This window comes from Cohnella soli, from assembly GCF_042655525.1.
Taxonomy (GTDB): Bacteria; Bacillota; Bacilli; order Paenibacillales; family Paenibacillaceae; genus Cohnella; species Cohnella soli.
Map to the genome: position 1 here is coordinate 115,343 of NZ_JBHSMI010000002.1, position 57,671 is coordinate 173,013.

The 57,671-nt window shown below is 53.2% G+C and carries 37 protein-coding genes, 1 other RNA gene and 1 pseudogene (2 of these 39 running past the window's edge); 36 read left to right on the plus strand and 3 right to left on the minus strand.

What is annotated here, in order from left to right; translation table 11 throughout:
- From ACFPOF_RS00955 to ACFPOF_RS01030, 16 genes are all read left to right on the plus strand, one after another.
- On the plus strand, positions 1-69 hold the final stretch of the coding sequence (locus ACFPOF_RS00955; RefSeq protein WP_378128714.1) for an exo-beta-N-acetylmuramidase NamZ family protein. 1,077 nt of this gene lie to the left of the window's left edge; 69 of the gene's 1,146 nt are visible here — the last part of the coding sequence; its start codon lies off the left edge, out of view; the stop codon is at positions 67-69.
- A gap of 14 nt (positions 70-83) precedes the next feature.
- On the plus strand, positions 84-1,643 hold the full coding sequence (gene nagZ / locus ACFPOF_RS00960) for a beta-N-acetylhexosaminidase (RefSeq protein ID WP_378128716.1): 1,560 nt from the start codon (positions 84-86) through the stop codon (positions 1,641-1,643).
- 19 nt (positions 1,644-1,662) lie between these two features.
- Entirely contained in the window at positions 1,663-2,586 is a 924-nt protein-coding gene (locus ACFPOF_RS00965; protein WP_378128718.1) for an N-acetylglucosamine kinase, read from the plus strand.
- Between the two features lie 438 nt (positions 2,587-3,024).
- Complete coding sequence (gene secG / locus ACFPOF_RS00970; RefSeq protein WP_378128720.1) at positions 3,025-3,261, plus strand: preprotein translocase subunit SecG; 237 nt, start codon at positions 3,025-3,027, stop codon at positions 3,259-3,261.
- A 195-nt stretch (positions 3,262-3,456) separates the two neighbouring features.
- Positions 3,457-6,504, plus strand: a complete 3,048-nt coding sequence (gene rnr / locus ACFPOF_RS00975) for a ribonuclease R (protein ID WP_378129032.1) — start codon at positions 3,457-3,459, stop codon at positions 6,502-6,504.
- 193 nt (positions 6,505-6,697) lie between these two features.
- The gene (locus ACFPOF_RS00980; RefSeq protein WP_378128722.1) at positions 6,698-9,790 is read left to right on the plus strand and encodes an ATP-binding protein; all 3,093 of its coding nucleotides are present in this window, start codon (positions 6,698-6,700) and stop codon (positions 9,788-9,790) included.
- A 4-nt stretch (positions 9,791-9,794) separates the two neighbouring features.
- Positions 9,795-10,760, plus strand: a complete 966-nt coding sequence (locus ACFPOF_RS00985) for a response regulator (protein WP_378128724.1) — start codon at positions 9,795-9,797, stop codon at positions 10,758-10,760.
- Positions 10,761-10,856: 96 nt separating this feature from the next.
- Positions 10,857-15,158, plus strand: a complete 4,302-nt coding sequence (locus tag ACFPOF_RS00990) for an S-layer homology domain-containing protein (RefSeq protein ID WP_378128726.1) — start codon at positions 10,857-10,859, stop codon at positions 15,156-15,158.
- Between the two features lie 500 nt (positions 15,159-15,658).
- Positions 15,659-19,495 (plus strand): TIM-barrel domain-containing protein, encoded by a 3,837-nt coding sequence (locus tag ACFPOF_RS00995; protein WP_378128728.1) that lies wholly within the window; start codon positions 15,659-15,661, stop codon positions 19,493-19,495.
- A gap of 132 nt (positions 19,496-19,627) precedes the next feature.
- Positions 19,628-21,448 (plus strand): cache domain-containing sensor histidine kinase, encoded by a 1,821-nt coding sequence (locus ACFPOF_RS01000; RefSeq protein ID WP_378128730.1) that lies wholly within the window; start codon positions 19,628-19,630, stop codon positions 21,446-21,448.
- Positions 21,438-23,093 carry a response regulator transcription factor gene (locus ACFPOF_RS01005; protein ID WP_378128732.1) on the plus strand — a complete coding sequence of 552 codons (1,656 nt, stop codon included), beginning with the start codon at positions 21,438-21,440 and terminating at the stop codon, positions 23,091-23,093. The genes ACFPOF_RS01000 and ACFPOF_RS01005 overlap by 11 nt, the downstream gene beginning before the upstream one ends.
- Positions 23,077-24,369, plus strand: a complete 1,293-nt coding sequence (locus ACFPOF_RS01010; protein ID WP_378128734.1) for an extracellular solute-binding protein — start codon at positions 23,077-23,079, stop codon at positions 24,367-24,369. Before ACFPOF_RS01005 ends, ACFPOF_RS01010 begins: the two co-directional genes overlap by 17 nt.
- Before the next feature lie 256 nt (positions 24,370-24,625).
- On the plus strand, positions 24,626-26,008 hold the full coding sequence (locus ACFPOF_RS01015) for an extracellular solute-binding protein (RefSeq protein WP_378128736.1): 1,383 nt from the start codon (positions 24,626-24,628) through the stop codon (positions 26,006-26,008).
- A gap of 90 nt (positions 26,009-26,098) precedes the next feature.
- Entirely contained in the window at positions 26,099-26,995 is an 897-nt protein-coding gene (locus ACFPOF_RS01020; RefSeq protein WP_378128738.1) for a carbohydrate ABC transporter permease, read from the plus strand.
- A gap of 48 nt (positions 26,996-27,043) precedes the next feature.
- Complete coding sequence (locus ACFPOF_RS01025) at positions 27,044-27,871, plus strand: carbohydrate ABC transporter permease (RefSeq protein WP_378128740.1); 828 nt, start codon at positions 27,044-27,046, stop codon at positions 27,869-27,871.
- Complete coding sequence (locus tag ACFPOF_RS01030; RefSeq protein ID WP_378128742.1) at positions 27,871-29,589, plus strand: glycoside hydrolase family 66 protein; 1,719 nt, start codon at positions 27,871-27,873, stop codon at positions 29,587-29,589. Before ACFPOF_RS01025 ends, ACFPOF_RS01030 begins: the two co-directional genes overlap by 1 nt.
- Before the next feature lie 64 nt (positions 29,590-29,653).
- Here the strand turns inward: ACFPOF_RS01030 and ACFPOF_RS01035 are convergent, their stop codons facing one another.
- On the minus strand, positions 29,654-32,578 hold the full coding sequence (locus ACFPOF_RS01035; RefSeq protein ID WP_378128744.1) for a glycoside hydrolase family 66 protein: 2,925 nt from the start codon (positions 32,576-32,578) through the stop codon (positions 29,654-29,656).
- A 326-nt stretch (positions 32,579-32,904) separates the two neighbouring features.
- Here ACFPOF_RS01035 and pyrB point away from each other — a divergent pair, with 326 nt between their 5' ends.
- The 9 genes from pyrB (at position 32,905) to ACFPOF_RS01080 (ending at position 40,525) form a co-directional block, all read left to right on the plus strand.
- Positions 32,905-33,834 carry an aspartate carbamoyltransferase gene (pyrB, locus tag ACFPOF_RS01040; RefSeq protein WP_378128746.1) on the plus strand — a complete coding sequence of 310 codons (930 nt, stop codon included), beginning with the start codon at positions 32,905-32,907 and terminating at the stop codon, positions 33,832-33,834.
- Positions 33,835-33,958: 124 nt separating this feature from the next.
- On the plus strand, positions 33,959-34,441 hold the full coding sequence (smpB, locus tag ACFPOF_RS01045) for an SsrA-binding protein SmpB (protein ID WP_378128748.1): 483 nt from the start codon (positions 33,959-33,961) through the stop codon (positions 34,439-34,441).
- A 161-nt stretch (positions 34,442-34,602) separates the two neighbouring features.
- Positions 34,603-34,964, plus strand: a transfer-messenger RNA (tmRNA) gene (gene ssrA, locus ACFPOF_RS01050).
- Positions 34,965-35,521: 557 nt separating this feature from the next.
- Positions 35,522-36,031: a TetR/AcrR family transcriptional regulator gene (locus ACFPOF_RS01055; RefSeq protein WP_378128750.1), complete on the plus strand. Its 510-nt coding sequence runs from the start codon at positions 35,522-35,524 to the stop codon at positions 36,029-36,031.
- 12 nt (positions 36,032-36,043) lie between these two features.
- Positions 36,044-36,466: a DUF3995 domain-containing protein gene (locus ACFPOF_RS01060; RefSeq protein WP_378128752.1), complete on the plus strand. Its 423-nt coding sequence runs from the start codon at positions 36,044-36,046 to the stop codon at positions 36,464-36,466.
- Positions 36,467-37,054: 588 nt separating this feature from the next.
- Positions 37,055-37,729 carry a response regulator transcription factor gene (locus ACFPOF_RS01065; protein WP_378128754.1) on the plus strand — a complete coding sequence of 225 codons (675 nt, stop codon included), beginning with the start codon at positions 37,055-37,057 and terminating at the stop codon, positions 37,727-37,729.
- On the plus strand, positions 37,726-39,087 hold the full coding sequence (locus ACFPOF_RS01070; RefSeq protein ID WP_378128756.1) for a sensor histidine kinase: 1,362 nt from the start codon (positions 37,726-37,728) through the stop codon (positions 39,085-39,087). The genes ACFPOF_RS01065 and ACFPOF_RS01070 overlap by 4 nt, the downstream gene beginning before the upstream one ends.
- A gap of 216 nt (positions 39,088-39,303) precedes the next feature.
- Positions 39,304-40,281, plus strand: coding sequence for an alpha/beta hydrolase (locus tag ACFPOF_RS01075; protein WP_378128758.1), 978 nt, complete (start codon positions 39,304-39,306; stop codon positions 40,279-40,281).
- Between the two features lie 97 nt (positions 40,282-40,378).
- Positions 40,379-40,525, plus strand: a complete 147-nt coding sequence (locus tag ACFPOF_RS01080; protein WP_378128760.1) for a hypothetical protein — start codon at positions 40,379-40,381, stop codon at positions 40,523-40,525.
- A 165-nt stretch (positions 40,526-40,690) separates the two neighbouring features.
- On the opposite strand, the gene ACFPOF_RS01085 is transcribed toward ACFPOF_RS01080, so the two are convergent.
- Complete coding sequence (locus tag ACFPOF_RS01085) at positions 40,691-41,419, minus strand: DUF4352 domain-containing protein (protein WP_378128762.1); 729 nt, start codon at positions 41,417-41,419, stop codon at positions 40,691-40,693.
- Between the two features lie 234 nt (positions 41,420-41,653).
- Between ACFPOF_RS01085 and ACFPOF_RS01090 the strand changes: the two genes are divergently transcribed.
- From ACFPOF_RS01090 to ACFPOF_RS01130, 9 genes and pseudogenes are all read left to right on the plus strand, one after another.
- Positions 41,654-41,854: a hypothetical protein gene (locus tag ACFPOF_RS01090; protein WP_378128764.1), complete on the plus strand. Its 201-nt coding sequence runs from the start codon at positions 41,654-41,656 to the stop codon at positions 41,852-41,854.
- Between the two features lie 25 nt (positions 41,855-41,879).
- A complete protein-coding gene (locus tag ACFPOF_RS01095) occupies positions 41,880-42,110 on the plus strand; it encodes a hypothetical protein (RefSeq protein ID WP_378128766.1) in 231 nt (76 codons plus the stop codon).
- Positions 42,111-42,446: 336 nt separating this feature from the next.
- Positions 42,447-42,587 (plus strand): annotated as a pseudogene (locus ACFPOF_RS01100) (phosphorothioated DNA-binding restriction endonuclease); the annotation flags it as partial.
- Between the two features lie 39 nt (positions 42,588-42,626).
- Positions 42,627-43,595 carry a sigma-70 family RNA polymerase sigma factor gene (locus ACFPOF_RS01105; protein WP_378128768.1) on the plus strand — a complete coding sequence of 323 codons (969 nt, stop codon included), beginning with the start codon at positions 42,627-42,629 and terminating at the stop codon, positions 43,593-43,595.
- A 165-nt stretch (positions 43,596-43,760) separates the two neighbouring features.
- Positions 43,761-44,723 (plus strand): hypothetical protein, encoded by a 963-nt coding sequence (locus tag ACFPOF_RS01110; RefSeq protein WP_378128770.1) that lies wholly within the window; start codon positions 43,761-43,763, stop codon positions 44,721-44,723.
- A gap of 186 nt (positions 44,724-44,909) precedes the next feature.
- Complete coding sequence (locus ACFPOF_RS01115; protein WP_378128772.1) at positions 44,910-45,464, plus strand: RNA polymerase sigma factor; 555 nt, start codon at positions 44,910-44,912, stop codon at positions 45,462-45,464.
- Positions 45,425-46,423, plus strand: coding sequence for a hypothetical protein (locus tag ACFPOF_RS01120; protein ID WP_378128774.1), 999 nt, complete (start codon positions 45,425-45,427; stop codon positions 46,421-46,423). The genes ACFPOF_RS01115 and ACFPOF_RS01120 overlap by 40 nt, the downstream gene beginning before the upstream one ends.
- 205 nt (positions 46,424-46,628) lie before the next feature.
- The gene (locus ACFPOF_RS01125; RefSeq protein ID WP_378128776.1) at positions 46,629-47,945 is read left to right on the plus strand and encodes a BaiN/RdsA family NAD(P)/FAD-dependent oxidoreductase; all 1,317 of its coding nucleotides are present in this window, start codon (positions 46,629-46,631) and stop codon (positions 47,943-47,945) included.
- Positions 47,942-49,255 (plus strand): BaiN/RdsA family NAD(P)/FAD-dependent oxidoreductase, encoded by a 1,314-nt coding sequence (locus tag ACFPOF_RS01130; protein ID WP_378128778.1) that lies wholly within the window; start codon positions 47,942-47,944, stop codon positions 49,253-49,255. Before ACFPOF_RS01125 ends, ACFPOF_RS01130 begins: the two co-directional genes overlap by 4 nt.
- Positions 49,256-49,375: 120 nt before the next feature.
- Here the strand turns inward: ACFPOF_RS01130 and ACFPOF_RS01135 are convergent, their stop codons facing one another.
- Positions 49,376-55,216 (minus strand): phosphodiester glycosidase family protein, encoded by a 5,841-nt coding sequence (locus ACFPOF_RS01135; RefSeq protein WP_378128780.1) that lies wholly within the window; start codon positions 55,214-55,216, stop codon positions 49,376-49,378.
- Positions 55,217-55,534: 318 nt separating this feature from the next.
- Between ACFPOF_RS01135 and ACFPOF_RS01140 the strand changes: the two genes are divergently transcribed.
- Positions 55,535-56,575 carry a LacI family DNA-binding transcriptional regulator gene (locus ACFPOF_RS01140; RefSeq protein ID WP_378128782.1) on the plus strand — a complete coding sequence of 347 codons (1,041 nt, stop codon included), beginning with the start codon at positions 55,535-55,537 and terminating at the stop codon, positions 56,573-56,575.
- 50 nt (positions 56,576-56,625) lie between these two features.
- Positions 56,626-57,671, plus strand: the 5' portion of a protein-coding gene (locus ACFPOF_RS01145) for a Gfo/Idh/MocA family oxidoreductase (protein ID WP_378128783.1). 178 nt of this gene lie beyond the right edge of the window; only the first 1,046 of its 1,224 coding nucleotides appear in the window; its start codon is at positions 56,626-56,628; the stop codon falls past the right edge of the window.

Consider the following 57,671-nt stretch of genomic DNA (forward strand, 5'->3'; position numbering starts at 1 on the left):
ATGCTAGAGCGATTCCGTGCGGAGAGCGAAGCATTCGCGGCCAGAAAGCAACAGTATCATCTATATTAATGGAGTGGCGAATCATGAACCATCTGTCGTTAAGAGAGAAAATCGGCCAGTTGATCGTCGTCGGGTTTGCCGCGCCTCATATGACCGATGATGCGAAACGCTTGATCGCCGAGTACAAAATCGGGAACGTCATTCTGTTCTCGCATAACGTCGAAAATAAACGGCAGCTTCGCGCTTTGTGCGAAGAACTGCAGCAAACGATATCCGAGCATACAGGTTATCCGGCGCTCATCTCCATCGACCAAGAAGGCGGTCGGGTGACCCGGCTGCCGGACGAAGCGACGAACGTGCCGGGCGCGATGGCGATCGCCTCGACCGGCAAGCCGGACAATGCTTACGAGGCTGGGCGCATTACGGCTCGCGAGCTACGGGCGCTCGGCATCAACTTCAACCTCGCTCCGGTGCTGGACATCAATAACAATCCACTCAATCCGGTCATTAACGTGCGCTCCTACGGGGATACGGCGGAGACGGTTGAGCGCTTCGGCGTCCCGATGATGAAAGGGCTTATGGACGGCGGCGTGCTGACGGCGGTCAAGCATTTTCCCGGCCACGGCGACACGGCGGTCGATTCGCATCTCGGGCTGCCCGTCATCGAGAAAACGGTCGAGCAACTGTCGGAGCTGGAGCTGAAGCCGTTCCGCGCCGCAATCGCCGCGGGTGCCGAAGGCGTCATGACGTCGCATATTTTGTTCCCGCTGATCGAGCGGGACAAAGTGCCCGCGACGATGTCGCGGACGATCGTTACGGATTTGCTGAAGAAGCAACTGGGGTACGAAGGGCTTGTCGTCTCCGATTGCCTGGAGATGGACGCGATTCGGAAGCATTACGGCACCGCGAACGGAGCGGTCGGAGCGCTTCGGGCCGGCGTTCACCTGGTTTTCGTCAGTCATTCGGCGGAGCTTGCGATCGAAGCGGTAAATCGGATCGAGCAAGCCGTCGTCGAGGGAGAACTGACTGAAGCCGAGCTTGACGAAGCGCTGGAGAAAGTCCTTTATTATAAGAAGAAATACGGCGCGATCGCGCCTGCGGAGCTATCCGTCGTCGGCTGCGACTCGCACCGGGAGGCTGCCGAAGCGATGAGCCGGGAGAGCATCTGTCTGTTGCGCGGCAGCTTGCCGATACCTACCGTTCGCAAAGGGGCGGGGAACACGTTCTTCGTCGGCAGCCATGCATACCGTACGGATCAGGCATCCAGCAGCGTGAAGAAAAACGTCAGCTTTCCGGCGGCGATGGGAGAAGCTTTCGAGTCTTCTTACGCCATCGTTAGCATCGATCCGGATGACGAGGAGATCGAACGAACGCTGCGACAAGCGGAAGGCTTCGCCCATGTCGTTGTCGGGTTGTACAATGGACGCGAGAACGCCGGGCAATTGAAACTTGCGAATCGCCTCATCGCGAATGGTCATCAGGTGACGGCAGTCGCGCTCGGCAAGCCTTACGATTTGGAACTGCTGGAAGGGGAAGCGTATGGATTGGCGGCGTTCGAATATACGCCGCTTGCCATCGGCTCATTAATCCGGGTATTGAGCGGAGAAATCGAGCCGACGGGTAGGCTGCCTCTCACATGCTGAGAACGGGGATGTGGCAACGATGAAATACGTGGCGGGATTGGACGGCGGCGGCACGAAAACGGCGGTGACCATCGCCGACGAACATGGCCGGAAGATTCATGCTTTTACCTCCGGCGCCATCAATTATAACGGCCAGGACGAAGCAAGCATTCGGGACAGCTTCCGGCATATGATGGCGGAGATCGGCCGGGCGTGCGGCGGGCTGGAGCACTGCGCGCATATCGTCATCGGGGCCGCGGGCATTAGCAATCCGGCCGTTCGCGATCGGTTGACGGCGAACGTCAGAGAACACGGCTTTGCGGGCGGATTGACGATAACTGGCGACCACGTCACGGCGCTGTGCGGCGCGCTGGAAAGTCCGTACGGCATCATTCTGATCGCCGGCACGGGTTCCATCTGTTACGGACAAGCGGAGTCCGGGCTTTCTCACCGTGCGGGCGGCTGCGGCCATCTCATCGACGACGAGGGAAGCGGCTACAGCATCGGCCGCAGCTTGCTCGCCGCGGTCGCGAAGGCGAACGACGGGCGCATTTCTCCGACGGTAATCACCGAACTCGTGTACAAGCGACTGCGGATGGACTCGATCCGGCAGATCATCGAATTCGTGCACGATCCGAGCAAGAATAAGAAAGATATTGCGTCGCTGGCACCGATTCTGACGGATGCCTGCGAGGCGGGAGACGAAGCGGCTTTGGCGATCGCGCGTCAAAGCGCCGCCTCCTTGCTCGAACTGGTCATCCCCGTGGCGGAGCGTCTCGACATGCGGGAAGGCAAGCTGGCGCTGGCCGGAAGCGTGCTGCTCAAGAACGCCTTCGTGAGAGGTGAGTTCGAGGAAAGGCTCGGGCGCGCGTATCCGAGGATGCGGTGCGTGCAGGCTCCCGATGATGCGTCCGGAGGCGCGGTCTTGATGGCGCTGCAAGAGATGGCGAAGGCGCAGGCTTAGCGAGAGCAGCGGGCGTCTACACTCACTTCCAGAAGGCTTACTGCCGATTGCGATCGTGACGTCCAGCGTGCACTGTAGTTGTGTTTAGTCCAACTAAATGGCTGCTCGGAGTTGCTGCGGTGGGCTGTAGTTGTGTTTAGTCCAACTAAATGCTTGCTGGAGTCGCTGCGGTGGGCTGTAGTTGTGTTTAGTCCATCTAAATGCCTGCTCGGAGTCGCTGCGGAGCGCTGCAGTTGTGTTTGGTCCAACTAAATAGCTGCTCGGAGTTACTGAGGTGCGCTGTAGTTGTGTTTAGTCCAACTAAATGCTCGCTCTCTTGGGGATTTGTGTGCTCCGTAAGCGATTGCCTGCCCTGCGCGAAAACAGGTTGTCAACCCGATGTCGCCTATGCTACAATAAAAATACTGTTTTTGTAGCGGTATTTGGGAGGTGTAAGCGATGGACGTCGTTCTCAAAGTCATTCTCGTTATTTTCTCGCTCGGTCTGATTGCGGTCGTTCTGCTTCAACGCGGGAAGAGCGCGGGATTGTCCGGTGCGATCTCCGGCGGTGCGGAGCACTTGTTCGGCAAGCAAAAAGCTCGCGGAATCGACTTGTTCTTGCAACGTCTGACAGTCGGCTTGGCGGTCGGATTCTTCATCCTTTCGCTGGTAGTCGCTTATTTCGTCAAAAACTAATCGACATTCGCCATCAACGGACGGGAAGCATTCGCTTCCTGTCTTTTTTTGTATTTTGCGGCGCGAAAGATGATGGACGAACCGTCAACAATGGAATACAGTGGTAATAGAACCAAACGGCGGTTCTGGGGCTCCGGTTGCAGAGGGCTCCGAATGTGTATACTAGACGTAGGACGAGGTGAATAACGGATGCCGATGTGCACGGAGCAGGAACTGCTCGATTTCATGCGGGAAACCGCGTACAAGCCGATGACTTATCAGGAATTGGAGAAACATTTTGGCATAGATAATGCGGGGGACTTCAAAAGTTTCCTTCGCCTGTTGACCGAGATGGAGCAAGAAGGCCGCGTTCACAGAACCCGGTCGGAACGTTACGGCGTTCCGGAAAGAATGAATTTGCTGCGCGGAAGAATTCAGTCGCATCCAAAAGGATTCGCGTTTCTCATTCCCGACGACAAGGCGCACCCCGATCTGTACATTCATGCCAATGACATGAAAGGTACGATGAACGGGGATATCGTGCTGGCCAGAGTGTCGGCGAAAAATGAGAACGGCAAGCTGGAAGGGGAAATCGTGCGTATCGTCAGCCGGGCGGTGACGCAGGTGGTCGGCGTGTTCGAGAACCACGAGAGCTTCGGCATCGTTGTACCTGACGACAAGCGGATTCACAAGGAGATTTTTATCCGCAGGGAGCATTTTAAAGGTGCGGTTACCGGGCAAAAAGTGGTCGCGAACATTGTGACTTACCCGGAAGGGCGCACGGCAGCGGAAGGCGAAATTATCGAAGTTCTCGGGCATAAGGACGATCCGGGCGTCGATATTCTTAGCATTATCCGCAAGCACGGCTTGCCGGAAAGCTTCCCTGGCGACGTGATGGCCGAGGCGGAAGCGGCTCCCGATACGATTACGGAAGACGAGATCGTCAAACAAGGACGTCGAGACTTGCGGAACAAGACGATCGTGACCATTGACGGCGAAGACGCCAAAGATCTGGACGATGCGGTTAACGTGGAGCGGCTCGAGAACGGCAACTATTTGCTTGGCGTGCATATCGCTGACGTGAGCTATTATGTGCGCGAGAAGTCCAAGCTCGATGAAGAAGCCTACAATCGCGGCTGTAGCGTGTATTTGGTCGACCGCGTCATTCCGATGCTGCCGCATCGATTGTCCAACGGCATTTGTTCGCTGAACCCGCAAGTGGATCGGCTCACGATGTCGTGCGAGATGGAGTTCGAGCCGGGCACGATGAAACGTGTTCGCTATGATGTTTTCACGAGCGTAATCCGGACGACGGAGCGAATGACGTATACGAATGTTAGGAAAATTTTGCAAGGCGAAGATTCCGGAGTAACAGAACGTTACGCCCCGCATGTGGACACGTTTAAGACGATGGAAGAGTTGGCGCTTGGCTTGCGTGAGATGCGGATGCGTCGCGGCGCGATCGACTTCGAATTTCAGGAATCGAAGGTGATCGTTGACGCGCAAGGCAAACCGATCGATATCGTAAAACGCGAACGTTCGATTGCCGAGCAAATTATCGAGGAATTTATGTTGGCGGCGAACGAGACGGTGGCGGAGCATTTCCACTGGCTGAAGGTGCCGTTCCTATACCGGATTCACGAAGAACCGTCGAATGAAAAACTGATGACGTTCATGCAATTCGCCAGCAATTTCGGCTATACCGTACGCGGGGGCAAAGGCAATACGGTGCATCCGCGGGCGCTGCAAGGCTTGCTGGAAGAAATTCAAGGTACGAAGGAAGAAACGGTACTCAGCACAATGATGCTGCGTTCGATGAAGCAGGCGAAGTACGACGCCGAGTCGCTCGGACATTTCGGGCTGGCGGCCGATTATTATTCGCACTTCACGTCGCCGATCCGGCGTTATCCTGATTTGGTCATTCATCGCGTCATTCGCGAAGTACTCGAGAACGGCGGTACGCTGCCGGAGTCGCGTTACGATTCGCTGAACGCGCGCATGCCGGACATCGCTTCGCAATCTTCGGATCGGGAGCGGACGGCGGTCGAGGCCGAGCGGGATACGGCCAAGCTCAAGAAGGCCGAGTATATGTTGGACAAAATCGGCGAAGAGTACGTCGGCATCATTAGCGGCGTGACGAGCTTCGGCATGTTCGTCGAACTGGAGAACACGGTCGAAGGACTCATTCGGCTTAGCGATCTCACCGACGACTTCTATAACTTCCATGAGCAGCACATGGCGTTGATCGGCGAACGCACGTCGAAAATTTACCGTCTCGGCGACGAGGTGAAGGTGCGCGTTGCACGGGTGAATATGAATGAACATACGATCGATTTCGAGATGGTCGACATGTTGCCGCGCAGCGCAGGACGTTCGTTTGACGTTCGCGGAGGCGGATTCGGCGGAGGCGGCGGCCGAGGAGGCGATCGCAAGCGCAAAAAGCTGAACGCTGCAGGGCGCTGGGTCGGTATCGGCGGCGACGGAGGCGGTCGAGGCGACGGCGGACGAGGCGATCGCGACGGTCGACGGGGCAAAGGCGGCAAAGGACGCGGTAAGCAAGGCGGCAAAGATAGCGGTGGGCGCGGAGGCGTTCAAAGCGGAGATGCCGGGAAAGCAGGCCACGAAGATCGCGGCAGAAAGCAGAGGGGCGGCGGATCGGACGGCCGCGAGGCAATCCAGAACGTTGCGCCGACGGAGCCGGAAGTCCGAGTGGCAGAAGGAGCGGTCCCTGCGACGGGAGGCGGCAAACGCAAGCGTCGGAAGTCCGGCGGCGATGGCGGCAACGCGCAGGTTGCGGTAACGGTGGAAGCTGCCGTGCTGCAAGCATCGACGCCGAAATCCGCAGGCAAACGCAGCGGCGGGGGCGCTCCGGCGCGTTCGAACGATGCCGGCCCGAATGCGAGCCGAAGCGGTGGAAGTTCGTTCGGCAGCGGCATCTGGAGCAACGGGGCGACGAAGCCAACGACGTCCAGGCGCGCTGGCCCTAACAAAGTGGACATGTGGGGACTGCCACGCTCCGGTAATTATAAGAGCAGCGACGACGGCACGGACGAGGGCATGGCGAACTACGCCAAACGCAAAGGCCGGGGCGGACGCGACGGCAACGGCGGCGGTCGAAACGGCGATGCGGGCAAGCGTCAGGCGGCAAGGCCTCTGGTAAAAACTGAGGCGGCGCAGCCACCGGTTGAAGAGAAGAAAGCCAAGAAACGTAAGAAACCTAAAAACACGGCAACCTCGAACGAGCAGAATCCGCCGCAACAATAAGCATTGCGAGAACCTTCCGGCATTTAAGCGCGGAAGGTTTTTGCTTTACCGGGGACTCGTAGGCTTCGCGTTTGGCGGCTGAATCTACATCTTGCGAATCAAGTCGTCCCACGCCGCTCCGAGCCGAGTTCTGCTATAATAATGGGCATTCATTCCTTTTTTATTCCCGTGCGGCGGAAAGAGAGACATAGCTATGAAAAGTCGGTTGGCGAAAATAGGGATTGCTGCGGTCATCGCATTGTTCGTTCTCGTGCAAATCTATATGGCGCTTGACTCAGAGGTGACAAGACCTACGCCTCCGGTAAAAGACGGCATTCTAGATGCGAGCGGGTGGGATTTCGACAAAGATGGCTTGATGAGGCTGGATGGAACGTGGAATTTTTACCCTAATATGCTGGCTTCTCCCGATTCGTTGCCTTCCGGCCGAGCTGTCAGCATCCAAGTGCCCGGCGCTTGGCAGAAATCCGTTCCAAAGCAGAAGCTTTACGGCAGCGGCACTTACGAAGCCGTGATTGTGCTCGCGCCGTCCGCGCCTCCCGTCATCGGCATCAAGGTGACGAATATTCGCATGTCGCACCGGCTGTATGTCAACGGTCATCTGCTTCACGAGAATGGGACGCCGTCGGAGTTGGAAGAGACGAACAAGCCGAACAATACCCCGTATACGGTCTACGCTCCGGTCGAGAACAATCGACTCCGCCTCGTCATCCAGGTTGCCAATTTTCAATATTATCAGGGAGGTATTGCGCAGCCGATCGTCATCGGAGAACCGGCGCAAATTTCTCGTTATGCACTAGTCAATTTCGGCATCGGGCTGGTCGGCTTCATGATGACGGTCTCATTCGGCTTGTATTCGTTGGCCGTTTATTTGATGCGTTCCCGTGACCGCCTGTATTTGTATGCAGGGTTATTTTTTCTCATCGTCTCCCTCACTGTGGCTTGCGCGGACGAAAAAGTGCTCATGGTGCTGTTCGATTGGGTTCCTTTTGCAATCGCCTATAAGCTGCAAGACTGGTCATTATCGGGAGCGCTTATGCTGCTGCTTGTTTTTTTTCGGACGGTAGAGCCGGCTTTCGCTTCGAAAAAAGTGTTCCGACTGATGATGGCGCCGATTCTGCTTTACTTCGCGGCGGTGGTCATCTTGTCTTACCGGACGTATGTACCTGCGAAAATGTTGTTTTCTCCCTACGAACTCCTGATCTGCGGTTATTCGATCGTCAGATGGCTGATGCTGCTCCTTAAAGCCAACTCAAGAGAAAGACGATTGGAGCGGGCATTGATGCTCGGGACGGCAGTGTTCCTGACGGGTAGTCTGCTGTTTCAGTACTTGTACCTAGATCAGTTTATTGCGAGCAAACGGCTGTCGTTCGTCTCGTATTTCTCTTTCATTTCCACAATTAATGTGTACTTGGCTTTCTGTTCGAGAAACGCGCTGCGGAGGTCGGAACAATTGACGGTCCAATTGCTGAGGGCGAACGAGGTGAAAAACGAATTTTTACAACGGACGTCGCACGAGTTGAAAACACCGCTTCATGGCATTCACAATCTAGCCGATTATGTACTGCGCAAGGAAGATGGAATTCGCGAAGACGCACGCCGCCATCTTGGCATCGTCGTGGATACGGCCGAACGACTGTCCTACATCGTGAACAACTTGATCGATGCGACGCAGCTTCGCAATATGTCGTTGCAAGTGCGATTGTCGGCGGTAGATTTGTCAGCCGTTGCTGAGCATGTACTTCGGATTATCTCCATGCATATTGGACTTAAGCCAATCGCGCTGGTGAATCGTGTTCCGTCCGGAACGTTCGTTGAAGCGGACGAGATCAGGCTCCAGCAAATCGTCTATAATGTGCTGTCTAATGCAGTGAAATATTCGAACGAAGGCACTGTCGTCGTCTCTGCGGAAACGCAAAATGGCCGGGTTACGCTGCTGATTGCCGATGAGGGGATCGGCATGACTGCAGCGGAGCAGGCGAATGTATTCGAGGACAGGTACCGTGCGGATATGGCGGGGCAGCCACCGATAGAAGGCATGGGACTTAGCTTGTTCGTCAGCCGGGAATTGTCGCGTCGGATGGGAGGCGAACTGTACGTCGCTGCGAGCGAGCCAGGGCGCGGAACGGAGATAGCTTTGGAGCTGAAGGCGGCGAATAAACTTCCGGAAGCGAAAGTTTACGTCCGCAGGGACGTTGCGCCGGTCGAACGGGAAGGGGGACTGCCGTCAGCCTGGACGGAGGTTGCTGCATCGTCGGATGCCGAGGAGCGGGAACGCCGCGCCGTGCTTCTGGTAGACGACGACCCGGTTAATCTGGAAGTGCTTCGGCTCATTTTGCAAGATGATTACGATCTGGAAGTGGCGTACGGAGGGGAAGAAGCATTAGAGCGACTGAACCTCCGCCGGTTCGACCTGATGATTACCGATTATTTGATGCCCGGGATGTCGGGCATGGAACTGACGAAGCGTGTTCGGGCCGGCCACTCCTCCGTGTCGCTGCCTGTTATTATTGCAACGGCTGCATCGCGCGAGGCCGATGTGGAGCTTGCCTACCAAGCCGGAGCAACGGACTATATTGCCAAGCCGTTCTCGGCAGGCGAGATTCGCAAGCGGGTACAACTGCTTCTGCAGTTATCCGGCACAATGGAAACCGCACTCCGCAACGAGCGGGCGTTCTTAGCAGCGCAGATCAAGCCGCATTTCCTGTATAATGCGCTAAACAACATTATCGCGGCTTGTTACGATGAGCCCAAGCAAGCCGCGGAGTGGTTAAGGCTGCTCAGCCGTCATCTGCGGCGCATGTTCCGGTATGAATCGACCGCCCACACGATACCGCTTGAACAGGAAGTGGAGCTGATCCGGGACTATGTTGAACTAGAGAGGCTGCGTTTCGGAGAACGCCTTCGATTTGAGATCGAGATCGAGCCATTACTGCTGGCGGAAAATCCGCAAGTCCAAACCTTGCTTATCCAGCCGCTCGTCGAGAACGCGGTTTGCCATGGCATTTTCAACAAGAGAGGCACGGGCACGGTAACGCTGCGGATTAAGCGGGAAGAAGTATATTTACGTATCGATGTGGAAGACGACGGCATCGGGATCAATCCGGATGCGGTTCGGCGCATTGTGGCTGGAGAGACAGTGAAGGGCGTCGGGCTTCCGAACGTTCGCAGGCAAGTGGCGGCTGTCGCGGGAGCGGAATTCCAGCTCCAATCCGCGGAGGGAAGCGGTACCCGTTGCACGATTCTGCTTCCATATCCATATCCGTATTCCTTCGCTGAAAGAGGCTGACAAGATGGCTTATACTTTGATGGTTGTAGAAGACGAACAGCGCATATTGACCTATATGAGAAACCAGCTTGCGGTGTTTCCCGAATTCGATTTGAAGGGATGTTTCGACGTTCCCGAGGAGGCGCTTGCCGCATTTCCCGGGCTGCTGCCGGACGTTGCGTTTCTCGATGTTCAGATGCCTCGCATGACGGGGCTTGCGCTGGCCGAGAAGCTGCTGCGGATCAAGCCGGACTTGAAAATCGTTTTCTTGACCGCTTACGAGCAGTATGCGCTTGATGCGTTCAAGGTCGAGGCGATCGATTATATTTTGAAGCCGATCGGCAGCGACGACATCGAGCGTATTCTGCGTCGGCTGGACAAGCTTCGCCCGGTTACGGCAACGGCATCGGTCGCCGTTCTTGCCGAACCGAAGATCCGCTGCCTCGGCACGTTCGAGGTTACGGATCGCGACGGCAGCCCAGTGAGCTGGCCGACGAAGAAAACCGAGGAATTGTTCGCTTATTTCTGGATGAACAAAGACAGGCAGATCGACAAATGGGCACTCATCGACCTGTTGTGGCCGGGTGCCCCCGAAAATAAAGGGGTTCGCAATCTGTATACAGGGGTCTATCGGCTTAAGCGGGTATTGCAACGCTTGCCTGTCGGCTTCTCTATCGAACGCGGCAATTTTTCTTATCGTTTTCTTGCCCCTGATAGATTGTCCGACCTGGAGGAACTGCGCGAATTGGCGAATGACCGCGCGTTGGCCGAAAGACGCGCCGAACGCGCGATGGAGCTGTTTCTCGGCTATCGCCAGCCGTTGTTCGGCAGCAGAAGCTATGCATGGAGCGCATCGGCGGATGCAGCGGTTGACGAGATGATGAATCGACTGGGCGAATGGCTGGCCGAGCTGTGGCGTCGTCGGGGGGATGACGTTCGAGAAAGAACGGTGCTTATGACGATCGATGCCAGGCTTCGCGAAGCGGAATAGCGAAAAAGCTCGTTTTGTGTAATTTTTGTTACGTCCGCTTGCTATAATCCTTCTCGACACCGGCAAGCAACAAGCTAGGCTACGAGAGGGGATTGCATGATGACAAAAAAATGGATGGTATTGTTACTCGCATTCGTGTTGCTGCTTCCAACGGAGGCGTTATTCCGTTCGCCTGAAGCGTCAGCGACAGCGTTGTTCGCGAGAGGCAGCGGGATCGAGGGAGACCCGTATTTGATCTCCACCCCGAAAGAGTTGAATAACATTCGCTATGTGTTGGATGGAAATTTCAAGCTGACGAATAACATTGAGCTGCCGCAAGACATTGACCTGACACCAAACTGGACCCCGATCGGCTTCCTGTCTTCCGCTCCCTTTAGTGGCGTGCTCGACGGGAACGGATATACTGTCTCAGGCCTTACAATTAATAGCTCGAATGAGCAAACGGGACTGATCGGAGGGCTGACCGGCACGATCAAAAACCTTGGCGTTGTCGGAGCGTATGTTGTCAGTAATCAAACGCGTACGGGCATTTTGGTCGGGCAGAGTTCGGGGGGCACGATTCAAAATTGCTATGTGACGGGTTGGGTTTCTTCGTCGGCCGACAGAGTGGGGGGCATGGTCGGAGAAAATTATTTCGGGACGATCACGAACTCCTATTCGCTCGCTTCGGTCAGCGGAAGTACGAAAGTCGGCGGCCTTGTCGGCAATAACCCGTATGACGAGGAAAACGCGGGGTTCATTAAATATTCGTTTGCCGCCGGTCCGGTAACGGGAACGTCGAAGACGGGCGGTCTTGTCGGTGTTTCGCCGACTGAAACCGTAGTCGAGTCCTTCTACGATGCGGACGCCAGCGAACAATCCGATAATACGGGCAAAGGTGTCGGCAAAACGCCGACGGAAATGAAGATGAAGGCGACGTATACCGGTTGGGATTTCGAGTCGGTATGGTCGATCCGCGAACTTGACGACTATCCGGAGCTGCGCGTATTCAACACTGTTCCGACAACGCCAGATCATGCTCCGACGGCAGCGCCGACGCTTTCGGGATCGCCGAATGTCGGTAGCGTTTTGACGGCAACGTCAGGATATGCGGATGCGGACGGCGATGAGGAGTCTGGCACGACGTATGCGTTTTATAGTTATAGCGCAGGGGGAGGTAACGAGGCTGAAGTTCGGGCTGCTTCCACGGTAAATACGTACACGATTACCGCCGCGGACTTTGGTAAAGTTCTCAAGGTCAAAGTCGTGCCGAAAAATGCAAAAGCGACGGGCGCGACGGCAACGAGCGCGGCGACGGACGTTATCGCCGAAGCTTTGCCGATTATGATATCGACTGCGGAAGAGTTGGATGCAATTCGCAACAATTTATCCGGAAACTACATCCTCACTAAAGATATCGACCTGACAGAGTATTTGTCCTCTACTGACACATATACCGGTCCAGGATATGATGGCGGGAAAGGCTGGCGGCCGATCGGAACGACGTCGAACAATTTCACGGGGCGATTCGACGGTAACGGCCACGTCATTAAGGGTTTGAAAATCGCTCGTCCAGCGGAGGCGCCTGTCGGACTTTTTGGCAGAATCAAAGAAGGATCGTTGATTAAACGCGTAGGGCTCATAAATGTCGACGTGACAGGGTCGGTGGCTGTAGGAGGCCTTGTCGGAACGAATAACGGCAACATTTCCGAAAGTTTCGTAACAGGCAAAGTCGACGCCTCAGGTCTTTTCGCGGGCGGACTCGTCGGCAACAGCTCCGGCACGATAACGAACAGCTATGCAATTGTTAAGACAACCTCCACCAGTACCGATGTCGGAGGTTTAGTCGGGAAGGTGATGGTTTTCGGATCGACAAATCCGGGAATCGTATCGACTTCGTTTGCGGCAGGTATTGTTTCGGGCACAAACTATACCGGCGGCTTGATAGGTACCAATGCCGGAATGGACAATGTGGATAATAAGTCGTTTTACGACAAAGAGATATCCGGTCAATCAGATATGTACAAAGGTATCGGTAAAGTAACGGAGGAATTGAAGACGCAATCCACGTTTGCGGGCTGGGACTTCGAACACATTTGGATGATGGACCCGAATACTAGATATCCAAGCCTTCGCGCATTCGTACCGACGGATGCATTGCCGACGGCGTCGCCGACGCTTACGGGAACGGTGCAGGTCGGTAGCGTATTGACTGCAACGTCAGGGTATGCGGATGCGGACAATGATGAGGAAGATGGCACGACGTATGCGTTCTACAGCTACAGTGTAAACGGGACGAGCAACGAAATGCTCGTTCAGGGGCCATCCGCAACCAACACGTATACGATTGCCGTCGCGGACGTCGGCAAAGTGATCAAAGTCAAGGTCACTCCGAAAAACGCGAAAGCAACGGGGGCAACCGTGACGAGCGCGCCGACGGTGTACGTTCCGCGACTGGCGACGGAAACTTCTTTTGTGCTCGAGCCGGCTGCCGCAACGACCACCGGCTTGAAGTACGGTTCGACATTTAAGCTTACTGCGAATGTTAGATCGGCCTCCGGCACGGGAGCGGTTCCGACTGGCACGGTGAGATTTTATATGGGCATGCAACTGCTTGGATTGGGGGAGTTGGACGAGGACGGTGAGGCCAAGCTTACAGTGTCAGATTGGTCGAATCTGCCGAACCCTGGAAATTTGCCATACGAAGGTACACTTATAGCCAACTACAATGGCATTCATCCGTACGATGCCAAAGTTAGCAAAATTTTGGTCAAAGTCTATGACAAAATCACAACGAAGGCTACGCTCTCCAGCGACCATGCAACGGCTACGGCCGGACAAGCAGTCAAGTTGACGGCGCAAGTGGAAGCGGATGACGATTTACGCGGTATACCCGTCGGCTCGGTAACATTCAAAAACGGAAATACGACACTTGGCACGGCACCGTTAAACGAGGACGGGCAAGCGGTATGGACGACAACGACTCTTCCAATCGGCGAGCACGACGAAATTACGGCGGTTTACGCGGGAGCGGGAGACCATCTCGGAAGCGCATCGTCCCAAATGGCTGTGACGATTACGCCTGCACCGTCGGCTCCTTCAGGCAGTTCTGGGCCAATCAAGGAAGAAATCAAAGTCAACGTACAAAGCGGCGCCGGTACGAACGGCTCGGTCGTCGCACAGACGGTCATTACTCGAACGACAGATGCGAGCGGGAAGAAAAGAGACGAAGTGAGCTTCACGCCGGAGCAAGTCGCGGATACGGTCCGCCAATTGCAAACGGGCAGCACCCGTGCGGCTACACTCGTCATTCCCGACGCGAAGGATGAAGTTACGGAGTTGAACGTCAAGCTCCCGAAAGCTTCTACCGATAAGCTCGCGGCAGAGAAAGTCGGACTGTCCATTTTCACGAATGACGTTCATATCGGTATTCCGAGCGGTTCAATGCAAGGACTTTCTAGCGATACGTACTTCCGTGTCGTTCCAATCAAGCAAGAAGACGAACGCAAGGCGGTAGAGCAACGCGCGAAAACCGAACAAGCGGCGAAACTAGCGATTGGAATCGAAGGCGTCAGCGTCATCGGGCGTCCGATGACGATCGAGACGAACTTGCAGAGCCATCCGGTAGAGCTCGTGCTTCCGCTCGGCAATACGAGCCTTACGGCAGAACAGAAAAAAGATCTCGGCGTCTTCATTGAGCATAGCGACGGGACGAAAGAGTTTGTTCGGGGCGAATTGGTCAGCTACGATTCTTCCGGTGCGCTTGGCCTGAAGATCACGGTAAGCAAATTTAGTACATTTACGATCGTGCATCTGTCCGGCTGGAGCGCTGCATCTTCCGCCACGAAGCACACTCCGTACATTTTCGGCTATGGGGACGGCACTTTCCGGCCGAACAATGCGATTACCCGCGCAGAGATTGCCGCCATTCTGGCACGCGCTTTCCCGACGGAGACCGCACCGGGAGAACTGTCATTCACGGACGTAACGGACAAGCATTGGGCGCGTTCAGCGATCCTTCAGGCAGTGAATACGGGAATGCTCAAAGGATATCCGGGCGGCGTCTTCAAGCCGGAGCAGGCGATTACGAGAGGCGAGATGGCAAGCATTGTAGCCGCTCTGCTTGAAGGCTCTAATGCAAGTGCAGCCGGCGGAAGCAGCTTCACAGACATTAAAGGGCACTGGGCGCAAGCCTCCATCGAACGAGTACAAGCGGCAGGCATTATCGCCGGGTTCAGCGACGGTACTTTCCGTCCGGACGACAAGCTGACGCGTGCTCAAGCGGTCGTTATCATTAACAAGCTGCTCGGATGGAAACCGCAAATTTCATCCGAAGCGGCAAAGTGGACGGACGTTCCTGCGGCGCACTGGGCATTCGCGGACATTCAGGAAGCTTCCGGCGAGGCTGCGAAACTATAAACGGCATTATATATAGTTTAGCGCGCGCATGCCAACGGGCATGGCGCATACCGAGCAGGGAGACGAGGCCGATGGGGCCTCAGTCTCCCTGTTTGCCGTCTTTTTGGCGGATCCGGTAGGTTAGCGTCTCTGGTTACTCCATCGGCGTGATTCCGAGACAATCGAGGGTGTATAGCGTCGTTTGAGTACTCTATCGGTGGAGCGCCGAGACAATCGAGGGAGTATAGCGTCGCAGAGTACTCTGTCAGCGGAGTACCGAGACAGTCGAGCGAGGGTAGCGTCGTTGAGTACTCTAACTGCGTGCCATCGAGTGCTGCCGCATTCCCATAACATAACGCACCGAATCCGAATATAATGGACTTCTTGTGAAAGCGCTTCATTATATACTGGAAGAAATAAGGAGGTGAAGCGTGTCTTCCGCAATCAACGGTCCGCCGGTTGTACAGTGCAAGGCCGTCTTTAGTCTTTCATTTTAATTCTGAAAGGTGGTTAATCAAGTGATGGCTATGCAGCTCTTTGCTCGGAAAAAGTCCCTGTCTCTACTGCTTGTCTTGTCGCTCGTATGTTCGTTGTTCGTCGCGCTCGGCAGCAAACCCGCGTCCGCTTACGTCGGCGCGCTTGGCAACGTGACAGGCGTCAGTGTGTCGGGAGATACGCTGACGCTGACCGTTGATAACGGGGCGGAACCGAACGATGACAAACTGATTTTCGAAGTGCTGCAGAACGATATTGTCAAGGTGAGCTATCGGCCGAACAACGTGTCGCCAAGCGCCGACACGCCGATGATCGATCCGAACAAAACGTGGAGTGCCGTCGGCGCGACGATCAATACGGCGGGCGATCCGATCACCATTACGACAACCAAAATGATCGTCAGCATCGCCAAAACGCCGGCGCGGGTAACGATCAAGAAGGCGGACGGCACGATCTTGCTCTGGGAGCCTTCGGGCGGCGGCGTATTCTACGACGGCGTTCGGTTCCGGCATTCGAGCGGGCAGAACATCTACGGCATTCGCAGCTACAACGCCAATGAAACGGCACCCGATATTCTCCGCAACAACTCCAACCATCCGGCACATGCGGGCAATCAAGGGGATTCGGGCGGACCGTTCATGTGGTCGACGTCCGGGTACGGCGTTCTCGTCGACAGCGACGGCGGCTATCCGTATACGGAGGATGCGACGGGCAAACTGGAATTCTACTACGGCAGTACGCCGGATGAAGGACGCCGCTACCCGAAGACCGACCTGGAGTACTATGCGATCGTCGGCAATCCGAAGGAAATTATGGCGGGCTACTCGGAAATTACCGGCAAATCGCCGATGCTGCCGAAGTGGTCGCTTGGTTTCATGAACTTCGAGTGGGGCATCAATCAGACGGAAATGACGAATATGGTCGACACGTACCGGGCGAAAAATATTCCGCTCGACGCGTACGCGCTCGACTACGACTGGAAAAAGTACGGCGAGTCCAACTACGGCGAGTATGCGTGGAATACGACGAACTTCCCTTCGTCCTCCACGACGGCGCTTAAGAGCGCGATGGACGCCAAAGGCGTCAAAATGATCGGCATTACGAAGCCGCGCATCGTGACGCAGGACAGCGGAGGCAACCGGACGACCCAGTACAACGACGCCAACACGGGCGGCTACTGGTATCCGGGCCACAGCGAGTATTCGGACTATTTTATCCCCGTGCTCGTTCGCAGCATTGATCCGTATAACTCGGCAGCGCGTACGTGGTACTGGAATCACTCGAAAGACGCTTTCGACAAAGGCATCGTCGGCTGGTGGAACGACGAGACCGACAAGGTGTCGTCCGGTGCGGCGCAATGGTGGTTCGGCAACTTTACGACGACCCACCTGTCGCAAGCGATATACGAAGGACAGCGCGCCTATGCGCCGAATGTCCGGGTGTGGCAGACGGCTCGTACCTTTTATCCGGGCGCGCAGCGGTACGCGACGACGCTTTGGTCGGGCGATATCGGCTCGCAGTTCAAAATGGGCGATAAGGTCGGCTGGGCTTCCGGCATGCAGGATCAGCGGACCGTTATGCTTTCTTCGGTGAACCTCGGCCAGCCGAAGTGGGGCATGGATACGGGCGGTTTCAATCCTAACGACAGCAATCCGAGTCCGGAGTTGTATGCGAGATGGCTGCAGTTCTCGGCGCTGACGCCGGTGTTCCGCGTTCACGGCAACTTGAACCAGCAGCGCCAGCCGTGGTATTTCGGCAATTCGGCGGAAGAGGCGGCGAAGGGCGCAATCCAGCTCCGTTATTCGCTCATCCCGTATATGTACGCCTACGAAAGAAGCGCGTACGAGTCGGGACTCGGACTCGTAAGACCGTTGATGTACGACTATCCGACGGACTCGAATGCCGCCAACGATACGGAAGCCTGGATGTTCGGGGACTGGCTGCTCGCTTCCCCGGTCATGGACCAAGGGCAGAACGTGAAAAATATTTATTTGCCGGCGGGCACATGGACCGACTACTTCCGCGGCACCGTCTATACCGGCGGCCAGACGATCAAGTATCCGGTCAACACGGAGACGTATTCGGACATTCCGCTGTTTATCAAGAAAGGGGCAATTATCCCGAACCAGCAGGTGCTTGATTATGTCGGGCAGACGGCTGTGAGCACCGTAAACGTCGACGTGTTCCCGGATACGGCGTCAACGAGCTTCACCTACTATGACGACGACGGCGCCAGCTACAATTACGAGAGCAGCAATTATTTCAAGCAGACGTTATCTGCGCAGGATAATGGAGGCTCGGGCATTAGCCTAGGCGTTGCAGCGAAGAGCGGCACTTACACGCCTGACGTTCAGTATTATTTGTTCAAGGTTCATGGCAAGGCAGGTACAGGTGTAACGAGCGGAGGTTCCTCCCTCACGTCTTACGCCGATATCGACGCGCTGAAGGCAGCCTCGGGAGAGGGCTGGACGACCGGCAAAGACGTATATGGTCTGGCCACGTACGTCAAAGTGGCGGCAGCCTCAGGTTCGGCCAAGAGTATCGTCGTGTCGGGCACCGGCACATCGGCCGCCACATCCGTCAAGCTTGAAGCCGAGGATGCGTCGCTGTCGGGCAACACGACGGCAACGAAGGCCGGCAAAAACACGAATCATACGGGTTATTCCGGCAGCGGCTTCGCCGACGGCTTCGACAATGCGGGCGCGGCGGCAACGTTCTATGCGGACGTGAAGACGGCCGGGGATTACAACATCGCGCTCCGCTATGCGAACGCAACCGGATCTGCCAAGTCGATCAGCATTTTCGTGAACGGCGCACGCGTGAAATCGACGTCGCTAGCGAACTTGGCGAACTGGAACACGTGGTCGACCCAGAGCGAGACGATCCCGCTCAATGCCGGCCGCAATGCCATCACTTACAAGTACTATAGCGAGGGCGGAGATACGGGGAATGTCAATCTGGACTACATTACCGTTCCGTTCGACCCGGTCGTCGCCAAATACGAGGCGGAAGGCGCGGAGCTATCCGGCAGCGCCACACGCAACAAAAATCATCTATTCTACAGCGGCGCCGCGTTCGTTGACGGCATGACATCCGTTGGCGCGGAGGCGAAGTTCACGGTGAGCGTGCCTTCCGCCGGCAGCTACCAGGTTAATTTGCGGTATGCGAACGGCTCCGGTAGCACGAAAACGCTCACGACGTACGTCAACGGAAGCAGCATTGGGAAGGCGAGCATGACAAGTCCGGGCGCGAGCTGGGACGTCTGGCAGAATGTGTCGCAGACACTGTCACTGAGCGCCGGAACGAATACGATCTCGTACAAATACGATGCATCCGACAGCGGCAGCGTCAATCTCGATCGGTTGCTCGTATCGGCCGCAGCGCCCGGAACGCCGGTTTCGGAGGCGAATGTGCTCGACAATGCCGGCTTCGAGCGGGATGCGGGCCTCGGCAGCAATTGGACCGAATGGCATCCGGGCGGCCAGGCGCTCGCTTATGGCATCGACAGCGGTTCGGGGACGAACCCGCCGCAGTCGCCGTGGACGAGCGACAAGAGAGCTTACTTCTACTCGGCGTCCGCGTATCAGCAAAGCATCCATCAAACCGTGAACGTGCCGAATGGCACGTATAAGTTCGAAGCATGGGTAAAACTGCAGTATGCGAATCCGACGACGGTGCGCGCGGAGATCGCGAACTACGGCGGATCGATGCTTACGTACAACATCAGTAACGACGGCGTATGGAAGTATATTAGCATCGGCAGCATCAACGTCACCTCGGGTCAAGTCGACGTTGGCTTCTACATCAACTCGCCGGGAGGCTCGGTGCTCCATATCGACGACGTCCGGCTGACTCCGCAGTAACGATCGAAGCTGCGAACGATACGAAGGCTGCCTCCATTCCAGGGGGCAGCCTTTCGGAATCAAACGGCATGTTTACGAATCCGGCCCGATCATGCACAATAGATACACTGGTAAATATGGGGTGGGGTTTACATGTTCCTCCATCGGTGGATTATCCGCCACTTGTCCACCAAGCTCGTGCTGATGATTTTGCTTCTCCTTGTCCTGTCCATCACGCTGGTCAGTTCGCTTTATTATCAGCTTTCCGCACGGATGATGAGCGAGTATGTAAGGGACTCCACGAAACAGTCCGTCAAGCAGTCTGCCGATTACTTGTCCGTCATTTTGACGGTTGGCAGAGATATGGGGCAGCAAGTGTTCCGCGACGCGGGGCTGCAAGATGTGATCTCGGAGGAGGAGGAGGCTGGGGCCGTCAGCGTCGACCGGAAGTTCGATCATAAGGAGAAGGTCAACGGCCTGCTTAACAATCTGATCGATACGAGTTCGTTCGTCCAGAGCGTCTACTTGCTGAAGGAGCAGGGGAGCAGTTGGGGAAGCGGTCTCTTTAACGTGTCTAAGGTAACCCGCTACACGCTGAAAGAGCATGCCTGGTATGTCGACATCATGAACGGGCGCACGAACGAGCTGTGGCAGCCGCTTCATTACGATCCGTTCAGCGGGGGCGGAGAGAACAACGAGCTCGTGCTGAGTTACATTCGGCCTTTGCGCCATCTGGCGACAGGCAAGGCGGTTGGGGCTATCGTAATCAACCTTGACGGCAATTTGATTTTGCAGGCGATCGAACGGATACGGCTGGGCGAGACGGGGCGTTTCTTCATCGCCGACCCGTCGGGAACGATTATGATCGGCTCCGATCCGTCCGAGTGGGGCAACCCGGTCAGCCTCCCAATCTCCCGCTTGGCGGCCGGTTTGGCGGACACCGGCGGCGGAGAGTTCGAATTCGATCTTGCAGGAGTGCAAACGTATGTCGTCGCCCGGCAGATGGACAACGGCTGGACGGTCATCGGCTCCGTCCCCGTCAAGGAAGTGATCGGCGGCATTCAGCGGCTGCAACTTAGAATCGGATTGTACGCCGTATTGCTGCTGGTCGGGGCGTCGCTAATCGGCATTATGTTCTCTCGCAAAATCACGTCGCCGCTGAAGCGGCTTATGAGGCAGATGAGCGAGCTGGAGCGCAGCAACTTCGAGGCGTTGACCGAGGTGCGCTCGCAGGACGAGATCGGGCAGCTCAGCCGGCGCTTCAACCAGATGGTCGGGCAGATCAAGCGGCTGATCGAGCAAGTCAACGAGGAGGAAACGAAGAAACGCGAGGCGGAGATCCGGGCGCTAAGACATCAGATCAATCCTCATTTTCTGTACAACACGCTTGCATCGATTCGCTGGATGGTGAAGTACAATCGGACGGACGAAGCTTTCAAAGGCATATCGGCGCTCGTACAGCTGATGGAAGCAAGCATGGGGAAAAAGGGCGCGTTCTGCTCGCTGGTCGAGGAGATCGAATTGCTTGAGAAGTTTATGATTATTCAGCAGTACCGTTACGGCGAGCAAATCCGGATGACGATTGAATGCGACCCCAGCCTGCTCGAACTTAGCATTCCGCGTATGCTGCTGCAGCCGATTGTCGAGAATGCGGCTTTTCACGGCATTGCGCCGAAGGAGGAAGGCGGCACGATCGCAGTCGCCATCCGCAGGGAATATCGGGATAACGGAGATTTGCTTGTCATTACGGTTCAGGATGACGGTGTAGGCATGTCTGCCGAGACGAAGGATTGTTTGTTCGCCAGCCCCGGCGAGCGCAGAGGGCAGTCTGGAATCGGCCTTCACTATGTGAAGGAGACGATGCAACTTTATTATGGCAGCGCTAGCGGTATAGAAGTCGACAGCGAGGAAGGCTGCGGAACGTGCGTCCGGCTGGAATTCGCGATGAAGGCGGGTGTGAAAAATGCCGTATAGCGTCCTGATTGTGGATGACGAGCCGATGATCCGGTTCGGGCTAAGCTCCTGCGTGGAATGGCTGTCGGAAGGGTTCGAGCTGATCGGTGAAAGCGCCAATGGAGAAGCAGCGCTGGAGCTTATTGAACAGCGCGGTATCGATGTTCTCATTACCGACATCAAGATGCCCAAGATGGACGGACTGGAGTTGACCCGACGGGTGAAGCAACTGCTGCCCCGCGTAAAAGTCGTGCTCGTCAGCAGCTTCAGCGATTTCGAGTTCGCGCGCGAGGCAGTCAAGCTCGGCGTTGTCGTCGATTATTTGCTGAAGCCGACGATGGAGCCGGAAGATTTGCAGCGCATTATGCGGGGATGCAAGCAAGCGCTCGATGCCGATGCAGAACAGATGCGGGAATCCGAACGACGGGTCGACGATGAGAGCCGGAAACAACGGCAAGGTCAGGAGCTCGAGCTTAAAAACTACTTAAGCGGCACCGTCGACGTTGTTCGGCAGCGGCCGGAATGGCTCAGCGAGTCAGTACGGGTTGCCGTATGGCGCGGCATTGCGACCAAGCGGCCATCGGAGGCTCCCGGCCCGCTGCCGATCGCCGGCATGCTGCAAACCGAGGCAGCCAAAGAAATGTTGAACGACGGCTGCGGCACCGGTATCGCCTTCGTATCGGGAGAAGCGGAGATTACGATGATCGTGGCCGATCGGGGCGGCAGCGGCTTGTCCGGCATCGAGTCATTGCGGATGCGGCTGCAAGGCGACGGCCGGATATTCACAATCGGCGTCAGCCCGCCCGTCCGCGAGCTGCGGAGCGTTCGCGAAGCGTATGTGTGGGCGCATGCGGCGCTCGAGCGTGCGTTCTTCGAAGGGATTGGGCGCTGCTATGAAGGCAGCATCCCACCACCTCCAGCTGTCGTTCGGCAGAAGGAAGAGGAGATCGCGCATGCGGCGGCAGATTGGAAAGGGAGACTGTCTGCCGCGTTCGCATCCTTCGATAAAGACCAGTGCGCCGCCGCGCTGGAGGGGATGTTCTCGTTCTGGAGCGGGAGCCGGCCGCCGCGCGAGGCGATTGTCTCGCAGGCGCGCTCCATGCTCGCTGCTTTATGGTCGTCCCGGTTCGAATGGAAGACGGACGACCGGATGAAGACGTGGATCGAATACGTGCAGCTGCTGGATCGGGCGGAAACGCTGGGCGACGTCATCCGGCTGCTGCGCGGGGAATGGGCGCGGCTGGACGAACCGAGCGATCTGCCGCGCCTGACGGATGATGCGGCAGGCGTGCACGTCATTCAGATGGCGCTGTCCTACATTCAGGAACACTACAGGGAAGACCTTACGCTGCAGCAAGTCGCGGACTTCGTGCATATGAGCAAAAACTATTTCAGCGAACAGTTCAAACGCCATACCGGCCGTAACTTCATCGATTTCGTCATCCGGCTGCGCATTCATTATGCCAAGCATCTGCTCGACACGACCGGGCTGAAAGTGCTGGAGATCGGCTATCAGTCGGGCTTCCATAGCCCGAAGCACTTTCTGAAGCTGTTCAAGCGGCTGGAAGGCGCGACGCCTGCGGAGTACCGGGAGATGTGCAGGGGACGGCCGCACGGCGAGCAAGCATCGATACAGGGAGGGGCTCCGTATGTCGGGCATTCGTAAAGGACTGGCGGGGCTGGCCGCCCTGTTGCTCATCTTCGCTACGGCATGCACCGGTGTGCGGCTAGCGCCGGTGCCGGGTGCTGATGGCAAAGGAGAATCGGCTTCGTCCCGCCAGATCGTCCTCGAATTCTGGCATACGTACAGCGAATTGGAGACAGAGGTGTTCACGAAGCAGGTGCTTCCGCTGTTCGAGGAGCAGTATCCGGATATCGCCATCCATCCCGTTCGCAAAGGTTTTACCGATCAACTGAAGGATGCCGTGCTGGCAGCCGTTGCGGACAACAAGGCGCCGGATGTGATGCGAATGGATATTATCTGGGTGCCTGAATTCGCGAAGCAGGGCACGCTTGCCAAGTTATCCGACATGGACGGATTCGACGAGCTTCGCGACCAATTCATCGGTTCCATGCTGGCGACGGCGCAATACCATGGAGATTATTACGGGCTGCCCGTCAACGCCAATACGCGGGCGGCCATCTTCAACAAGACATTGCTGCGCCAGGCTGGCCTCGAATCACCGCCGCAGACGTTCAGCGAGCTGTATGCGGCGGCCAAGCGGCTGAAGGCGATTAATCCGGATACTTACGGCATCGGCATCTGCTGTTCGAACGGATGGGGAACGCTGCCCTACTTCTGGACGTTTGGAGGCAAGCTGACGGACCCTGGCTACACGCAGGCCAGCGGCTATCTGAACAGCGAAGCTAGCCTCACTGCCTTGCGTCGGCTGAAGAGCTGGTTCGACGAAGGCATCATCAGCCGATCGATCATCGGCGGCGAGCCTGGGACGTGGGACGGCATTCTGAAAGGGAAACTCCTGATGATCGATGACGCGCATTGGTTCTATACGGTCAATTCTTCAGGCGAGAACAAGTCGTTGCTCGACGATACGGTGCTCGGATTGTTCCCGTCAGATGCGGCGCCGGGCACATCCGTCATTGGCGGGGAGAACCTCGTTATTTTCGCGCAATCCAAACGTCAGGAGGCGGCATGGAAGTTCGTCAAGTGGATGACGTCCGAACGGCCGCAGCAACTGATGGCGGAAACCGGACTCATCCCGACGAACCGAAATACGCGCAAGACCAATCATGACTCGCTGACCGAGCAGTATCAGGAACAGCTGGCGAGGGCCAATCCGCGCCCCCCCGTGCCTGGCTGGACATCGATCGAGGACGTCTTCGCGCGGATGATCGAGCGGATTCTGACCGGCGAGCAGACGGTCGAGGAGGCTGCGGCGCAGGCTGCGGAGAAGATTGACAAGCTGCTACGCGATTCGTAGTTTGCGAGATCGCCTGACAGGCCGACAGCCTGTAAGCACCTTCTGAGCAAATGGGATACCTGTCACCGGGTTAGGTGTCAGGTATCTTTTTTTCGGGCTCTTTGGAACATACGATACCTCCGCTGACCGTCGTAATGCATCAGAAGCGCAAGAGCATGAAAAGACATACCATTTCCGAACGTTAGTGTATCGGATGCCACCCAGTAATCTTCTAAAATGAAAGCGCAACCAACCTACAGGAGAAGGGGTACGACCCATGAAAGCGACAAAAAAGCCGTTCGCGTACACGCTTGCCACGGTCCTGCTTGTATCGGGAATACTGGCCGGCTGCGGCGATAAAAAAGAAAACGGCGCGTCCTCTGGCGACTCGGCATCGCCATCCGCGTCAACCACTCCATCTGCGTCATCCTCGCCTTCCGAATCGGAATCGGCATCGCCATCGCCGTCGGCATCCGAGGAGCCGGTCACCGTCGAGTTCTGGCACGCTTACGGCGAAGGAGAAGAGAAGGTACTGCTTGAGGAAGTGCTGCCTAAATTTAAAGAGAAGTATCCGAACGTTACGATCAAGGCGACGCGCATGCCGACGGATAATCTCGACAATCAAGTGCTGACGGCGGCAGCGGGCGGCGCGGTGCCGGATCTGATGCGCATGGACAATACGTGGATCGCGCGGATGGCGGACGCAGGCGCGCTGCAGCCGGTCGACGATTTCCCCGGCTTCGCGGACATAAAGAGCAGTTCTTTCGAAGGGCCGATGTCGACGAACTATTTTGACGGCAAATACTACGGCATCCCGCTCGATACGAATACGAAGATCGCGATCTACAACAAGGAATTGCTGGCCGAAGCGGGCGCGACGGAGCCACCGAAGACGATCGACGAACTCGTCGCACTGGCTAGGACGCTGAAGGCGAAGAAGAAATTCGGCATCACGATCGGCGGCCCGGACGCATGGAACATGCCGCCATGGTTCTGGACGCTTGGCGGTACGATCACCGATCCGGAATACAAGCAAGCGACTGGCTATTTGAACAGCGATGCCAGCGTTAAGGCGTTGGAGACGATCGTCGGCTGGAACGATGAAGGTTTGCTCGCGCCTCCGATTCTCGGCGGTCAGCCTGGAACGTGGGAAGGACTTCGCGGAGAAGAAGGCAAGGCGAAGGCCTCTTATATGATGATTAACGAAGGCCCGTGGTTCTTCGGCATTCTCGGGGACGCGGTGAAGGACACGATGATTCCGGCGAAAATGCCGAACGGACCCGATGGCAAGAGCCACTCGGTCATCGGGGGCCAGGATCTTGTTTTCTTTAACGGCGCGAAACATCCGGAAGCGGCTTGGGCGTTCGCGCAGTTTATGCTGACCGACGAAATCCAGACGCTGATGGCGGTCAAGACCGGCGCGATCCCGGTAACGAAGTCGGCGGCCAACGCCGATGCGCTGAAAGGCGTCTATTACCTGGATAAGTACATCGCCGAGATGGAGACGGCATATGCCCGCACGCCAAGCGCGAAGTGGAACGAGATCAGCGATATTTTCGGCAAGGCTTTCGAGTCGGCGCTCCGCAAGAAGGCGAAGCCTAAGGAAGCGCTGGATAAGGCGGCGGCAGAGATCGACGCGCTGCTGCAGGCCAAGAAATAACAATCATCGTTAGCTGCGGGCAAGCGACCGGCGGGTTCTACCGGCTGCTTGCCCGCTTGCGCGGACACTGGAAAACCGGGAGGGATCGGCATGAATCGTGTCCTGAAGCAATATTGGCAGGTGTCGCCTTTTCTGGCCGCCGGCGTGCTCCTGACTTTCGTCTTCGTTCTGTACCCGCTGGCGAAAGGCATTCATATCAGCCTGTTCGATTATAAGGTCATTCGTCCGTCTGCTAGCACATTCTTAGGGATGGACAACTATCGAAAGGTGTTCAGCGACCATACGGTGCTTATCGCGCTGCGGAATACGGTGTTGCTCGCGCTCGTGACGGTGCCGGGCCAGTGGGCGTTCGGTATTTTGCTGGCGATGCTGATTAATTTGCAGTTCGTACGCGCTAAAGTGTTTTTTCGGCTGGTCTATTATTTGCCGGTTATCAGTTCGTGGATCGTCGTCTGCTACATGTTCCAGTTTCTGTTCGCGGACGGCAGCTCCGGCATTGTCAACTTCGTGCTGACCGATGTTCTTCATCTCGCATCCAAGCCGATCGCCTGGGTGCAGAACACATGGACGGCGAACGTCGTCGTCTGGATGGTCAGCATCTGGAAAGGGATCGGCTGGGTGATGATTATGTATCTCGCCGCGCTGCAATCGGTGCCTCGTTCGCTGTATGAAGCGGCCCAGATCGACGGGGCGAAAGGCGCGCGCACCTTCCTGCACATTACGCTGCCTCTGATGCGGCCGATGACGGCGTACGTCGTGATCAATCTGATCGTCGGCGCGTTCCAGGCGTTCCTCCAGGTGTTTCTGATTACGAAAGGCGGGCCGCTCGATTCGACGCATTTGCTGAATACGTATTTGTTCAAGCAGGCGTTCGAATATTTCCACTTCGGCTACGGGGCGGCGCTTAGCGTGATGATGGGCTTGCTGATCTTCGTTCTGACCTATAGCCAGCAGCGAACGTTCGGACGGGACCGTATCGAATATTAGTAATTTAGAAGACAACGAGAAGCGATTGATTGCGAAGGAGCTGACGGCATGAGAGTGGCGAACGCATGGATCGTCCATCTTATTTTGATCGCGGGCATCGCGCTCGTGATCGGCCCGTTCGTCTATATGATTCTCACTTCAATAACGACCGATAATTTCAGCTTGCCGAGTCCCTACAAGCTGATGCATAGCGGGAAGACGCTGTCCAACTATGTGGAGGCGTGGAACAAAAACCATTTCTCGCAATATTTCGTGAACAGCATCTTCGTTTCTTGCGTGACGATGGTGCTGGCGCTGTTCATGGCTTCCATGACCGCATACGGCTTCGCCCGTTTTCCGTTTCCGGGCAAGGAGCTGCTGTTCCGCTTGTTCCTGTTCTCGATGTTCGTACCTTCGCTGCTGAACTTGATTCCGCAGTTTATTATTCTCAAGTCGCTCGGTCTGGTGGACACATACGTCGGGCTGATTCTGCTGTATGTGAGTACGGGAATCGTAGGCAGCACGTTTTTCCTGCGAGGCTTCTTCGAACGCATTCCGATGGAGCTGGAGGAATCGATTGTTATCGACGGGGGAGGGCGCTGGCGGATTTACCGGACGATCTACATTCCGCTTTCACTGCCGGCGATCGGCACGCTGGGCATCTTCAGCTTCTCCGGCACGTGGGACGAATTTCTCGTCGCCTTGACGCTAATCAAGACGGAGGCGCACCGGACGCTGCCGATCGCGCTGCAGCTTTTCCGAGGGCAGTATGCGACATACTACGGGCTGTTCTTCGCTGCTTCGATGATGGCGTTGATACCGATCATTCTTATTTTTGTTATTTTCCAAAAACAATTCGTTAATCCGAACTTGTCCGAAGGGGGCGTCAAAGGTTAATGAGCAACACGAGAGTCGAACTGATTCCGGACAAGGCGATGTATCGTCCGGGCGAGCCTGTGCGCTTGCTTGTGCGTGGCAAGGCGGGAGAACCGCTGGTCGGCTGTGCCTATGATTATACGGTATGGGAGCTGCGCAAGGTACGGGCGTCCGGAAGTGGCGTAACGGGTGCTGACGCGGTCATCGAGCTCGGTTCGTTCGCGGGGCTTTCCGCCGGTTATGGCGTATTTATGAAGCTGACGAGTCCGGACGGGCACATGCTGGAGGCGGAGACGGCGTTCGATACCGGAATGCATTGGCGGGAGGCGCCGCGGTACGGGTTTCTGAGCGATTTTACGCCGGACGAGGCAGGCAAGCTAGAGGATGTAGAATTCGCGCGCAAGCGGCACTTGAATCTGATCCAGTTCTACGACTGGATGTACCGACACGATCGGTTGCTGCCGGACCCGAATGAGCAGCCGTTCGTCGATCCGCTCGGTCGGTCGATTTCCCACAATGTCGTCCGCGAGAAAATCGAGGCGCTGCGTCAGCGCGGCATCGCGGCTATCGGTTATGCCGCCGTTTACGGCGCGCTGCCCGACTATATCGAGCGCCATCCCGAGCAAGGACTGTATCAGAACAACGGCAAGACACACTCGCTAGGCAACTATTTTCACATCATGGATATATCCGCGGACTCCGACTGGACGTCGCATATCATTGAACAGTTTGTGACTGCGACGAACGCCATGGGTTTCGAAGGCCTTCATTTGGATCAATACGGATTTCCCAAAAAAGCGATCCGCCACCCGTCGCGCGGGGGCTATGTCGTCGATCTGCGGGAGCTGTACCCGGCTTTCATCAATCTTGTTCGCGAACGGCTGCCGTACACCGGCCTTATTTTCAATAATGTCAGCGGTTTCCCGGTGGAGACGACGGCGCGGGCGCGGCAGGACATCATTTACATCGAAGTGTGGGACCCGGCGACAAGGCTTGGCGATCTGAAGGCGACGATCGATCTGGCGCGCAAGCTTTCGGGCAAACATGTCGTGCTGGCGGCGTATTTGCCTGCCTTCCATCCGGAGCGGAATCCGGATCTTGCGAGCGCCGAGATCGGGGCAACGCTGACGATGGCGTCCATCTTCGCGAGCGGCGGCTATCATCTGCTGTTGGGCGAGAACGGCAACGTGCTTGCGGACAGCTATTATCCGAAGTATGGCGCAGTGTCGGAGCGGTTCGCCGGAACTTTAGCTTGCTACTATGATTTCATCGTCATGTATCGCGAATTGCTGTTTGACCATGTGCTCGACGACATTTCGCTGACGCATACCGGCGGAATTAACACCGAGATCACATTTGCCAAAGATGATGCGGTGTTCACGCCGAACGGCGGTCCGAATGCGGTATGGACGATCGTGAAAGAGAAGCCGGGTTATCTGGTCATGCATTTGATCAACCTGTGCGGCGTAGACAACGATGTCTGGCATGAAGGAAAAAGCAGTCGGCCGGATGCGCTTGTCGGTGTTGAGGTGAGGGCCGAGGTGTGGGAGGAAATCGAAGAGATTTTCTGGGCAAGCCCGGACGGCGGCAGCATTCGACCGGAGCCGCTGGGGTTCGAGTGGCAGTCTAGAGGAGAGCATGTAGGCGACTGCGTGCGGTTTACGCTGCCGCGGCTGGACTATTGGTCGATGATCGTCATTCGGCTGAAGGCTGGAAGGCCTGCGAAACCACAAGACTAATATCGATAAAAACGGCCGCGCGATGGGGAGTTACCCACTGCGCGGCCGCTTTCGTTGCTAACGGTTAACTAACAGTAATGTGGAAGTCGGTTCCTTCCCAACGGTCAGTAGATGGTTCGAGCACTCCGTTGTTATTGTCGTCCCACAAGAACGTGAAATCGACGGTCGTGCCTGTTGTGAACGGTCCGATCGACGTCTCGTGGTTGAGCGCCGCATTGCTGGAGCCGTTGCTGCGCATTTTGCTGTCGGCTACGCCAGTCCACCCATTCACGCCCCAATGCGCCCATCCTTGCTCGCCGGTGCGGAACGTGACGCGGTAGCCTGCGGGAACAGAAGTGATTTTCCGATCGAACTGCCATATATACGTCGGGTTTAGCGCCAGATGATCCAGATTGATTGCGCCGGAATTGCCGGATGCGTAGTACAACACGACAGTATGGACGCCCGGCTTCAACCGCGTTGCCACCTCGGCGTAATCCCATGTGTTCCACGAACCAGTTGAATCGAAAGAGACAGTGCCCGCAAATTTGCCGTCCACGTAGACGTTGCGGGTCGCGTTCGATCCTCCGTTCGCATAACGGAAACGAAGTGCATAATCGCTATCCGAAGTTGCGTTTACAACGAACGATACGCCGCTGCCCGACGAGGAGAATCCGTCAACGAAGCCCGAACCGGTATATCCGGCGTGGTTCGTATTGGTTGTGGTGCTCGATTTGATCTCCGTCTCGGCTTCATAGATTGCATTGACCGGATTCGTGAACGACCGCTTCATATAAATCATGTCCCAGTATTTCAGACTCGGCAGCGTGAACGAGACGTATTTGCCGGTCGAATCCGTTCCCGTGGTGAACGTCAGACTTGAAGTCGCTCCGTGATTCAGATCAGGGGAGGCGACATACACGTTGCTGATCGACTCCTGGTTGCCGATATAGATTTTCATCGGTACGTTCGTCTGGAACGTCGGTTGCGAGGCGCTGTTCCGCCATTGATTGTCATTGCCGAGCAGGTTGATCAGATGAACGATGTTGTAGTCCGGCGTCCGCTTCGGAATGTACCAAACCGTATTCGCCAAGCCGTCTCCGCTGGCCGTTACACCGCTCATGTTGATGAACTGAAGCCCGGAATCATTCGTCGTAACGTTGCTGTCGAACAGCAAGTTTTCATACGCGGTAATAAAGTTGTAGTGATCTTTCATCGCCGACTTGAGCGAATTGCGCATGCTCTTGCTCTTGTTCGGATAGTATTCGTGCGGGAGCATTTGGTTGTCGTCGCCAAGCTCGATGTGTGTTGCGCCGCTTGCCGCCATCATTGCGTCGGCCAGCCGGATCGAGTGGTCATCGAACGTGCCGAGCGTCAAGCTGTCGAGATTTATTGCACCTGCGTTCATGCCGCTGTTGTCGTATGCCAGCTTGATCGTATGCGTCCCCTGAGTCAGATCCACCTGGTACCATGCATCCTGTGACCACGTGTTCCAATTCGCTTGGTTGAGGAAGTACAGCTCATACTTGAATGTGTTGTCTACGTACAGGTTGCGGAAAGCTGTCGCCCCCGTAGCGTTCGCGTAACGGAATACGAGCGAGTATTTGCCGTCCTCGGGCACGGTTACGGTGAACTCGACGGAATCGCCGACGCTTGCAAATTGGTCGACGAAACCGGTGCCCGTGTAGCCGGGGTGGTCGGTGTTCGTGCCGACATTCGTTAATGTCGCCGACTCCGCCTCATAGCGGGGACCGATATTCTCGCCATAGTCCATATAGGCGGCGAGCACGACCGCTTTGTTGTTGCTGTTCTCGCGCAGCGATTCGATATAATCTTTCAACTGCTTGTAGCTGTTGGACAAATACCAGATTTCACTGTAGTTGAAGTCCACGTTGGCGTTCTTGCTGACGTCCTCGGCAGCCCAACCGTTCACCGTACCGTCGACGATGTTGAATGCTAACCGGTTGTGCGTCGAATTGTTCGTCGTAAGCTGGCTCTTCGCTTGGTTGAGGAACGGGGTGAAGCGCTGCGAAAGGTCCACGGAAGAGCCGCCGTACAAGTAGACGTTGCTGCGCTGGCCCATCTGGTCGACATGAATGCCGTCGAAACCGGCCGTGTTGATCGCATCCTTGTATTCGCCCATGATGTAATTTTGCCAGTTGGCGTTGTTCGGGTCGAACATGTACAAATAAGTGCTGCCATCGCCGAAGTCGACGTCGTGCTGGCTCGCGTGGGCGTTGTCCTTGTACAGACCCCACGTCGGGCTGACGCCAAGCGACGAATAGTTCTCGCGGGAGGCGTAGACCATCGCATACGCCATGGCCGCGCCGTTCACATTATGGACAGCGCTGATCTGGTTCTGGATCGTCTGCCACGAGATTTGCCGATCGAACAGATCGTTCCACGTCGCGTCGACTGTGCCGCCGGTCCGCTTGAACAGTTTGTCGTGCCGCCACATCCAGTCGTAGAATTGCCAGGCGTTAATATGGTAGTCTTGCGCGAGCGTATTCACCTTGGCCGAGCTTTGGAGCGCTGTCTCCGCGCTCGGGAACTCGCTGATATAGCCGTAGCGCGGATACTTTGCGAAGTCGCTGGACACGTCGATCGCCGTAGCGCCGGAGCCGAATGCACCCGCGTCGACGCTGACGAAGTAGCCGCGGAAGTCGGTGCCGGGCGTGGTCCAGTTGAACGTGATCGTCGTCTTCTGATTGTTACTCAGCGTAACGGCCTGGGAGGTCGTGTGAACTTGCGTCTCAAGCTGATACACTTTGAGATAGACTGTGCCGCTCCAGGTCGAGCCGGTCGTATTGCTCAAGTCGACGGAGATGACCGCCGTGTTCCCGGGAGAGTATCTCGCCTTGTCGGTGTACACGCGCTGCACACCGCCCGTTGCTGCGGCCTGCGAGTTGCCGGTCCATCCTGCTGGGAAGAGCGAGGCGGTGAATAAGACGATCAGCAAGGCAGAGACGATGGCGGTAATCGAATGGAAGCGCCGTGCCCGTACCATCATAATGATCCTCCTTCGGATTTCAAGATTGGCGTACGGAAGCCGCTCGGTCCTCGTATCTTCGTGCCGAACGGATTAAGCGAACAGACCACCTCCTTGCCATTAGCATAAATAAAACGCTTACATTTGGATATCCACTATTTTCCGAATTCGGTGTCGTATATTAGGCAATTTGCGGTAGTCCCCGAGTAAGGGAGCGGGCTTAGGATGGTGGAACAGACGGGATTATCGGTGGCGGGGAGACGGTACAGATAGCATTTTACAAAGTTCGACTTATCTTATAGGATAGTATGTGGTGTGAACGGATGATCGGGGGAGGCGTACGGAAAATGAAACAATTGTATCATGTGCTGGGGGCCAAACAGTTCGGAAGAGACGAGCTTGAACGGTTGTTCGAATCGTCGCACGAGATGGAAGGCGTCGTGGCGCGCGGCGGGGACAGACGGCATCAAGGCAAAATCATGACATCGCTGTTCTTCGAGGCGAGCACGCGGACGCGGTTGTCATTCGAATCGGCCATGCATCGGCTCGGCGGCAACGTCATCGGCACGGAAAACGCTTCGCAATTTTCCTCCGCGATCAAGGGCGAGACGCTCGAGGATACGATCCGCATCATCAGCGGATACAGCGACGTTATCGTCATGCGGCACACGGAAATCGGCGCGGCCAAGCGGGCTGCGGCAGTTGCCAACGTGCCGGTGCTGAATGCGGGCGACGGAGCGGGCGAGCACCCGACGCAGGCATTGCTTGATGGGTATACGATCCGCAAGGAGTTCGGAAAAATCGACGGACTGAAAATCGCGATGGTCGGCGACCTAGCGTACGGGCGGACGGTCCACTCCTTGAGCTATATTTTGGCCAATTATCAGGATGTTATGATTTACTACATCTCCCCGGATAACGTGAAAATTCCGGCCAATGTGAAAAAGTACATGGACGAGAAAGGCATCCGCTATCAGGAAACGACGGACCTGGACTCGGTTGCCGGCACCATCGACGTGCTGTACCAGACGCGGATCCAGAAGGAACGTTTTCCATCGATAGAGGAATACGAGAAGGCGTCCGGCCTATACATCGTCGATGGCGAGCTGCTGTCGCGCATGCGCAAAGACGCGATCGTCTTGCATCCGCTCCCTCGTGCCGGAGAAATATCCGAGGAGATCGACAACGATCCACGCGCAGCGTACTTCCGCCAAGCCGTGAACGGCGTATACATTCGGATGGCGCTGCTGGACAAAGCGCTTAGCGAATCGAAATGATTTAACCGAACAGTGTTTGTTGAAGGTGCGGGTGGGCGCGTGATATAATAAATGTCCGGCTGCTCCCGCGCTATCAACGCGCGTAGGGCAAGTGAAGATGAGGCGAGAAGGCAGGTGAAGGAAAATGGGCAAGAAAGATCAATTCGATAAGCCGCTGGCTCAGAATAAGAAGGCGTCCCATGACTACTTCATCGAAGAAGCCACCGAAGCCGGCATGGTGCTTACGGGCACAGAGATCAAGTCTCTTCGCACCGGACGCGCCAACCTCGGCGACGCGTTCGCCACGATCCGTAACGGCGAGATGTTCCTGCACAACATGCACATCGCTCCGTTCGAGCAAGGCAACCGTTTCAACCCAGACGACCCGACTCGCGCTCGCAAGCTGTTGCTGCACAAGCAACAGATTACGAAGATGCTCGCTGCTGTCAAACGGGACGGATATACGCTAGTTCCTCTTCGCGTGTACATCAAGAACGGCTACGCGAAATGCCTGATCGGCCTTGGCAAAGGGAAAAAGCAATACGATAAGCGCGAATCCGATGCCAAACGCGACTCTCAGCGCGACATCCAGCGTATTCTCCGCGAGAAACAGAAGGTGTACAAGTAAGTCAGCTGTTGGTAACGTTGGCAGCATTATTTTCGCATCATGCAGGGCGTACGTGATATAATAAACAAGTAAGACGAAAGTCATTCAGCGTTTGTTCTCCTCTTCCGATGAGGAAGAGATTCCTGGTTTCCGCTCAGAGATTGGACGGATGACCACCTTTAGGGGCCGTTTTTGGATTCGACGGGGGTAGAACGAGCGTGGGTAGCGGGTAGTAGGGCTGCGGCTGCTTCAACAACGCGGAAAGCCATTTAAACGGCAAACAACAACCAACTTTAGCAGCAGCCTAAGAAACTGACTGTTAAGCTTCTACTCTCCATCGCCCATGTGGCGGGATAGGGGCCAACTCTAGTGGGATACGCTGTCTAGTCTCCGCCTGGGGCTAGCGGAAGAAGACAATCAGGCTGACCCGAAGAGAATCCGGTGACAGGGAGTCTCTAGGGTGACATCAAATCTGTCACTACACCCGTAGAAGCACATGTGGCGTTGCCTTCGGACAGGGGTTCGACTCCCCTCGGCTCCACCATAAAAACTCTGACCGCACGAGGTCAGAGTTTTTTTGTGGAGAAAATCGGGGAGTCGCCCCGGTCCGAAGGAGGACAATGGGGTTCGATCGCGCGCAGGTCTGCAAGGCAGACCGAGCACGGCATCTCATTCTACCGCTAAGAACGTCATCCTCGAGTAAACTTCGTCAGCAACTTTAATCATGAATGGGATACCCCCGCGGCGAATAAAGAAAAGTGACCCAAGAAACCGCCACGCAGTAGTCGGTTTTGTTTGGGGAGCCTTAACGGGGGTTGTCTCGATTTCACAGGAGGACATTGGGGTTCGATCGCACGGAAGAGTGTGGAGCAGTCTGAGCACGCAATTCAATTCTACCGCTAAGGTTGTCATCGTCGAGTCTTCTCTGTCAGCAAGTGTAATCTGGAACTTAATTGGAGACGATTTTATGAATGTCATCGTACAGATGTTGCAGTATTCCATAAATCAAAGTATCCTCTTTCTAGACGATATCGTACAGATGAGGAGGCGAGTAGGATTCCAAAAGTTATTGTCACGGAACTTCAATGGATTGAAATAGGGATGAGGCAATTTGCACAAAGCGGAGTAAATGGCTTAGTCATTGAAAAAATGTCATCAGAGTTAGGTTGCAGCAAGAGCAGCTTCTATTGGTACTTCAAAAATCGCAAAGAGTTTATCTCGCGAGTAGTTAATCAATGGAGTGAATTATCGACACAGCTTGTGATCTGTAACTCATCCGTTCCTGAAAAGACAGAGGATAAAATAATAAATATGCTGGATCAGATGTTTTCTGCGACGAGAAAGGGTGATTTTTTATTCTACTTAAGGAAGTTAGGAAAGGCACAACAATCTTTTCAGGGGCTTCTCGAAAATATAGAGCAAACTAGATTGGATTATGCTAAGGAGCTCTTCGTAGAGGCAGGTATGGATTCAGTTGTTGCTGAGCAGAAGTCACAACTCTTATATCATTATTATTTAGGATGGTACGAACGAAATAAGCATGTTCAGGTTGAACAAGAGGAGCTAAATCGACATGTTAGTATGCTGCGGCAACAACTGCTCGGAATTTAAAGGGGGAGTATGATGGTGGGTATGATTACATGGACTGAGGCGAGCGTTCTATTTCTGCTGAGCGGAATACATTTTTATTGGATGGCAGGAGGGAAGTTAGGTGTTTTCTCTGCGATTCCGAGCAGGGGATCTGAATTGGTATTTTATCCATCTAATGTTGGAACAGGCATTGTAGCGGGAGCATTGGCTTTAGCAGGTTGGTTTGTACTAGAGCTTGGTGAAGCGGTTGAACGTACATTATTCCCCGATTGGTTATTGATGTATGGAGGATGGGTTTTAGCTTTCGTGTTTATTATCCGAACAATCGGCGATTTTCGCTGGGTTGGTTTTTTTAAGAAACATAAAGGTACTTTATTTGCACAAAGGGATACCATGCTCTATTCCCCATTGTGCCTGTTAATCGGAGGATGTTTGATTTTCCTTACCAATAATTGATGAGAGGGCAGTGACATCAAATCTGTCGCTGCACCCGTAGAAGCACATGTGGCGTTGTCTTCGGACAGGGGTTCGACTCTCCCCTCGTCCTCGTCAGCCATTCAAACAGGAATTGGATACTCCCCTTAAGACGCTACCATACAAACAACTCCCCAAGAAACCGACACGAAGTAAGTCGCGTTTCGTTTGGGGAGCTGTGAAGCGAGGGGAGTTGTTAGACCCCGATTCCTAAAAAGGAAAAGGGGGTTCGATCTCGTGGGGGACTGTCAGAGCATTCTGAGCACGGTCCTCGCAAAGAGAAGTGGTGCGGCTATCTGGATGGGGCAGTTGGCGGAGAATCTACCTTGACGGTTTTTCTTACGGATCCAGCGTAGTGACAACGGGAGTTTCTGTTGATGACTTGAACTGTTGGATACAACTTCTCTTACTACGCCGTATAGAACAACGAAATGAATGTAAACTAACGGTGATCGACTGCCTAGGAATGTAATTCACGAGCGGTCTATCCACGTTATTCTACGGCTCAAATCTAAATTATAGTATAATGTTACTACTAAATGGGTTGGAAAACAGGGGAAGAGGAAACGGATGCCTAAGATTCTGGTTGCTGACGACGATGCGAACATTCGTGAACTCGTCTGTTTATTTCTACGCAACGACGGATTAGAAACCGTCGAAGCCGCGGACGGCAAGGAAGCTCTGAACGTCTATCACTCGACGCCCGTCGATCTTGTCGTGCTCGATATTATGATGCCGATTATGGATGGATGGACGTTATGTAAGGAGCTCCGAAGGGCCAATCCCGATCTTCCGTTACTTATGCTGACCGCGAGAGGCGAAACATGGGAGAAAGTGAAAGGGTTCCAACTCGGGACGGACGATTATTTGACGAAGCCGTTCGATCCAATGGAGCTGACGGTTCGGGTTAGGGCCTTACTGAAACGATACCGGATCGATTCGACGCAGGTCATTCGATTCGGCAACGTTATCCTTGATCGGCAGACCTATAAGGTGACGAGAGGGACGGAATCGCTCATGCTGCCGCCTAAGGAGTTCGAACTCCTCTATAAGCTCGCCGGAACGCCCGGACGAATTTATACGCGCGAGCAGTTGATCGATCAAATTTGGGGGATCGATTACGCGGGAGACGATCGAACGATAGACGTACATATTAAACGTCTGCGCGAACGGTTCGCGGCCACGCCCGAATTTCGCATCGAAACGGTGCGCGGGCTTGGCTATCGGCTTGAGGTCTACGAATGATCGGATCTTTATACACGCGCGTAGTCCTGACATTTCTAGTCTCCGTCATCGGGGGTACAGCCATTGCTTTATTGATGGCAACTTGGATATTTAAAGACCAACTGAACGAAAGCTCAAAAGTCACTTTACGTGGTTTCGGCCAGGACATCGTCCGCATTTACGAAACATTGCCACTGCAGGAAGCGGACTCGTTCGTGAGCGGAATGAAGCAGCTCAATTCTTATCATATTCGAATTTATGATGAAACGGGCCAGTTCCAGTCTTACGGGGATCTTAACGAACGCTCCACTGTGACTGCGGAACAAATAAAGAGAGTACTCGATGGAGAAGTTGTTGAAGTCGATAAGACTACAACTGAACCTAATCTCCTAGGTTTGCCGCTGCAAACGGAAAAAGGAACGAAAGCGATGTTTGTGGTGCCGCTTGTCCCTTCCTCTTCTTTTATCATTACATTGTTATTGAACTTTGTGGCGTATTCGTTGTTAGCAGGAAGTTTAATCATTCTGATTGCCGCTATATTCCTGGTAAGACCGCTCAAGAAGCTAACCAAAGCGACAAAGCGGATTGCAGCCGGGGACTTCAACGTCAAGCTGAATATTAAACAAAAGAGCGAGCTTGGAACGTTAGCCCGCAGCTTCGAGGAAATGATGCACGGTCTGCAGCAGCTTGAACAGATGCGGCGGGACTTCGTTGCCAACGTGTCGCATGAAGTTCAGTCGCCGCTTACCTCGATATCCGGTTATGCTTTAGCGCTCAAGCAAGTAAACATCGCAGATAACGAGCGAAGCCGCTATCTCGATATTATCATCGCCGAAGCAGAGCGGATGTCCAAGATGAGCGATAGCCTGCTGAAGCTGAGTTTGCTTGAATCGCAGTCGCAGCAGATGCGGCTGGTCACGTACAAACTTGATGAACAGATAAGAAGGGTCATCGTCGCGATCCAGCCTCAATGGTCGGCTCGCAACATTCGGTTCGAGCTCGAGTTGCCGACGCTTACCCTAACGGCTGATCATGACCTGTTAAACCAGGTATGGACCAATATACTCGGCAATAGCATCAAATTTTCCAAGGATGGCGGCGTTATTAGCGTCAGCATGAAACAAGAGATCAAGAGCGTAACCGTCCGAATATCCGACACGGGCATTGGGATTTCGCTCGAGGATCAGAAGCGTATATTCGAGCGTTTTTTTAAGGCGGATCGTTCCCACAGTCGCAAGTATGACGGCAGTGGTATGGGGCTCGCCATCGTTAAACAGATCGTATCGCTTCATCAAGGAGACATCCGAGTGGAAAGCGAACCTGGCCGAGGAACGACCATCATTGTCACCTTGCCAATCACAACTCCGACAGATAGTTAGGAGTGATATATGGAATAGGTCGGATTGTCTACACCACTTCCTCTATGCTGTGGCTCATGTGCAAGCTTCCTTGCATGTAACGTCCCAGCATTTTTTTGGTTGTTCATATTCCGTTCATATTGTCGTCATAGGGAGTACATCTTCAGTTGATATGCTTTCCTTAGCGGCTTTGTTATGACAGCCGGAATAAACCAACGAAGACGGGAGAAGATACAAGTGGAGCAAAAAGAGACGAAAATAAGGACGGGTACGAGAACAAGTAAAATATTAAAAATTCTACTTAAAATAATAGTAGCAATAATGTTACTAATCGTACTTTTTCTAGCCATTGTTTATATCGTTAATATTGTCAGCAGCAAATCGGAAGAGGGAAAAATAGAACACTATGGTCAATTGGTACCTGTAGACGGGAAAAAGATGAATGTTCTGATTCAAGGAGAAGGCGAAAAAACGGTCGTGTTGCTGCCCGGTTATGGAACAGCTGCGCCCGCCCTTGATTTTAAGCCGCTAATAGAAGAGCTAGCCCCATTTTACAAAGTCGTCGTGGTTGAGCCTTTTGGTTATGGATTAAGCGATAGAACCGACAAGGAACGAAGCACGGCGAATATCGTGAGTGAAGTCCATGAAGCTTTGCAAAGTCTTAAAATTGATCGCTATATTCTAATGGGTCACTCCATTGCAGGCATTTACGGACTGGATTACGTGAATAAATATGAAAACGAAGTGAGTGCTTTTGTCGGGATCGATAGCAGCGTACCAACTCAAGGCGGTATGGATGCTGAATTCCCGATAGGAACTTATAAACTGCTCAAAAAATCAGGTTTAAGCAGATTGGTCATGAAACTAAGTGCAGACCCCTATGCTGGTCTCCCGTTTAATGATGAAACAAAAGAACAATTGAGAATGATCTCTCTCAAAAACTTGTTTAATTCCAGCGTCATGAATGAAATGGAAAATATTTATCCTAATTTTGTAGCCGCTAGAAATTTAACATTCCCCAAAAATCTGCCGCTTATTTTCTTTATCCAAGCGAATAATACAGATACTGAAGGATGGATACCACTGCATGAAGAACAAGCCAAACAGTCTGTACATGGAAAAGTGATGATATTTGAAGGAGGACATTATTTACACCATACACGGTCAAAAGAAATCGTTGAAAACTTAAGAATGTTTATGGAAGAAGTAGAATAAGGCAAGATTCAAGAGTCGAATGATTCACAAATGTCCCGATTTACTTTGGCGGCTTGGCGTTGAATCCTACTTGACCGGACTCGACGTTTATTAAGTCATGTGGTCGAGGACAACGGGGGGCAAAGACAAAGGAAGAACCTATCAGTTCGAGATTCCTGTTAGCGACGGGCAACTGAACGTCGATTTTCTAGGGCAGGTCGACGAAGCCTTGGTTAACGGAATCGTCGTGGAACGTCTATACTAAACAACGGGAAGCCTTCTTGATTGAGAAGAGGGCTTCCCGTTGCTTTATCTTAAGGCGTTTCAAGTAGTCAAAGTTATAGAATTACGGCCAGCCAATGCCTGGACTTCGGCTCTCGGATCATAATAAAATAATCCCGCTCAGCCTTTAAGCCGGGCGGGATTCTGTTTAGTTAATTTTGAACCACGCGCCGCCTTTGCCATCATAGCTCCTGCCAAACGCGATAAGCGGGTTGGCATCGTCTGTTTTAACCTGGAACGAGACCCAACCACTATCTGAAGCTCCGACATAAAGTTTTGCGTCGAGTTCTGGATCTGGAAGAACAGTTGCGCGTCTAACATAATCTTTTCCGCTTGAGGAGACAAGTGTGAAATCGTACTTTGAAATGAGAACCTGCGAGTCTCCTTTAGCGTTTTTACTCACTCCAGCATTAATTTTTGCGAGTACATATTCATATCCAGCTTCCGGTTCGTCGTTAAACTGGTTTGCTTCTTGAATAAGCTTCCATGCTTCTGCACCCCGAATAACCGCTTCGACTTTTAGAGTCACTTGGTAGTCGTCAGAATAATCTTTCTTGCCGAATGTTACAGTCGATCCCACCGATGCAGGATTGCTTCTCGAAAGCCCTGGAGATGCTGGGGGTGGAGTTGTCGCAGGCTTCGGCTCATCAATCTTAATAATTCCGGTTTTAGAGTCTACTTTTGTTGTAACTCCTTTTAAGTTTCCAGACAGCGCTGTTATAGGTATGTAAGGGGTCCCGTTGATCACCTTAATATCTGCCTTTACTGACTTTCCGTTAATGACAAGGGAATACTTTACTGCTGCATAGGCACCCAATGAAAATGAAGCGACAACAAGCGCCATAACAGTTGAAGCGATCAAAAGTTTTTTCTTCATAGTAGCTCCTTTTTTGTTTTTATAGGATTGTTTACCTTTGTCGTCATCATTTTACATTAAAGTTCGGAATTTGGCGATAAGTGGAAACACGGTAAGTCGTATAACGGGTCTTCAAAAGTTTAAGTTCGGCCCATTCCGAAGGAGGACATTTGATGGCGGCCGAAATGAATTTTTGCGTAAAATGAAGAAGTAAGGAACGGTAAGAAAATTCGGGCTAAAAGGAGAGTGTCCCTTATGCTTCTCAAGGGGGAAGAGTTGCAAGCTATTTTGGATAAAGCTGCGGAACAAGCCAGGAAGGAAGCCAAGCAAGCGGGGGCGTCCATTTATTATATTCGGGAAGAGAAGAGAATCCGCGAGTCGGCGGACGGACAGAAGTTTGAAATATTGATTGATGAATCGGGTAAGCGGGTCGAACGGGTTCTGCATGAGCAGTAATCCAGTAGCTGCGGGACGAGAAGCGGTGAAACGAATTCGCGCTCTCATTGCTGCTAAGAGTAACTTTGCAACCGAGACGACGTTGTCAGGCAGTTTTGCTCTTCGTCATATGCATATAGCTAAGGAACAAGGTTATCGGATTGTTCTCTACTATATCGGACTTGAGGATGTGCAGATGCACATCGACCGGGTCGCATCCAGAGTCGAGCAAGGAAGGACATTCGTTGGAGATATGGTCAATCTCTTCAAAACTTGAGCCCGGCTCTGGGGATAGCTAATGAAGTCGTTATTATCGATAATACTGATGCACCAACAATTATTGCCGAGATCGTCTCGGATCGGCTCCTACATTGCATTGAGGGACCTCCGGATTGGGCGATGCAAGCATTAGGCAGGTATAAAAATTGATTGTTCGAATCATAAAGAAGTGCTTCTGCGGGGTAAATGCAGAAGCGCTTCTTTATGATAAAAGTGTCTTTAGTCTCTCTGAGTGTGGCAAAGCGGGAATAATGGAGGTTATTTCCTGTTGCCTGTCGAATATGGAGATATTGGCATGCATATTGCGCTAGCAGATTAGGCCAGGGGTAGATCATATGAGGAGTGGTTGATGCGGTTTCACGGCAAGCGAATCCGCGCTCCAATTCGTAGGTATATCAGCCGAAGGAGACGTTTGTCGAATGGCACGTCCGAAGTTTTTAGAGGGCCTGCCAGATATAATACTTCTCGTGGATAGCTTTTCTCATCACCCATCACACCTCAGTAGGGGGCCCAAATGAACGAAACTGCACTGCAGCATGCACCAGAACTTCAGTTAATTTACAGCTTGAAACCGGAGTTAACGTCGTTCTGTTATAGAATGCTAGGATCGATCGATGACGCAGACGATGCCGTTCAGGAAACCTTTATTCGCGTTTGGCATAGTTGGGACTCATTCCGACAAGAATCCTCATCTAAAACATGGGTTTATCGGATTGCTTCAAATATATGCTTGGATAAGCTAAGACAAGCTAAACGGAGAACTCGCCCCGTCGACTTTTCCTCTCCCGCGGCATCCATTATCGCACCCAGTGAAACGCTCCCGGACTCATCCTGGATCTGGCCTGCCCCCGCATTCTCGGAAAATCCGGAAGAAATACTCATTCGCAAAGATACCCTTCAACTCTGTCTGATTACACTCTTGCAAATTTTGCCTCCACGCCAACGTGCCGTTCTTCTTTTGAAAGACGTATTTGAGTGGTCCTCCAAACAGATTGCAGAATCGTTAGGAATGACGCCGGCTGCAGTTAACAGCGCCTTGCAAAGAGCCAGAGAAACGATGGATCGGGCGAAACTCCGTTCTGAAGAATACACCTTAATGGAGGTCCAGCCTGATCATGATCTGCTATCACGGTATGTGGAAGCTTTTGAACGATTTGATATCCATGCACTTGTAGCCTTGTTTCATGAAGAAGGCCATATGTCTATGCCGCCTTTTCCTATGTGGGTGCAAGGCAAGGACGATTTGTTCCAATTTTTTTCGCTTACACGCTGGCATTGTGCCGGATCCCGGTTTTTGCCTATTCAGGTGAATGGCGGTTACCCGGCTTTTGCGCAATATATGCCGAGTCATGACAAAACCTGCTTGGTCCCCTGGGGAATTCACGTCATTGTGATGAAGGACAAGAAGATTTTTCACATCCAAAATTTCATCAACACCAAGTTATTCACGCGATTTGGGCTTCCTGAACAATTAGACCGATGAGTATAGCAAATGGACGACGTCTAACGGTTGCCACGGCAGCCGTTTTTATTTGCTCAACTATCGAGCAGGATAGTTTAGATGTGCCAATTGCTTTTTGTGGAAACATCCTCCAATTCATATCGTCTAATTAACTACAGACAAATATGAGGGAGATGAAACGTTCCTATGAAAAGGTTTAGAAGCTTCTTAATCATCATAATCACCGCACTTGTCTTATCCGCATGCTCGTCGTCCAAATCGAACGACGTTGACTCGCCATCAGCAAGTCCGACGAGTACCGCGGATCCGGCAGCGCCAAGCGATACGGCAAGTACCGATCCCTCGGGAAGCCCGCAAACCTCATTGTTCGTCGAAGTGAAATCGGGCGGCTCGATCATTCAGTCGTATACGTTCAATGACAAGTTGGAGAACGCCGTTTTCCGCAAACACACTTCGTTGCCGTACGGGGTTTACGTACCGGAATTCATGGATCAACGAGAATTTTCCGAAGGGGTGGAGTGGGGCTACGGAGAGCCGAGAAACTCTTTCGCTATTATGGACGGCAGCTTGATCCAACCGGAGTTTCAGCAAACCGAACCCGATCTGGCAACGTATAAGGAATACGTGGGAACGGACCGGAGCGACCCGAAGATGGAATACGACTATTTCTCGTTCCATGGTGAATCGCATGAATTGATCATCCGCTTTGCATATACGATTGAGGAGAAGGCGGAGGCACTTAAGCTGTTTCTGGCCATGATTACGTCGCTTAGGGAAACGCATTCGAACGAGGACTTCAAAGCCGGCGTGTTCTTGACTTATGACGAATCGTCGCTGGACGAAACCCAGAAAGCGGTGCTGCAATGCGCTATGGCGAGCATGGACGCGATCATTGCCAGGGACGCGAAATCATTCGCGAAAACACTGGAATCACAAGCTATAGCGGATGCGTTAAGTTTTTTGATCGACGACGGAAATCTGTACCGGTTCGAAGAGCTGGAATCGATCACGGCGCTGGACGAGAAAAGATACAATGTCAACGTTGTCTATAAGAGGCTTAGCGAAGAGAGCTTCTTATTTAATTCCAGTTATGCATTCACGGTGAGAAAAAACAAAGACGGCGAATGGAAAGTTGCGAATATCGACTAGGGCAAGATGGATATTCGGCTCCTGAATTCATGTCGGATGGCCGTCAATTTGCGTGTCCGGCACTTCTGAGTCGAAGACTCTGTCACCTTTGATCGCCCTCGTGTGTTGTAGAAAGTAAGCAGTTCTATCTAACGAAGGGAGGAGAGCCCCTCGGAAGACGAGACGATTGAACGATCCGTCAGGCGAGTGCAAGAAGGCGAGACGGATGAGTATGTCAATGTCATACGGGCGTACCAGCAACCGATTTACCGCTATTGCTTGCGGCTTCTGGTCAACGCGCAGGATGCGGAAGATGCGGCACAGGATATCTTCATCAAAGCTTTCGAGTCAATCCGGCACTATCGGCGTATGATCAGCTTTTCATCGTGGCTGTACACGATCGCGTATCGCCACTGCCTCAATCTGCTCCGCAAACGCAAATACCAGCTGCAGCTGCTGCCTCGACTGCTGAGAACCGACGCTGCGGCGGAAAGCCCGGAGCAATCGCTCGACAACCGGCTGTTCAGCCCGGCCTTGACGGCCGCACTCGCCGCTTTGTCGCCGGAAGACCGCTCGCTGCTTATCTTGCATATTTTCGAGGAGCGAACGTATGCGGAAATAAGTGAAATTACGGGGCAAAAGCCGGATGCATTGAAGAAGAGAGTCAGCCGAATGAAGGAAAAAGCACGCAGCTTAATACGAGATTGGCGGGAGGAAGAGCCGTGGAACGGGAACAATCAGCCGGTCAATGGGAATATTTGAAGCATCATGCCGTACCGAATGAAAGGCTCGCAAAGGTAGACATCACGGAGCGAGTGATGGCTCGCGTCACGGCCGGGCAACCAGAGAGAAGCCGGCTGCGCCGTCATCGTGCTCGGATATCCTTCCCGGCCGCCGTACTGATCGTCGTGTTGCTAGCCTCCGCTTCGGCGTACGCGGCCAGCGCAATGATCGAAATCCGCAACAGCTCCGGACAAGTGACCATTCAATCCGCCATCGGCGATCGCGAACCGTCGACACCGAAGCCGTATGTGTACGTGGAGGATCCGATGCACAAATACGAAGAACGGGTTATGACCATGCTCAAGCCTGGACAAGTGCTTGCTTACTCTATTCATAACGGCACAACGAAGCCGAAGATCGATTTCCGATTCAATACGGATAGCGACACGTATGCAGCCTTTGCGGAGATGGCGGAGAAGGTTTCGGCGCCGTTCATCCCGGAGCCGACGGATGTGCCCAAAGACTTCAGGCTAGTCTATGGCCGAGTGGTCCCCGTTCTGCCCAGCCCCAAGGACGAGCGCACCTCTGCCGAATACGCCCGGCTGCAGGAGCTGTTCGAGCGTCAAGCGGCCGAGAAGCCGAGTCGGGATCTGCTCGTCGAGCCGGTCCATTGGTCGGGAGCGTTGCATTCGGAGCTCGTCTACGCGAACCTGGATACGACACTTACCATTCGGGCCGTCAAAGCCGTAAGGATGGAAGTAGAATGGCCGTCGACGTACAACCAGCGCAAAGTCGAATTCGGGAATGTCGAGGTCGTCTTCAGCCAGGGATCGAACATCGTATTAGGCAGCGAACGGCAGTCCGTCGAATATGACGACTTTCAAGCGGTGTGGCAAGATGAGAAGCTTGGTCAGCTCATTACCGTATCGGCAACGGGCAGAGGACAATTGACGGAAGAACGGTTTTTGCAAATTGTTGAGGGAATGATAGTCGGTTAAGCGCAACGGCGGTGTTTTGTATACGGTGAACAAAGAGGCGGCTATCCCCATTTATTGGAGGGGTAGTCGCCTTTTTATTTCAGATTACCGGCGCCAACGTTCCCCCTACCTTCCACAGTTGGCTTAATCCCACGAGATGGTTATACTTGTATTATCATGTTGGACTAAGGGCGAATCGACTAATTACGAAAGAGGAACAAACCTCATGCATCACGAGTTGTTAATTATCGGCGCGGGGGCTGCGGGATTAGCGGCTGCCGTTACTGCGAAGGATCTAGGCATCGACGCCGCGATTCTCGAGAGAAACGATAAGATCGGGAAAAAAATATTAATGACAGGCGATGGCCGCTGTAATCTTACAAATGAATCTACTGCGATAGATGCGGAAGATGAAATGGCCGACCTATCGCGCAAGTTTCACTGCAACCAGGCTGGATTCCCAATGTCGGTACTGCAGCAATTTGGCATCCGGCAAACCATCGACTTCTTCTTTGGACTCGGGCTTCCGCTCACCACATTGAAAGAAGGAATGATGTATCCAATGTCGCTGCAGGCTGCATCGGTGCTGGATATTTTTCAGCTTGCGCTGGAGGATCGGAATGTTCCCGTGATCTTCAATACCAAAGTAGAGGATATTATTGTCCAGGCGGAGCATCCACGGTTTACGGTCGTATGCAAGACGACGATAGATGAGGTAGAGGAGCAGTCGGTTTACACAAGCGACTACCTGTTTCTATGTGCCGGCGGTCTTACCGCTCCGAGTGCGGGGACCGATGGATCGGGTTATACGCTTGCCGGGCGTTTGGGGCATACCTTGATCGAAACGACACCGTCGATTGTGCAATTGAAGGTGCAATATGCGCATATGAAGCAGCTGTCCGGCATCAAACTGCAGGGCAAAGCTCATGTCAATGTCAACGGGGAAGTCGTTCGCAGTGAAGCGGGTGAGATTCATTTCGCGGAATATGGCCTATCCGGGCCTGCCATTCTCCAAATCAGCCGAGAGGCTGCGTATCATCTTGCAAGAAGAGATGCGGTGACTGTAACCGTTGATTTGATGCCGGGCCGCACGGAAGAGGAACTCGTCGATTTCATGGAGACGCATTGGGGGATTTTCGGACATCGAGCGGTTGTGGATTCCTTTATCGGCATCTTGCATAAGAAGCTGGTTCCTGTATTGCTGAAAGAGGCAGGGATCGACGAGCAGCCTTATTTGCTTTGCCAGGACCTGTCGTGGAAGACGAAGAAAAAATTTTATCGACTGCTGAAGCATTGGGAATTTAAGGTGACTGATACGAACGGCTTCACGAATGCGCATGCAACAGCCGGTGGCATCGATACAACAGAGCTAGTTGAAGGAACGTTGGAATCCAAGCGAGTGCCAGGGCTTTATTTGGCTGGAGAGGTAATGGACGTGGACGGGGATTTTGGCGGCTATAATCTGCAATGGGCTTGGAGTTCAGGCTATGTGGCTGCAACAGCGCTCGCTAAACAAATTTCAGAGGGTGCAAAGACCAAATGAATAAGAAACAAACTTCTATGCACCACCAACTGATCGTTATCGGAGCTGGCGGAGCTGGCCTAACAGCTGCAATTACAGCACGGGACTTGGGTATTGATGCCGCCATTATTGAAAGCAACGACCGGATTGGGAAAAAGGTATTAACGACGGGCAACGGGCGCTGTAACATTACGAACGAATCGACTGCAACGGGGACAGATGAAGCAGTAGCTCTCGCACGTAAATATCACAGTACGCAAGCGGAGTTTCCGCTGACTGTGCTGGAGCAATTCGGTGTCCGTCAAGCGATCGATTTCTTCTTTACGCTTGGACTGCCGCTGATCAGCTTGGAAGATGGCCGGATGTATCCAATGTCGTTGCAGGCTGCAGCGGTGTTGGAGATTTTTCAGCTGGCGTTAGAGGATCGGAATGTTCCCGTTTATTTCAAAACCAAGGTGCTGGATGTTGTCTATTCGTCGAATCATCCGCGCTTTACGATTAAATGCCAGACAGAGAACGAGGAGCCGGTTGTGTATACCAGCGAATACCTCTTTCTATGTACGGGGGGCCTTACTGCTCCGAAAACAGGGACGGACGGCTCTGGTTATGTGCTTGCCGAGCGTCTGGGACATACGCGGATCCACCCTGTGCCGGGGATTGTACAGCTGAAGCTGGATTATCCGTATTTGAAGGAACTGTCCGGCATCAAATTCGAGGGAATGGGCCGTATCATCGTAAGAGATGAAGTCATCCGCAGTGAATATGGCGAGATTCTTTTTACTGACTATGGCATGTCTGGACCGCCGATTCTCCAGTTAAGTCGAAAGGCCGCCTATCAACTCGCGAGAGAGGAAGAGGTGATCCTATCGGTTGATTTGATGTCGGGGCGTACAGAGGAAGAACTCGTCGAATTTCTGGAGATGCACTGGGGGATCTTTGGACATCGGACTGTTGCGGATGCATTTGCAGGTATTTTGAATAAGAAACTGATTCCTGTTCTCCTGAAGGAGGCGGGAATCGATGATCAGCCGCAGCTGCTTTGCCAGGATTTGTCGTGGAAGACGAAGCAAAATTTCTATCGACTATTGAAGCGTTGGGACTTTAAAGTGACCGATACGAACGGCTTCACGCATGCGCAGACGACAGCCGGCGGCATCGATACGGAGGAGTTAACAACAGGGACACTCGAATCCAAGCTTGTACCGGGGCTTTATTTAGCTGGCGAAGTGATGGATGTGGATGGAGATTGTGGCGGCTATAACCTCCAGTGGGCCTGGAGCTCCGGTCATGTGGCCGCGAGGGCGCTTGCTAAACAACTTTACGGCGGTTGAGATGGATATCTCCCTCTCCGCCATAAAAAACTCTGACCGCATGAGGTCAGAGTTTTTTATGTGGAGCAAATTGGGGAGTGGCCTAATCCAAAGGAAAGCAGATTGGTCCGTTATATATGATTATTTCTTAACGGAGAGCAAGTTGTAAATCAATTGGGCGCTTTCTGCACGAGTGCCCGACTCAAGCGGTTTGAACTGGGAATTGGTGCGTCCGTTCATCAGTCGCGCTTCGACTGCCGACTGTATAGACGTTTCGGCCCATTTCGGAACGGAACCGATGTCTATAAAACCGGTTTTCTTGGAGTTTGCGACTTGTATGCCGAGGGAATATTCATATGCCCTTACAATCATTGCCGCCATTTCCTGGCGTTTAATCGGTGCTTCCGGAGCAAACTCGGTTGCGTTGATGCCATTTACGATGCCGACTTTAACGGCCAGCGCCACTTCATTCGCATACCATTTGCTTGCGGGCACGTCTGTAAACGACGAGGCTGCTTCGCCTTTGAGAACCAAAGCTCGGACCAGCATCGCGGCAAATTCCGCTCTTGATACGTTGCGGTTCGGATCAAAGCTGCTTGCGCTCACGCCTTGGATCAAATGCCGGGCAGATAACTCGCTAATCACGTCGCTAGCCCAATGAGCCGATGGAACATCGGAATATTTTTTGTTGAACTCCAGAATCGCATACTTGCTGAAATGGTGAACTGTTGCAGTCAGGAAGCCGTCTTTCCATGTACCGCCGATGTACTCCAAATCACCGCTATCGGAAATGTAATAGATGCCGGCCAGCTTTTTGTTCGTATTTGGTTTGGCCTTCAAGGCAATCGTAATCGGCTCGGAGAACTCGCTAAGCTGCTTCGTTTGCCCGTTTTTCATAACAATGTGCAACGTAAAGTTCAATATGTCGCCAGCAGCGCTCACATTGGCTTTGCTTTTTTGCGTTGCCGTCGATATCAGACGATCGGCTTGATCCGCCTCTACTTTGGAAGCTTTCAGCGAAATCGAGCTTTCGCTTTGTTCGCCGGCTTCAACTAATCCCGATAAGGACTGAAGCACTTGCGGCGGAATGGTGATGTTCATATTAGAAGCCTTGATCGTAATTGGCGCATTCCCGATCAGTTCCACAGCATTTCCAGGCAAAATCAATTCGTTAAGGGAGACTTTACTTTCTATCTCGACTTTGCCGCCGACATTTTTCAAATCGTCTGCTTTAACCACGAGACGCCCTTGATCGTCCTCGGGTTTCGGTTTGTCCTTATCGCCAGGATTGTCTTTTCCGCCTTGATTATTATCGTTGCCGTTTCCGCCCTGATCGTCAGCCTTCTTAACGATTACTGTCGTTTCATTAAACACAGAATCGATTGCGCTAGTCGCCCTGACGATTGCCGTACCCGGTTTCAAAGCGGTCACCGTACCTTGCTGATCCACGCTGACCACGCCCTCCGGACTGGAGCTAACGACCGACCACGAAACATTCTGGTTGGCTTCGCTCGGCATGACGGAAGCGTTCAACTTGGCGGTTTCTCCGGTTTTCATCGAAACATTCGTCCGATCAAGTTGGACCGATTGCGGTTTGGCCGTCAATTCGAAGCGATCCACTTCCCGACCGTCTACCGTTTTGGCCACGACTGTCATTTTGTTGCCGTTGATTTCGACAGCTGTATAAATTTGCGTCTGTTCCGCAAATGTGACTTCTTGGAACGGCTTCTCCGTGAGCGGGTAAAACTTCGACCCGGAAGCTCCTCCGACGACATAGACCGTTCCTTCGCCAGAAGCGACCTTTTGGTCCCCCTTCATCGGGTATGACCGCAAATACACATGATCATGGCCGTTCATGACGAGGTTGACGCCGTATTCGTCAAATATCGGAGTCCACTTGTCACGCACGATCTGCGTATCATAGATGCTGCCATACGGTCCGCGGTGGAAGAAGACGACTTTCCACTTCTTATTCGTATTTTTTAGATCATTGCTAAGCCATTCTTTCTGCTCGTCGTACATTCCCTCGCTGTTAAGAACGACAAAATGAACATCCTTGATATCGTATGAAAAGCTGCTGCCTTTCACTCCGTCCAAACCGTTCTGCGGATTATTGAAGTGAGCCACATAATCGCTATTGCCATACAAGCCCATGACTTCATGGTTGCCAATGACCGGAACGAAAGTGTTTTTCATCAAGTTCACTTGGGCGGAACCAAAGAACATGTTCCATTCCTTTTCTTCGTAGCCTTTGTCAACCATATCGCCTGCGTGCGCTATGAAATCGGGATCAGGCATAAAGTCCAACGCTTTCTGAAGCGTCGTTCCCCACAGATCGTAACCGGCTTTGTCGGCCGCCTGGGAATCGCCGATGAATAGGAATTTTGTTACGTCTCCGGATATGGGAGACGTTCTGAAGGTGCCTTGCGCGCTGTAATTGCCGTTGCCGTCACCGACACGGTACACGTAAGCCGTATCCGGCTCCAGATCGACCGCCGACGCTTTATGGACGCGAAGCGTGCCGGCACTGTCCGTGTTGTAGATGAAGCTGTCGCCATTAAATTTCTTTACGTTACTTTGGTTAAAATCCGTAAATTCCGATTGTTTGACGATTTCGACAACCGTTTCCTTCGTATCCGGATGCGTATGCCATGTAAAGTTTCGGGATACGGTCGGTTTGTCGCCCATCGTGACATTGATATTGTGAGGTATAGCTGCCCCCGCTAAAGCCTGAACCTTAAGATTCATTACCGGGCTGTATTGTCCGTCTTTTACCGCTTGTATTTTATACGATTTAACGGATTTGGTCGCTTCCAAAGTCGTCAACCAACCGTTGGCTCCCGTTACCGCATCTCCTGCTTCAACGCCATCAATCAGCAGCTTGGCGCCTTCAGCCGCGGTACCATTCTTAAAGGTGACGATGAAAGAAGCTGGGTAGCCTACGCCAATAGCGCTGTTATTCCAATTCAGTTGCAGTTGGGCTTTGACCGTCGATTTAACCGCCGGCCCATTGTATGCGGATCCCGCACCATCCGTCTTAACGATCGAGCCCGACTTGTATTCGATCGTATTCAGACGCGATACGTCATTCAAGGCTTCATCGACCATTAACAGCCCGATGACATCGCGCTTAACGGTATATTGCACTTGCGCGATCATATCCGAATCGTTCAAAGCCGATTGGTCCAGATCCGCAAAGGTCATTTGAACGTTCCCGGTCGCTTCGTTTATTACCGGCTGCAGTTGGGCATCGGTAATTTTCGTCCCTTTAATGACCTTCAAGTTCTCGACAATAGCAGGATCGAAACCGAACTCCACTTGGCCGCCCTTGAGTTTGTTTACTTTCTCGCCTTTGATATCAAGAGTGTAAGTTCCTCCTGCATAGATATCGGCTGGAGTTGCGTAGACGAATTTGGGCGCCCCGGTGTTGACCATAAAGCTCCATTCGTTGATCGTCTGGTTGCCTTCCATATCCCGGATCGAAACTTTGATTTTATGAACGCCGTCGACAAGCGGCGTTGCCGGTTTGTACGTAATTCGTCCTTCCGGCGGATACAGCCCATGGTTGACCAATGCACCGTCGAGGTAAACACGGATTTTATCGGGATCGATCAACGTCGTGCCCGGATGCGTAAGCTTATCGTAGTTGGCGGCTTCGCCGATGACACGAATATCCGGGGTTGCCGTATTAACCGTACCGTCCTCGGCCGGATACGGATTTTTCAGAATCGGCGGCGTCCTGTTTTCATCGAGCGGGCCGTAAACCGCCCGAATCTGGTCAACATAGATAGCGCCTGCCGTCTTATTGGCATTGCTGGTTTCCATATAACGGACTGGCAGGTCCATCGTAAGAGGTGTAACTTTGCCTTTTGGAACGGTTGCCTCGACATATTTCCATCCGGTCCAGTTTACTCCTGTCGTTTGGTCCGTATAATCGATAGCGAAGGCTGCGTTATTGCCATCCCTCATCTGTCCGCGAAGCCAGTGTTTCTTGCCGTCGCCGTAGACCCACATGCTGATCTTTTCCGGATATCCCGGAACTTGAATACGGGAAGCCGGATCCGTCGGATTTTTGAAAGACAAATAGGCTCCTGAAGTTCCCGTTTTGCCGACAAAATCGTACGACAATTTCAACGAGTTATTGCCGAAACGGACAAAGTCTTCGTTTGTTTCCAGACTGACATTAACGGAGTTAAACGTTGCGCCGGTTGCTGTATACTTGTCGATGCCGTTCTCGAAATCTTCCAATACAACCGGCGGAATGCCGACATTGACGTCCATCGAAGTTTCAATATCGCCGAATTTGACGAAGATTTTGCCCTTCTGGTCATTCTTCGCGGTTGCGGTAAATACGCCGTTCGTATCGATGGTTCCGATATCGCCTTCGACGCGCCATTCGAAATTGCTGTTGTTGGCCTGGATCACCTGGCCGTTCCGAAGCGCTTTTACTTTCAAAGCAGAAATTGCGCTGGAGTCGAACGTCTTCACCACGTCCGGGAACTGAAGCGCCGTCAGCTTGTCCACGACTTCGATTTCCCCGGTGCCGCTTAGAGCTCCCGACGTTACGCTGATACTGCCGGACGCCGCAGTTGCGCCTGCAGTAAACTTTCCATTCTCGTCAATCGATCCAAGCGATGGATCCGCATTCCAAACCGGAGTGCCGGCAAAAGCGGCCGGATGTCCGTTCGCGTCAACGGCTGCGGCCTTAAGCGGAATGGATGCGCCAACGAGCACGCGTTCCATATTCGGTTTAACGACGAACTTCGCCGCGTCGCCTTCCGGCGCTTTATTGACAAGCAGCAAGCCATTGCCCGTCTGACGTTCGCCGCCGTCTGAACCTTGGTTCAGCATTTTGACCGAAGATTCGCCTGGAAGCTTGGCTACAAATGTCGACGAACCGCCGCCGTCAAGGTTCATGGCATTAATGACGCCAAGATCGTTCAAGATTTTACCCAACTCAACCGTTTCAACGCCTTCGCTGAAGCCCGGCGCACGGCCGTCAATTTCGAACATGACGATCGAGCCGTCCGCTTTCGTGCCGATCGCTGTCCGAGGATGAACCCCTTCGGGTCCGACGTTTGTTTGTACGACGCCATCCTTGATCAATGGACCTTGGCCGCCGATCGCTACTTTAACGTCCTGCCATGCGTTGTCCAAAGCAAAAATAGCGGTAATGACATCATTAACCTGCAGCTGTGATAGAATGGAGCGGGCCGTTCCCGAAGCGGATAACACGACTTGTCCGCTTGTCAAAGGAGCATTGCCCTGATCCTTGCGGATTTGGGCTACCTTCAGGTGCATCGTCTGACCGCTTTTCACTTCCCCGTCGAGAATATCCAGAATGACTTCATCCCCGAGGTCGGTCGTTTTGGTAGATGTATAATAATCGGTCGTATAAAGAACCAATTGATTGTTTTCGCGATAACGGTTAATATGCGTCAAGTTCGAAGTCGTTCCATTAATGGTAATCGTCTTCATTAGCATTGGCGATCCGTAAATTGACGTTCCGTCATTTTTCAGCCCGAATGCATAAGAAGAAACGGAACTGTTCAGGATGCGACCGCCATCCATGAACAAACCGCTTGGAACGCCGGTGGAATAACCGGTCAAATCATAAAAATCTCCGTTTATCCCGGCAATAACCCGGTTGCCCGGCTTATCCGAATACGCAGCCATTTGCGTAACGCCCTGCATGCCGTATACTTTGCCGGATTTCGTTCCCGCTTGCAGCTCTAGGTTCGGATTTTTCGGATCGAATTCGACAAAATGCGCCTTCTCCAATCCTCGGTCAGTCTTCATATCATACCAAGTATACGCAGCGCCCGGCGCAAGCTCCGTTTGGCGCATATCCAGCACCTGACCGAATGCGGTGGAAGGCAAACTCATAGCGGCGGCCAATTGCGAAGGCTGCTGATACATGATCAGCAACAATACGGAAAGCAGCAAAGCAATGCTTTTTTTCAATCGATAAACCTGTTTCATCTTCTTTCTACACCTCTTCTTATCATGTTGACTCTCTTGATAAATTGAGCAAGATATAGAAACGATTTGTTTCAACTGCCCCCTCTCTTTCCTGCAACCATTAAATGATAAGGCGGGAGTGTTAACGCAAATGGCAGATTAATCTCTATTTATATTAATTCCAAACTGTTATCTCAGATGCGTGTAGGAAGGGATGTCGCTAGAATGATAGGAAAAATATGTATGGTAACCTTCAATGTTACTGTTTACATACACTTCATTTATGATATATTAATTCATAGTAATCGATTTCTATAGCTCCGAAGAGTGGTGAACAGTTTGCATAAATCCGTTACGATCCATGATATTGCCAAAGCGGTGAACGTGTCGTCAGCTACCGTGTCGAGAGTGCTCAGCAACAGCGATTATCCGGTTAGTTCGGAGCTTAAGATGAAGATTCAACAAGCGGCGAAAGATATGGCTTATGTACCGAACATGCTGGGCAAACAGTTGAAAACGAAGCAAAGCCGGATGATCGGGGTCATTGTCCCGACGATTACCAACCCCTTTTATTCATCGGTCATGCTGGGGATCGAAGAGGTGGCTCGCAAAAATGATTTTCAGGTCATGCTGTGCAACACGCTTCAGGATTCCAAAGTAGAGAATGAGTACGTGAAGACGATCTTTGAGAAACAAATCAAGGGATTGATCATTTCCTCGATTTCCCCGGATCAGAACACGCTATCTGATTATATAAAACTGGGGCTTAAAGTTATCGCGATTGACCAACAGATCGATCTGGATCACGTTCGCCAAGTGGGCTTTGACTATAGAAAGGGCGGGTATTTGGCAACCCGGCATCTTCTGAAGAAAGGGCACACCAAAATTGCTTATGTGACGGCACCATTGGATAGACCAAGCCGCAAATCGGTTTATGAGGGATATATGGATGCGCTCAGGGAAGCTGGGATTGAACGGAACCCCGAATGGGTGAGAGTAGAGGGGGAGATGAACGATTACAGCGGTATCTCTGAGTATGAGAACGGTCGAAGATTGACTTGCGAACTGCTTGCTTTGGCGGATAGACCGACTGCGATTTTCGCTTGCAATGATATGACGGCTTTTGGCGTCATCAATGAGTTGGCTAATCAAAGCGTCCGGGTTCCGGAAGAGATGTCCGTTATCGGTTTTGACGATATCGAATTTTCCCGAATGGTTACGCCTGCATTAACAACAGTGCGCCAACCGGACTACGAAATGGGCAAACTGGCTTGTTCCATGCTATTCGATATATTGGATGGCGAAAAAGAGCAGGAGATGGGAATTATGCTTCAACCTAAGCTCATTGAACGGCAAAGCGTCGCTGCACCGCCCGATTAAGGGCAGTTATTTTTCTAAAAGAAATCGATTACTATAAGAGGTGAGGAACAATGAAAAAATACGTAATTGTTGGTGCAGGCAACAGAGGGTTATGGATGTTCGCCAAACCGCTAACGAGCGAACTGAAAGACGCAGCGGAGCTTGTCGGTATTTACGACGTGAATCCGATCCGGGCGGAATTCATGAGCAAATCTTGCGGAAATGTCCCGGTGTATGACGATTTTGAAGGCATGCTTAGCGATACCCATCCGGATGGCGTGATTGTTACGACCCCGGACAGTTTGCATGACGAATACATTATCCGGGCGCTTCAGGCAGGTTATGATGTCATATCGGAAAAGCCGATGACGATGGAGGCGTCCAAATGCAGGGCGATTCTGGAAGCGGAAAAGGCGGCAGGCAAGCAAGTGACGGTGACGTTCAACTGCCGGTTTATGCCCTACGTCGTTCGGATCAAAGAGTTACTCAGTCAGGGGACAATCGGCGATATTCTTAGCGTCAACCTGGAATGGTCTTTGGACAGGAGTCACGGCGCGGATTACTTCCGCCGGTGGCACCGGAAGCTAGAGAACAGCGGAGGTCTTCTCGTTCACAAATCGACGCATCATTTTGATATGGTGAATTGGTGGCTTCATGATGAACCCGAAGTCGTCTATGCTCAGGGGGCGAGACATTTTTACGGCCCGACAAGAGAAGAGCGAGGCGAGCGGTGTCTGACTTGCAAACATAAAGATACGTGCGAGTTTTACTTTGATATTACGGCTGACGATACGGTGAAGCAGTTATATTACGAAGCGGAACAGCAGGACGGCTATTTCCGGGATCAGTGCGTATTTAGCGAAGAAATCGATATCTATGACACGATGTCATTAAGCGTGAAGTATGCAAGAGGGACGCTCCTTACCTATTCTCTGAATGCTTACTGCCCTTATGAGGGCTGGAAGATCACATTTAACGGGACGAAAGGAAGGATCGAGGCGGAGGAAATTTCCAGCGGTCCAAAGAGCAATGACCCCAACCAGTATATTTCCATCTACAACAACAAGGGGGATTTGGAAGTTTCGGAAACCAAGAAACTACTGGCTGACCATGGCGG

Bases quoted from the DNA above. Each gene is read 5' to 3' on its own strand.
- nagZ (WP_378128716.1), top strand. From the start codon at position 84: ATGAACCATCTGTCGTTAAGAGAGAAAATCGGCCAGTTGATCGTCGTC.
- ACFPOF_RS00965 (WP_378128718.1), top strand. From the start codon at position 1,663: ATGAAATACGTGGCGGGATTGGACGGCGGCGGCACGAAAACGGCGGTG.
- secG (WP_378128720.1), top strand. From the start codon at position 3,025: ATGGACGTCGTTCTCAAAGTCATTCTCGTTATTTTCTCGCTCGGTCTG.
- rnr (WP_378129032.1), top strand. From the start codon at position 3,457: ATGTGCACGGAGCAGGAACTGCTCGATTTCATGCGGGAAACCGCGTAC.
- ACFPOF_RS00980 (WP_378128722.1), top strand. From the start codon at position 6,698: ATGAAAAGTCGGTTGGCGAAAATAGGGATTGCTGCGGTCATCGCATTG.
- ACFPOF_RS00985 (WP_378128724.1), top strand. From the start codon at position 9,795: ATGGCTTATACTTTGATGGTTGTAGAAGACGAACAGCGCATATTGACC.
- ACFPOF_RS00990 (WP_378128726.1), top strand. From the start codon at position 10,857: ATGATGACAAAAAAATGGATGGTATTGTTACTCGCATTCGTGTTGCTG.
- ACFPOF_RS00995 (WP_378128728.1), top strand. From the start codon at position 15,659: ATGGCTATGCAGCTCTTTGCTCGGAAAAAGTCCCTGTCTCTACTGCTT.
- ACFPOF_RS01000 (WP_378128730.1), top strand. From the start codon at position 19,628: ATGTTCCTCCATCGGTGGATTATCCGCCACTTGTCCACCAAGCTCGTG.
- ACFPOF_RS01005 (WP_378128732.1), top strand. From the start codon at position 21,438: ATGCCGTATAGCGTCCTGATTGTGGATGACGAGCCGATGATCCGGTTC.
- ACFPOF_RS01010 (WP_378128734.1), top strand. From the start codon at position 23,077: ATGTCGGGCATTCGTAAAGGACTGGCGGGGCTGGCCGCCCTGTTGCTC.
- ACFPOF_RS01015 (WP_378128736.1), top strand. From the start codon at position 24,626: ATGAAAGCGACAAAAAAGCCGTTCGCGTACACGCTTGCCACGGTCCTG.
- ACFPOF_RS01020 (WP_378128738.1), top strand. From the start codon at position 26,099: ATGAATCGTGTCCTGAAGCAATATTGGCAGGTGTCGCCTTTTCTGGCC.
- ACFPOF_RS01025 (WP_378128740.1), top strand. From the start codon at position 27,044: ATGAGAGTGGCGAACGCATGGATCGTCCATCTTATTTTGATCGCGGGC.
- ACFPOF_RS01030 (WP_378128742.1), top strand. From the start codon at position 27,871: ATGAGCAACACGAGAGTCGAACTGATTCCGGACAAGGCGATGTATCGT.
- ACFPOF_RS01035 (WP_378128744.1), bottom strand. From the start codon at position 32,578: ATGATGGTACGGGCACGGCGCTTCCATTCGATTACCGCCATCGTCTCT.
- pyrB (WP_378128746.1), top strand. From the start codon at position 32,905: ATGAAACAATTGTATCATGTGCTGGGGGCCAAACAGTTCGGAAGAGAC.
- smpB (WP_378128748.1), top strand. From the start codon at position 33,959: ATGGGCAAGAAAGATCAATTCGATAAGCCGCTGGCTCAGAATAAGAAG.
- ACFPOF_RS01055 (WP_378128750.1), top strand. From the start codon at position 35,522: ATGAGGCAATTTGCACAAAGCGGAGTAAATGGCTTAGTCATTGAAAAA.
- ACFPOF_RS01060 (WP_378128752.1), top strand. From the start codon at position 36,044: ATGGTGGGTATGATTACATGGACTGAGGCGAGCGTTCTATTTCTGCTG.
- ACFPOF_RS01065 (WP_378128754.1), top strand. From the start codon at position 37,055: ATGCCTAAGATTCTGGTTGCTGACGACGATGCGAACATTCGTGAACTC.
- ACFPOF_RS01070 (WP_378128756.1), top strand. From the start codon at position 37,726: ATGATCGGATCTTTATACACGCGCGTAGTCCTGACATTTCTAGTCTCC.
- ACFPOF_RS01080 (WP_378128760.1), top strand. From the start codon at position 40,379: ATGTGGTCGAGGACAACGGGGGGCAAAGACAAAGGAAGAACCTATCAG.
- ACFPOF_RS01085 (WP_378128762.1), bottom strand. From the start codon at position 41,419: ATGAAGAAAAAACTTTTGATCGCTTCAACTGTTATGGCGCTTGTTGTC.
- ACFPOF_RS01090 (WP_378128764.1), top strand. From the start codon at position 41,654: ATGCTTCTCAAGGGGGAAGAGTTGCAAGCTATTTTGGATAAAGCTGCG.
- ACFPOF_RS01105 (WP_378128768.1), top strand. From the start codon at position 42,627: ATGAACGAAACTGCACTGCAGCATGCACCAGAACTTCAGTTAATTTAC.
- ACFPOF_RS01110 (WP_378128770.1), top strand. From the start codon at position 43,761: ATGAAAAGGTTTAGAAGCTTCTTAATCATCATAATCACCGCACTTGTC.
- ACFPOF_RS01125 (WP_378128776.1), top strand. From the start codon at position 46,629: ATGCATCACGAGTTGTTAATTATCGGCGCGGGGGCTGCGGGATTAGCG.
- ACFPOF_RS01130 (WP_378128778.1), top strand. From the start codon at position 47,942: ATGAATAAGAAACAAACTTCTATGCACCACCAACTGATCGTTATCGGA.
- ACFPOF_RS01135 (WP_378128780.1), bottom strand. From the start codon at position 55,216: ATGAAACAGGTTTATCGATTGAAAAAAAGCATTGCTTTGCTGCTTTCC.